This is a genomic window from Pseudomonas sp. NPDC077451, assembly GCF_044543345.1.
Classification (GTDB): domain Bacteria; phylum Pseudomonadota; class Gammaproteobacteria; order Pseudomonadales; family Pseudomonadaceae; genus Stutzerimonas.
The window spans coordinates 1-56,866 of record NZ_JBITVX010000017.1 but is presented as its reverse complement, the minus strand read 5'-3'; the positions used below and the strand labels follow the sequence as shown (position 1 = coordinate 56,866).

General features: G+C 60.8%; 50 protein-coding genes and 2 pseudogenes (1 of these 52 cut by a window edge). 35 read left to right on the top strand and 17 right to left on the bottom strand.

What is annotated here, in order from left to right:
- Window positions 1-46: the 5' portion of an FAD-dependent oxidoreductase gene (locus ACIGHL_RS20065; protein WP_128121077.1), read on the bottom strand. 1,430 nt of this gene lie to the left of the window's left edge; the window shows 46 of its 1,476 coding nt (coding positions 1-46); the start codon lies at window positions 44-46; its stop codon lies off the left edge, out of view.
- Window positions 47-499: 453 nt separating this feature from the next.
- Between ACIGHL_RS20065 and ACIGHL_RS20060 the strand changes: the two genes are divergently transcribed.
- The 7 genes from ACIGHL_RS20060 (at window position 500) to ACIGHL_RS20030 (ending at window position 7,256) form a co-directional block, all read left to right on the top strand.
- Window positions 500-1,579: an endonuclease/exonuclease/phosphatase family protein gene (locus ACIGHL_RS20060; RefSeq protein ID WP_128121078.1), complete on the top strand. Its 1,080-nt coding sequence runs from the start codon at window positions 500-502 to the stop codon at window positions 1,577-1,579.
- A 292-nt stretch (window positions 1,580-1,871) separates the two neighbouring features.
- Window positions 1,872-2,993 (top strand): aldo/keto reductase, encoded by a 1,122-nt coding sequence (locus ACIGHL_RS20055; RefSeq protein ID WP_128121079.1) that lies wholly within the window; start codon window positions 1,872-1,874, stop codon window positions 2,991-2,993.
- A 147-nt stretch (window positions 2,994-3,140) separates the two neighbouring features.
- Complete coding sequence (locus ACIGHL_RS20050) at window positions 3,141-4,586, top strand: phospholipase D-like domain-containing protein (RefSeq protein WP_181690026.1); 1,446 nt, start codon at window positions 3,141-3,143, stop codon at window positions 4,584-4,586.
- 351 nt (window positions 4,587-4,937) lie between these two features.
- On the top strand, window positions 4,938-5,483 hold the full coding sequence (locus ACIGHL_RS20045) for a c-type cytochrome (protein ID WP_128121081.1): 546 nt from the start codon (window positions 4,938-4,940) through the stop codon (window positions 5,481-5,483).
- 13 nt (window positions 5,484-5,496) lie between these two features.
- The gene (locus ACIGHL_RS20040) at window positions 5,497-5,952 is read left to right on the top strand and encodes a DUF305 domain-containing protein (RefSeq protein WP_128121144.1); all 456 of its coding nucleotides are present in this window, start codon (window positions 5,497-5,499) and stop codon (window positions 5,950-5,952) included.
- Entirely contained in the window at window positions 5,952-6,497 is a 546-nt protein-coding gene (locus ACIGHL_RS20035; protein WP_128121082.1) for a DUF6692 family protein, read from the top strand. Before ACIGHL_RS20040 ends, ACIGHL_RS20035 begins: the two co-directional genes overlap by 1 nt.
- Before the next feature lie 84 nt (window positions 6,498-6,581).
- Window positions 6,582-7,256 (top strand): haloacid dehalogenase type II, encoded by a 675-nt coding sequence (locus ACIGHL_RS20030; protein WP_128121083.1) that lies wholly within the window; start codon window positions 6,582-6,584, stop codon window positions 7,254-7,256.
- Window positions 7,257-7,275: 19 nt separating this feature from the next.
- On the opposite strand, the gene ACIGHL_RS20025 is transcribed toward ACIGHL_RS20030, so the two are convergent.
- Window positions 7,276-7,758, bottom strand: coding sequence for a hypothetical protein (locus ACIGHL_RS20025; protein ID WP_045427906.1), 483 nt, complete (start codon window positions 7,756-7,758; stop codon window positions 7,276-7,278).
- Window positions 7,758-10,721, bottom strand: a complete 2,964-nt coding sequence (gene fdhF / locus ACIGHL_RS20020) for a formate dehydrogenase subunit alpha (protein ID WP_216706852.1) — start codon at window positions 10,719-10,721, stop codon at window positions 7,758-7,760. Before fdhF ends, ACIGHL_RS20025 begins: the two co-directional genes overlap by 1 nt.
- A gap of 285 nt (window positions 10,722-11,006) precedes the next feature.
- On the opposite strand from fdhF, the gene ACIGHL_RS20015 reads away from it, so the two are divergent.
- The 12 genes from ACIGHL_RS20015 to ACIGHL_RS19960 are packed head-to-tail and all read left to right on the top strand — an operon-like array spanning window position 11,007 to window position 22,807.
- On the top strand, window positions 11,007-11,663 hold the full coding sequence (locus ACIGHL_RS20015; protein ID WP_128121084.1) for a cytochrome c3 family protein: 657 nt from the start codon (window positions 11,007-11,009) through the stop codon (window positions 11,661-11,663).
- 3 nt (window positions 11,664-11,666) lie between these two features.
- Window positions 11,667-14,627, top strand: a complete 2,961-nt coding sequence (locus ACIGHL_RS20010) for a TAT-variant-translocated molybdopterin oxidoreductase (RefSeq protein ID WP_128121085.1) — start codon at window positions 11,667-11,669, stop codon at window positions 14,625-14,627.
- On the top strand, window positions 14,624-16,012 hold the full coding sequence (nrfD, locus tag ACIGHL_RS20005; RefSeq protein ID WP_128121086.1) for an NrfD/PsrC family molybdoenzyme membrane anchor subunit: 1,389 nt from the start codon (window positions 14,624-14,626) through the stop codon (window positions 16,010-16,012). The genes ACIGHL_RS20010 and nrfD overlap by 4 nt, the downstream gene beginning before the upstream one ends.
- Window positions 16,005-16,532: a quinol:electron acceptor oxidoreductase subunit ActD gene (locus ACIGHL_RS20000; protein ID WP_128121087.1), complete on the top strand. Its 528-nt coding sequence runs from the start codon at window positions 16,005-16,007 to the stop codon at window positions 16,530-16,532. The genes nrfD and ACIGHL_RS20000 overlap by 8 nt, the downstream gene beginning before the upstream one ends.
- Entirely contained in the window at window positions 16,532-17,053 is a 522-nt protein-coding gene (locus ACIGHL_RS19995; protein ID WP_128121088.1) for a c-type cytochrome, read from the top strand. The genes ACIGHL_RS20000 and ACIGHL_RS19995 overlap by 1 nt, the downstream gene beginning before the upstream one ends.
- Window positions 17,050-18,060, top strand: coding sequence for a hypothetical protein (locus ACIGHL_RS19990; protein ID WP_128121089.1), 1,011 nt, complete (start codon window positions 17,050-17,052; stop codon window positions 18,058-18,060). Before ACIGHL_RS19995 ends, ACIGHL_RS19990 begins: the two co-directional genes overlap by 4 nt.
- The gene (locus ACIGHL_RS19985) at window positions 18,057-18,491 is read left to right on the top strand and encodes a hypothetical protein (protein WP_128121090.1); all 435 of its coding nucleotides are present in this window, start codon (window positions 18,057-18,059) and stop codon (window positions 18,489-18,491) included. The genes ACIGHL_RS19990 and ACIGHL_RS19985 overlap by 4 nt, the downstream gene beginning before the upstream one ends.
- Window positions 18,488-19,300 carry an SCO family protein gene (locus ACIGHL_RS19980; RefSeq protein ID WP_128121091.1) on the top strand — a complete coding sequence of 271 codons (813 nt, stop codon included), beginning with the start codon at window positions 18,488-18,490 and terminating at the stop codon, window positions 19,298-19,300. Before ACIGHL_RS19985 ends, ACIGHL_RS19980 begins: the two co-directional genes overlap by 4 nt.
- A complete protein-coding gene (gene coxB, locus ACIGHL_RS19975) occupies window positions 19,290-20,294 on the top strand; it encodes a cytochrome c oxidase subunit II (protein WP_128121092.1) in 1,005 nt (334 codons plus the stop codon). The genes ACIGHL_RS19980 and coxB overlap by 11 nt, the downstream gene beginning before the upstream one ends.
- On the top strand, window positions 20,291-21,916 hold the full coding sequence (locus tag ACIGHL_RS19970) for a cytochrome c oxidase subunit I (RefSeq protein WP_128121093.1): 1,626 nt from the start codon (window positions 20,291-20,293) through the stop codon (window positions 21,914-21,916). The genes coxB and ACIGHL_RS19970 overlap by 4 nt, the downstream gene beginning before the upstream one ends.
- Window positions 21,903-22,550 carry a cytochrome c oxidase subunit 3 gene (locus ACIGHL_RS19965; RefSeq protein WP_128121094.1) on the top strand — a complete coding sequence of 216 codons (648 nt, stop codon included), beginning with the start codon at window positions 21,903-21,905 and terminating at the stop codon, window positions 22,548-22,550. The genes ACIGHL_RS19970 and ACIGHL_RS19965 overlap by 14 nt, the downstream gene beginning before the upstream one ends.
- Window positions 22,547-22,807, top strand: a complete 261-nt coding sequence (locus ACIGHL_RS19960; RefSeq protein ID WP_064482172.1) for a hypothetical protein — start codon at window positions 22,547-22,549, stop codon at window positions 22,805-22,807. The genes ACIGHL_RS19965 and ACIGHL_RS19960 overlap by 4 nt, the downstream gene beginning before the upstream one ends.
- 27 nt (window positions 22,808-22,834) lie before the next feature.
- Here ACIGHL_RS19960 and ACIGHL_RS19955 read toward each other — a convergent pair whose 3' ends face one another.
- The 7 genes from ACIGHL_RS19955 to ACIGHL_RS19925 all read right to left on the bottom strand — a co-directional run bounded on the left by ACIGHL_RS19955 (window position 22,835) and on the right by ACIGHL_RS19925 (window position 32,352).
- Window positions 22,835-25,912, bottom strand: a complete 3,078-nt coding sequence (locus ACIGHL_RS19955) for an error-prone DNA polymerase (protein WP_128121095.1) — start codon at window positions 25,910-25,912, stop codon at window positions 22,835-22,837.
- Window positions 25,909-27,321: a Y-family DNA polymerase gene (locus ACIGHL_RS19950; RefSeq protein WP_128121096.1), complete on the bottom strand. Its 1,413-nt coding sequence runs from the start codon at window positions 27,319-27,321 to the stop codon at window positions 25,909-25,911. Before ACIGHL_RS19950 ends, ACIGHL_RS19955 begins: the two co-directional genes overlap by 4 nt.
- A 2-nt stretch (window positions 27,322-27,323) precedes the next feature.
- Entirely contained in the window at window positions 27,324-27,941 is a 618-nt protein-coding gene (gene imuA, locus ACIGHL_RS19945) for a translesion DNA synthesis-associated protein ImuA (protein ID WP_128121097.1), read from the bottom strand.
- Between the two features lie 110 nt (window positions 27,942-28,051).
- Window positions 28,052-28,375, bottom strand: a complete 324-nt coding sequence (locus ACIGHL_RS19940; RefSeq protein ID WP_128121098.1) for a DUF3325 domain-containing protein — start codon at window positions 28,373-28,375, stop codon at window positions 28,052-28,054.
- Entirely contained in the window at window positions 28,372-29,886 is a 1,515-nt protein-coding gene (locus tag ACIGHL_RS19935; RefSeq protein ID WP_241509213.1) for a PepSY-associated TM helix domain-containing protein, read from the bottom strand. Before ACIGHL_RS19935 ends, ACIGHL_RS19940 begins: the two co-directional genes overlap by 4 nt.
- Window positions 29,883-30,179 carry a DUF3649 domain-containing protein gene (locus ACIGHL_RS19930; protein ID WP_128121099.1) on the bottom strand — a complete coding sequence of 99 codons (297 nt, stop codon included), beginning with the start codon at window positions 30,177-30,179 and terminating at the stop codon, window positions 29,883-29,885. Before ACIGHL_RS19930 ends, ACIGHL_RS19935 begins: the two co-directional genes overlap by 4 nt.
- Before the next feature lie 13 nt (window positions 30,180-30,192).
- Window positions 30,193-32,352, bottom strand: a complete 2,160-nt coding sequence (locus ACIGHL_RS19925; protein ID WP_128121100.1) for a TonB-dependent siderophore receptor — start codon at window positions 32,350-32,352, stop codon at window positions 30,193-30,195.
- 333 nt (window positions 32,353-32,685) lie between these two features.
- Between ACIGHL_RS19925 and mtnA the strand changes: the two genes are divergently transcribed.
- From mtnA to rpsA, 8 genes are all read left to right on the top strand, one after another.
- A complete protein-coding gene (gene mtnA, locus ACIGHL_RS19920) occupies window positions 32,686-33,762 on the top strand; it encodes an S-methyl-5-thioribose-1-phosphate isomerase (RefSeq protein WP_128121101.1) in 1,077 nt (358 codons plus the stop codon).
- A 124-nt stretch (window positions 33,763-33,886) separates the two neighbouring features.
- Window positions 33,887-36,694 carry a DNA gyrase subunit A gene (gene gyrA, locus ACIGHL_RS19915; RefSeq protein WP_128121102.1) on the top strand — a complete coding sequence of 936 codons (2,808 nt, stop codon included), beginning with the start codon at window positions 33,887-33,889 and terminating at the stop codon, window positions 36,692-36,694.
- A gap of 139 nt (window positions 36,695-36,833) precedes the next feature.
- The gene (serC, locus tag ACIGHL_RS19910; RefSeq protein WP_128121103.1) at window positions 36,834-37,919 is read left to right on the top strand and encodes a 3-phosphoserine/phosphohydroxythreonine transaminase; all 1,086 of its coding nucleotides are present in this window, start codon (window positions 36,834-36,836) and stop codon (window positions 37,917-37,919) included.
- On the top strand, window positions 37,919-39,016 hold the full coding sequence (pheA, locus tag ACIGHL_RS19905) for a prephenate dehydratase (RefSeq protein WP_045427855.1): 1,098 nt from the start codon (window positions 37,919-37,921) through the stop codon (window positions 39,014-39,016). Before serC ends, pheA begins: the two co-directional genes overlap by 1 nt.
- A gap of 103 nt (window positions 39,017-39,119) precedes the next feature.
- Entirely contained in the window at window positions 39,120-40,229 is a 1,110-nt protein-coding gene (gene hisC / locus ACIGHL_RS19900) for a histidinol-phosphate transaminase (RefSeq protein WP_128121104.1), read from the top strand.
- The gene (locus ACIGHL_RS19895; RefSeq protein WP_413818134.1) at window positions 40,226-42,472 is read left to right on the top strand and encodes a bifunctional prephenate dehydrogenase/3-phosphoshikimate 1-carboxyvinyltransferase; all 2,247 of its coding nucleotides are present in this window, start codon (window positions 40,226-40,228) and stop codon (window positions 42,470-42,472) included. The genes hisC and ACIGHL_RS19895 overlap by 4 nt, the downstream gene beginning before the upstream one ends.
- Window positions 42,469-43,155: a (d)CMP kinase gene (gene cmk, locus ACIGHL_RS19890; RefSeq protein WP_128121105.1), complete on the top strand. Its 687-nt coding sequence runs from the start codon at window positions 42,469-42,471 to the stop codon at window positions 43,153-43,155. Before ACIGHL_RS19895 ends, cmk begins: the two co-directional genes overlap by 4 nt.
- A gap of 173 nt (window positions 43,156-43,328) precedes the next feature.
- On the top strand, window positions 43,329-45,014 hold the full coding sequence (gene rpsA, locus ACIGHL_RS19885) for a 30S ribosomal protein S1 (protein WP_128121106.1): 1,686 nt from the start codon (window positions 43,329-43,331) through the stop codon (window positions 45,012-45,014).
- A 188-nt stretch (window positions 45,015-45,202) separates the two neighbouring features.
- Here rpsA and ACIGHL_RS19880 read toward each other — a convergent pair whose 3' ends face one another.
- Window positions 45,203-45,646: a MarR family winged helix-turn-helix transcriptional regulator gene (locus ACIGHL_RS19880; protein WP_128121107.1), complete on the bottom strand. Its 444-nt coding sequence runs from the start codon at window positions 45,644-45,646 to the stop codon at window positions 45,203-45,205.
- A 79-nt stretch (window positions 45,647-45,725) separates the two neighbouring features.
- Between ACIGHL_RS19880 and ACIGHL_RS19875 the strand changes: the two genes are divergently transcribed.
- Window positions 45,726-46,892: an aminotransferase-like domain-containing protein gene (locus ACIGHL_RS19875; RefSeq protein ID WP_128121108.1), complete on the top strand. Its 1,167-nt coding sequence runs from the start codon at window positions 45,726-45,728 to the stop codon at window positions 46,890-46,892.
- A gap of 34 nt (window positions 46,893-46,926) precedes the next feature.
- Window positions 46,927-47,532, top strand: coding sequence for a glutathione S-transferase family protein (locus ACIGHL_RS19870; protein ID WP_128121109.1), 606 nt, complete (start codon window positions 46,927-46,929; stop codon window positions 47,530-47,532).
- A gap of 88 nt (window positions 47,533-47,620) precedes the next feature.
- Here the strand turns inward: ACIGHL_RS19870 and folE are convergent, their stop codons facing one another.
- From folE to ACIGHL_RS19850, 4 genes are all read right to left on the bottom strand, one after another.
- Window positions 47,621-48,166, bottom strand: a complete 546-nt coding sequence (gene folE / locus ACIGHL_RS19865) for a GTP cyclohydrolase I FolE (protein WP_128121110.1) — start codon at window positions 48,164-48,166, stop codon at window positions 47,621-47,623.
- Window positions 48,167-48,274: 108 nt separating this feature from the next.
- The gene (locus ACIGHL_RS19860) at window positions 48,275-48,832 is read right to left on the bottom strand and encodes a Smr/MutS family protein (RefSeq protein ID WP_046161135.1); all 558 of its coding nucleotides are present in this window, start codon (window positions 48,830-48,832) and stop codon (window positions 48,275-48,277) included.
- Window positions 48,833-48,924: 92 nt separating this feature from the next.
- On the bottom strand, window positions 48,925-49,242 hold the full coding sequence (locus ACIGHL_RS19855; RefSeq protein ID WP_128121111.1) for a hypothetical protein: 318 nt from the start codon (window positions 49,240-49,242) through the stop codon (window positions 48,925-48,927).
- Window positions 49,243-49,326: 84 nt separating this feature from the next.
- The gene (locus ACIGHL_RS19850) at window positions 49,327-49,920 is read right to left on the bottom strand and encodes a cysteine hydrolase family protein (protein WP_128121112.1); all 594 of its coding nucleotides are present in this window, start codon (window positions 49,918-49,920) and stop codon (window positions 49,327-49,329) included.
- Between the two features lie 188 nt (window positions 49,921-50,108).
- On the opposite strand from ACIGHL_RS19850, the gene prmB reads away from it, so the two are divergent.
- The gene (gene prmB / locus ACIGHL_RS19845) at window positions 50,109-51,029 is read left to right on the top strand and encodes a 50S ribosomal protein L3 N(5)-glutamine methyltransferase (RefSeq protein ID WP_128121113.1); all 921 of its coding nucleotides are present in this window, start codon (window positions 50,109-50,111) and stop codon (window positions 51,027-51,029) included.
- A gap of 24 nt (window positions 51,030-51,053) precedes the next feature.
- On the opposite strand, the gene ACIGHL_RS19840 is transcribed toward prmB, so the two are convergent.
- Window positions 51,054-51,842: a hypothetical protein gene (locus tag ACIGHL_RS19840; protein ID WP_128121114.1), complete on the bottom strand. Its 789-nt coding sequence runs from the start codon at window positions 51,840-51,842 to the stop codon at window positions 51,054-51,056.
- Between the two features lie 64 nt (window positions 51,843-51,906).
- Window positions 51,907-52,872, bottom strand: coding sequence for an alpha/beta hydrolase (locus tag ACIGHL_RS19835; RefSeq protein WP_128121115.1), 966 nt, complete (start codon window positions 52,870-52,872; stop codon window positions 51,907-51,909).
- Between the two features lie 154 nt (window positions 52,873-53,026).
- Here ACIGHL_RS19835 and aroC point away from each other — a divergent pair, with 154 nt between their 5' ends.
- The 5 genes and pseudogenes from aroC to mtnC form a co-directional block, all read left to right on the top strand.
- Entirely contained in the window at window positions 53,027-54,118 is a 1,092-nt protein-coding gene (aroC, locus tag ACIGHL_RS19830) for a chorismate synthase (RefSeq protein ID WP_128121116.1), read from the top strand.
- Window positions 54,119-54,208: 90 nt separating this feature from the next.
- The gene (locus ACIGHL_RS19825) at window positions 54,209-55,357 is read left to right on the top strand and encodes an MFS transporter (protein ID WP_128121117.1); all 1,149 of its coding nucleotides are present in this window, start codon (window positions 54,209-54,211) and stop codon (window positions 55,355-55,357) included.
- Window positions 55,354-55,593: pseudogene (locus tag ACIGHL_RS19820) on the top strand (class II aldolase/adducin family protein); the annotation flags it as partial. The gene ACIGHL_RS19825 and the pseudogene ACIGHL_RS19820, both read left to right, overlap by 4 nt.
- A gap of 86 nt (window positions 55,594-55,679) precedes the next feature.
- Window positions 55,680-56,228: a 1,2-dihydroxy-3-keto-5-methylthiopentene dioxygenase gene (locus ACIGHL_RS19815; RefSeq protein ID WP_128121119.1), complete on the top strand. Its 549-nt coding sequence runs from the start codon at window positions 55,680-55,682 to the stop codon at window positions 56,226-56,228.
- Window positions 56,228-56,770 (top strand): annotated as a pseudogene (mtnC, locus tag ACIGHL_RS19810) (acireductone synthase); the annotation flags it as partial. The gene ACIGHL_RS19815 and the pseudogene mtnC, both read left to right, overlap by 1 nt.
- Window positions 56,771-56,866: the final 96 nt, after the last annotated feature.

The window sequence follows — 56,866 nt, the reverse complement described above, 5'->3', positions numbered from 1 at the left end:
CACTGGCATTCCAGCAGCAGTCGGGTAGGGCGGATAGCGCGGGCATGGGTAGGGTCCTCATCGGCTGAGTCGCATGGTCTGTCGACATCTCATCACCCGCCACAGCGTTAACGGCATGGCCGGAGGTTCACGAAACGTCGGGCACTAGGGAGTAGAGCGGTCCGGTTCGGGCAGGTTCCTGACCACCGGGCAGGACGCGCCAATCGACGCGGGTCCGGCCCTACTCGCGTCGGTTAGTGCGTGAAACAACAAGCAGAGCCCGGCGTACCGGTTGCCTTCCTCGCCCATGCTGACTGCCTTGTGTCGACCTGCCGCACCCGCCTGCCGCATCGGCGCTATGACAGAGGCGTCAGGGAACTCCGATGTTGGCGCTGCTCTGAATCAGCAGTTCGCGGCCTCCGTTGCATCGCAACAGAAGGTACCGATGAAGGCGGAACAATCAGCCTGGTGGCCGATCCGAACTAGCTATGAGCACGATGCAAGGTGGGGAGGGCCAGCCATGACCGAGGGCATCCTGGTAGGGGTGACTGTGGTTTTCGTGGCGGTCACTCTCATTCAATACTGGAGCCAGCCAAGCTGGTGGGTGCGCGGTTGGGATTTCCCCAAGTTGCAGGTAGGCGCTCTGTTGCTGGTACTGCTGCTGATTCAGTTGCTACTGCTGGATTTTTCCAACCGCTGGAACCTGCTGCTGCCGCCCGCGACGCTGGGTTGCCTGGCCTACCAGTGGTGGTGGATACGGCCCTACACACCGCTGGTACGCTGCGAGGTCGACTGGGCCGACCCGAATGACGACGGCCCGCGGATTCGTATCCTGTCCTCCAATGTACTGACGCCTAACCGCCACGCTGATCGCCTGATTGCGCTGGTCAGGCGTTACCAACCGGATGTACTGGTAGCCCTCGAGACGGACCAGTGGTGGGACGAACAACTGCAAGTACTCAGCGACGATTACCCTTATTGCATCCGCTGTCCGTTGGACAACCTCTACGGCATGCACGTGTTTTCGCGGCTGCCGTTGGAGCATCAGCGGCTGAGCTTTCTGGTGCAGGACAATATTCCCTCGATGCATGCCCGGCTGCGGGTCAATGACGAGCTGGGCGTGCGCATGCACTTCCTGCACCCGGCGCCGCCGAGCCCGACGGAAAACGACGAGTCCACCGAGCGTGACGTCGAGCTGCTAATCGTCGGGCGCAGCGTCAAGCAGACCGATGAACCGGTGATCGTCAGCGGTGACTTGAATGACGTCGCCTGGTCGCCGACCACTCGGTTGTTCCGCAAGATCAGTGGCCTGCTCGATCCACGCATCGGTCGCGGCATGTTCAATACCTTTCACGCGCAGTACCGCTTCCTACGCTGGCCGCTGGATCACTTCTTTCACAGTGCCCACTTTCGCGTGGCACGCATCGAGCGACTCGCGGATATCGGCTCGGATCACTTTCCCATGTTCATCGAACTGCAATACGACCGTCGCCACGCGAGCGAACAGCACAGTTTGGAAGCCGATGCCGCTGATCGCGCCCGGATGCAGCAGAAGGTCGCGCAGGAGCCAGCCAGCAAAGACGATGTGCCGCGGCCTTGAGCTTACAACTCGGACCGTCAGTTGCGATTCGATGCCAAAAGGGACGGCTCGTAATGCCTGGCGTTAGGTCCGCGTTGGAAACGCTGCGTCAGGAGGGCGTGGCTGAGTGGTTGCCGCAACGGGTATCGGCGAGAACGATGCCACCCCGGCGCGGAGTAGACGCCCTTGTGACCGCCCGTCCTACAGAGGGAATGCCTCGATCGGCTGGCAGTCCTCTTTGTATCGGCCCACCCCGAGGCGCCGCAGAGCGCGACGCGTTGAGCTTCGGGACCGCACACCTACAGGAGGCTGCATGCAGCGTCGTATTTTTCTCTCGACCCTGGCGGCTGGCAGTGCGCTGGCGCTGACCACGCCGCACCTATTGGCGCAAACGAGCACCGCTCCGTCCACAAGCCGCGCTCCCGAGGCGCTGCCGCGCAACGAGGGCGAGCACCCACGCTATCGACCGCCACAGCGTTTCGGGCTCGGTGGCGCCATCGCCCTGGGCGATATGCGCCGGCAGATCACTGAAGAACAGGCCCGTGCCATTCTCAAGGCTGCGTGGGAGCAAGGCATACGCTATTACGACACGTCGCCCTGGTATGGGTTGGGGCTGAGTGAGCGGCGGGTCGGCCAGTTGCTCTATCCGCGCGACCGCGATGGCTACGTCTTGTCATCCAAGACTGGACGGCTGCTTGAACCCGACCCGGGCTACGACCATCCTGGCTGGGAAGGCGTCGACAACTTCCGGCCAAAGTGGGATTTCTCCGCCTCCGCAACCCGCCGTTCTATCGAAGACAGCCTGCAGCGCCTGGGTGTCCCGCGCCTGGATATGGTGTTCATACACGACCTGTCGCCTGACCATATGGGCGCGCAATGGCGTGAACATTTCGAGGTCGCGCGCAAAGGCGCGATGCCAGAACTGGTGAAGATGCGCGAGGAGGGGCTGATCAAAGGCTGGGGGCTGGGCGTCAATACGCTCGAGCCGCTGCTCGACACGCTGGAGGTCTCCGATCCGGACATCAGCCTGTTGGCCACTCAGTACTCGCTGCTCAAACATGAAGATGCACTTACGCGTGCGTTCCCGGCTTGTGAAAAACGCAACGTCTCGCTGGTGCTCGGTGCGCCGCTCAATTCCGGTTATCTGGCCGGTGGCGAGTATTACAACTATGACCGTGGCGCGCCGGCCGACATTGCCGAAAAGCGCGAGCGCTATCGGGCGCTGGCTCGGGAGCATGGCGTCGATTTGCGCACGGCGGCCCTGCAGTTTTGCAACGCGCCGGATGTGGTTGCGGCGGTGATCCCCGGAGCAAGCAGCCCAGAACAGGTCCGCGAGAACGTGGCGTCGATAGTCGATGCGCATGTGCCGGCTGCCTTCTGGGCGGCGGCCAAGAATCAGGGATTGCTGCATGCAGACGCGCCAACGCCGCGCTAATCGCCCTGCGTTCCGGGTGCTACTTTGACTTTCGCTGATGGCGGAACCGGCCGCGTGACTCGGCCGGCCGGAGTCGAACGAACCACAGGTGATCGGTCCGCCTCGGCGCACCGATCGCCGGGACTCGCCGAGGCACCTGTTTCTGGCTTGAAATCGCGCATCGACTCGCTGGTCCGGGCCGCCACGCCTGGTCAGTCGGGGTTTCGTCTGTTGCTGTCCGGCCGGGATGCCTTCAATGCACGCGCCGAAGCCATCGCCCAGGCCACCGAGTCGCTCGACCTCCAGTACTACATTACCCACGACGGCATCAGTACCCGCCTGCTACTGGGTGAACTGCTACAGGCGGCCAACCGCGGTGTGCGTATCCGGCTGTTGCTCGATGACTTCGCAAGCGATGCGCGCGACCACCGCATTCTGCTCAGCGCTGCCCATCCCAACATCGAGATGAAAGTCTTCAATCCGCCGAACAAGGGGCGCAAACGAGCCACTACGCGGCCATTGGGTCGCCTGCTTGAGCTCCCTCATCAGCATCGACGGATGCACAACAAGCTGCTGTTGGCTGATCGCAACTTGGTCGTCATGGGCGGGCGCAACCTCGGGGATGAATATTACGACGCCGACCCTGAGCGCAATTTCGTCGACATCGACCTGCTATGTGTCGGCCCAGTGGCCAGTGATTTTTCCGCCAGTTTCGAGACGTACTGGCAACATTCACTGGCCGTGCCTATCGATCAATGCCTACGTAAATCCATCAAGCGGTTCGGACGAAGGCACCAGCCGCGGCCCTTAGCGCAGGAAATCGACGATGCGTGTAACAAGGAGCCAGACCAATGCTCGCTGCTGACCGCTTACCGTCGAACGCCACAGCTCGTCACATGGCTGGACCAGCTGGTATGGGCAACGGGCACAGCACTGTGGGATCCGCCCGGTAAGCTTGCGACAGCCTCGGGGCCCGACGAAGATCAGATGATGACCGCGCCGCTACTTCCCGTGGCACAAGGCGTACGCCGAGAGCTGATGTTGGTGTCCGCTTACTTCGTGCCTACCTGGGCAGGGCTGGCTTATTTAAGCGACTGTGTGGGTAGGGGCGTGTCGGTTCGGGTACTGACCAATTCGCTCGAGGCGACGGACGTCCCGCTGGTACATGGCGGCTACCAGCCCTATCGCAAAGCTCTGTTGAATGCGGGCGTGCGGCTGTTTGAAATGCGAAAGAAACCAGCGACGCACTCGCGCTACAGGCTCGCCGATACACCGGTGAGTCTGCATAGCAAGGCGGTGGTGTTCGACAATCGGCAGGTATTCATCGGCCCACTGAACCTGGACCCACGCTCGGTACTGTGGAATTCGGAGGTGGGCGTTCTGGTTGACAGCCCGACGTTGGCCAATGCTGTGCGCCAGCTGGTGGCTGAGGGGCAATCAGGAACCGTGAGCTACGAAGTCGAAGTCGACGGCAGCGCCCAAAGCGCCGGGCTTGTCTGGAACTACGAAGATGACCAGGGCCGCGCGCTCAAACTCAAACGTGAACCGGCCAATCCATGGCGACGTTTCAATGCCTGGTTGGCGCGCCTGTTGAGAGTCGAGCCATTTCTCTAATCCCGAACGCAGTCTGACCCAGGCTCAGGCGCAACAGACGGGACACAGCCAGGGGAGTCCTGTGGGCACTATCTGGACGGTGCCGCAGGACATGCTTTCCGATGTTCTCGAGAGCGTCAAAGACCACCGCAGTTCAGTATTGGCGTTCACTGCGGCTTAGTGCTGTTCACCTCATTTCGACCGGATTAGGGCCTTGACTGTCCGATATGGCGTACGCCAGCGAAGTTGTCACGTGCTTCGCTTAATTCCCAACATTACATTTCAGTAAGTTAGTGAGTGGCGGGCAACTATGGCCCGTATTGTCGTGTCTACGCCATTACGGACGGCAATCGGTTAAATAGAGGCCATCACATGCAAAACGATAAAGGTATTTTTCTAAAAGGCGTATTGGGCGGCGCTGTATTAGCCGCGTTGTTAGGTTTGCTGCTGGCATTGTTCGTTGCTTATACCGGCGCCTACAACATAGCTGCATCTCAGGATCATTCGCCCTTCGTTCGCTGGTTGTTCTCGACCACCATGCAAAACTCGGTGGCAGCCAGAGCAGATGAGTTGGAGGCGCCCACTGAGTTCTCCGAGGCGCAAATTGCCGCCGGTGCAGAGCACTATAAGGCGATGTGTCAGCACTGCCACGCTGGTCCAGGCGTGGAAAGAGCCGAGTGGGCACAGGGGCTGCTACCGCAACCGCCGCACCTGGTCGAGGAGGCCGCGCATTGGCAGCCGAACGAGGTGTTCTGGCTCGTCAAGCATGGCGTTCGCATGTCGGCCATGCCGGCTTTCGGCGAAACGCACAAGGATGCCGAGCTCTGGGACATCGCCGCGTTCGTTAAGCAGCTACCCGGCATGACCGCCAGCGAGTACGCCGCGCTGGGTCAGCAAACCGGCACGCATAAGCACTAGAAGGAAAAACATGATGCAGATGTCTTATTGGCGTTTCGCCGCGATGATCGCAACTTCCACGGTCGTGATGTTCGGCCTGATGTACCTAAATACTTATGCTTCCGAACATATTTTATGGAGCGAGACTCGGGCGTGGATGGCGCTTTTGATGGGCGCAGTTATGGCCGTGATCATGCTGAGTTTTATGCTCAATATGTATAAGAAAAAGCGGGTCAATATCGCTATATATATTGGCAGCATTGTTGTGTTCGCATTGACGCTCTGGATAATTCGAAGTCAGGCCACGGTTGGTGATGCGGAATATATGAAGGCCATGATTCCCCATCATTCGATTGCGATCATGACGAGCGAGCGCGCGCAGATTACCGACCCGCGAGTTCGCAAACTGGCCGATGAGATCATCGCGGCGCAGCGTCGCGAAATAGCGGAAATGAAATACCTGATCAATGAACTCGAGAGGGTCGACTGATGCGTCTTCATATGCACCGGAGCGGCCCGAGGTCGCTCGCCTGGAAATGGCTCACGCCGCTCGCCGCACTGCTGCTCACCGCCTGTGGCGATCCAGCGCCGGGAGAGGGCGTGAAAAAACCAATGATGAGCGGTCCGCCACCGGAGGTGGTCGGTGCCCGCGAAGCGGTGGGTACACCTGACATTCCGACCATCGATCCGCAGACGCTCGATGCGGCCGAGATCGAGAAAGTGCTGGGCGCTGGGCCGCGTTGTCTCTTTGCCTACACAGCCAAAAGCCCACCCGTGATTGCTCTTCAGGTCACTGGCGATACTGCTGGCCAGGGTGTAGTGAAAGTTCATGGCCGGCTGGTAAAGCTTGCTGCGCAGCGTGCAGAGGCCGGTGGTTTTGCTCTGAGCGCTGATGGCATGTCGGTCAAGATCCAGCCGGCAGACGCGGGTGACGAAGCCAGGCCAACCGAACTGCGCGAGGCCGATATGTTATTCGAACTGGAACAGGGGCTACGGGTTGGCTACCGCGGCTGGTATCGCTGCACCACGCCGTGATTCCCACGTGAAAGCATCGATCCGCACCATAGCCATCCCATGAGCCCGGGGATCCTTTGACCGATCCGTGCAGGAGACAAGCGCATGCTTCGCCACCTTGTGTTCGATGTAAACGAGACGTTGCTGGATGTCGCCGCGCTTGACCCGCTCTTTGTGCGCCTGTTCGGCGATGCCAGTGCCCGTGTCGAGTGGTTTCTGACCTTGGAAGAGGGCTGGATGACCGCGACCATTGTTGAACGCTTCCAACCCTTCGCCAAACTGGCCCAGGCGGCACTGGTTATGGTCGGACAACGACGGGAAATCGAGGTCAGCGAAGCCCAGTGCGAGGAACTGGTTGAAGGCATGAAGCGGCTGCCAGCGCACCCGGAGGTACGGCCAGCGTTGGAACAGCTACGTGGCGCGGGGTTTCATCTTGCCGCCTTGAGTAACGGAAGCCTACAGGCGCTGCGCCAACAGCTGGAGTCGGCGGGGCTGGGCGATAGCTTCGACGCGATCCTGTCGGTCGAGGAGACGCAGCGCTACAAGCCGGCTCCGGAGCCATACCGCATGGCAGCCAAGTGCATCGGCATAGAGCAGGAACAGATGATGATGGTTGCGGCTCATGCCTGGGATATCACTGGCGCGGCGGCGGTAGGCTGCCGCACCGCATTCATTGCGCGACCGGGCAAGGTGCTCAATCCGGCCGGTAGCCAGCCGGATATTCAGGGTAACGATCTGCAGGACTTCGCCAGGCAACTGCTCGCCTGGCGTGAGCGGTAACGGTCGAGACCGCTTCGCCTCATTGCTCCGTCTGTTTGCCGCTGAAGGCGGTGATCGGCTTTTCCGCCTCTTTGTCGAGACCGCTGGCGAAGGTCTTCAGGCCTTCGATGATGGGCATCAACGCAGCCCACAGCTCGTCGTCATGCAGCATCTTGTAGGCGCCGGTTACGCCCGGTGCTTCGTCGTGCTTGTCGTCCGGCTTGTAACGGCTAACGGCACCGAAAGCGGACTGGAAGGCAAACACAATCTTGTAGAACTGTGCCGGCTCGATGCGGGACAGCGCCATGCCGAGAATGGACAGGTTCTGTATGGCATTGAGCGAACCTTCCTTGCTCATGCCGTCCACCAGGACTTTCAGCAGGCGGTCGTGCGAACCGGCCAGGTCGTTGGCAAAGCGCAGCACGCCGCGCTGGTGCAAGGTTTCTAGGAGGGTATCGAGCTCTTCCCTGGCATCGGGACCAATCGGGGTCGGTTTGACGTCGTAGTCTAATCGTTCGGCCATCAGAATCTCTCCGGGTGCGTGGCTCGGGCGGGCGGCGCGACGTAGTCGTCGCGGTACCACTTCACCTCTACGGGCACGCCATCGTTCGGCGTGCGGGTGGCGTTGCGGAAGTTATTCGACGGCAGCGGCGGCTCACCTTTTTTCGGCAATACCTCAAGCTTCACCGCGGTTTCCTTGTAGGCCGGCGTGTTCACGTCAGGGTCGTGATGCTCGCCAGTGAGCAGGTTGAGGCCTGGCTTGCCCTGGTGAATGGGCATGAACAGCGTCTTGCCGGCGACCCGGTCGGTCACGGTGGCACGGACTTCCACTGAGCCGCGACGCGAGGTCACGCGCACCCAGGTGCCGTCTTCGATGCCGCGTTCGGCGGCCAGCTCGGGGCTGACTTCGACGAACCAGTTTGGCGCCTGGGACCAGATGCGTGGCCCGCGGCCGGTCTGGTTGGTGCCCTGGAATTGCTCGAGCATGCGGCCGTTGTCGAGCATGATGTCGTACTCGCTGTCGGCCGCCTCGGCGGGCTGCTTCCATTCCAGCGGGAAGAGCACGGCCTTGCCATCGTCGGTGTGGAAGCGCTCGGTATAGAGCAGCGGCGTGGTGCTGCCGTCAGTCTGCATGGGCCAGAACAACGACTGCCAGCCTTCCAGGCGCTCATAGCTGATGCCCTGGAACATGGTGGCAATGCCGGCGACCTCATCCATGATCTGGCTCGGGTGGGTGTAGCCCCAGTCGTAGCCCATACGCTTGGCCAGATCGGTGAGGATCTGCCAGTCCGGACGGCTGTCACCGAGCGGCGGTAGCACCTGGTAGAAGCGCTGGATGCGCCGTTCGGTATTGGTGAAGGTGCCATCCTTTTCCACCGAGGGGGAGGCCGGCAGCACCACGTCGGCGAACTCGGCGGTGCGGCTCATGAAGATGTCCTGCACCACCATGAAGTCGAGGCTTTCGAAGCCGCTGTGCACGTTGCGGCTGTCGGCGTCGGAGAAGGCGGTTTCCTCACCAATGATGAACATCGCCTTGACCGAGCCTTCGTCCGCACCCTTGACCATGGTGAAGTTGTCGTTGCCTTTTTCCAGCGACAGTTTCTCCTTCGGCACGCCCCAGGCCTTGGCCCACTTGTCGCGGTTCTTTTCCTCGGTGACCTTCTCGTAACCGGGGTACATGTTCTTCAGGCAGCCGAAGTCGCTGGCGCCCTGGACGTTGTTATGGCCACGCATCGGGTAGCCGCCGGTGCCGGGACGGCCATAGTTGCCGGTGACCAATAAGAGGTTCGACAGCGCCGTACTGGTGTCCGAGCCGTGGCTGTGCTGGGTGATGCCCATGGCCCAGAGCAGGCAGACGCTCTTCGCCTGGCCGATCAGCTCGGCGGCCTCGATCAGTTTCTCTTTCGCGATACCGGTGACCTGGGCGGCAAAGTCCATCGTGAAGGGCTCGAGCGACTGCTTGTATTCCTCGATCTGATTGACTCGCGCATTGAGGAATTCGGTGTCGGCATAGCCGTGCTCGAACATGTAGCGCGACAACGCCGAGGCCCAGACCATGTCGGTGCTGGCGTTGGGTCGCAGGTGAATATCGGCGCGCTCGGCCATCTCGTGTTTGCGCGGATCGAAAACCACCCACTTCTGGCCCCTGTGCTTCTTCTGCGCCTTCAGCTTGGAGGCGATCACCGGGTGGTTTTCGGACAGGTTGCTGCCGACCATCACGATCAGCTCGGCCTTTTCCATATCCGCGATGGTGCCGGCATCGCCGCCATAGCCGACGGTGCGGAACAGCCCCTTGGTCGCCGGGTTCTGGCAGTAGCGCGAGGAGTTGTCGACGCTGTTGGTGCCGATGATCGCGCGGGCGATTTTCTGTGTGAGGTAGGCCTCTTCGTTGCTGGCTTTGCTCGAGCCAATGAAGCCGATGCTGTCCGGACCATGGGTATCGCGGATCTGCAGCAAGCGCTGGGCGACTAGATCGAGTGCTTCGTCCCAGCTGGCCTCGCGGAACTTGCCGTTGTCGCGGATCAGCGGGGTGGTCAGGCGTTCCGGGTCGTTGACGAAATCCCAGGCGAACTTGCCCTTGATGCAGGTGGAGATGCCGTTGGCCGGCGCATCGACCACCGGCTGCACCTTGAGAATATGCCGATCGCGAGTCCACATCTCGAAGGAGCAGCCGACCCCGCAATAGGTGCACACGGTCTTGGTGCGCTTGATCTCCGGCTGACGCCAGTGCATGTCGAGCATCGACACGCCAGTGATCGGCCGCGCGCCGATGGTTTCTTCGAGCTTCTTGACCATGTCGATCATGGGCCGCTTGACGTCCTGCGGCAGCGCGGTGAACGGGCCGGCGTCGGGCTGCATGGTCTTTTCCAGCAGGGCGTTACATGGGCAGACCGTCACGCAATGGCCGCAGCTTACGCAGCTCGAATCGTCGATCGGCTTGCCGCCATCCCAGAGCACGCGCGGATGCTCCATGTTGAAGTCGATCGACAACGTCTCGTTGACCTCGACGTTCTGGCAGGCCTCGACACAGCGGCCGCAGAGGATGCACTGATCCGGATCGTAGGTGTAGAAGGGGTTGGAGTGGTCCTTCTCATAAGGCTTGCGCTTGAATTCGTAGCGCTGGATTGGGATATCCATTTGCGCATAGGTGTTGTGCAGCGTGCAGTCGCCGGTGTTGTGCTCGCACAGCGTGCAATACAGCTCGTGCTTGGCGACCAGCCGATCCATGCCTTCTTCGCGCGCCGCCTTGGCTTCGGCGACCTGACTGGTGACCTCCAGCCCGTCATGCGCCTTCAGCGTGCAGCCCCGCACCAGCTCACCATCGACCTGCACCCAGCAGACATCACAGGTCTGCGGCGAGCCGAGAGCACGGTGATAGCAGACGTGGGGTAGATCGATGTCATGGTTCGCCAGGAAATCAATCAACGGGGTGTCGGCATCGCCGTTCAGTGGCTTGCCGTCGAAGTGGATCGTGCAGTTGCTCATCAGGCCTCCGTTTTTGTAGTCGGATCGGTGCGGATGGCATCCTGGCCTGGCGCCGGCACGGCCCGGCGACTCCTGCCGAACGCCTGCCCTCCGGTGCAAAGTCAAAGGGTGGGTCCGGAAATGATTGTCCATAGCTGACTGATCGTCTTGCGCAAACGTTCCCTTCCGATTCGTGTGGACTCCTGGCCCGCACCGATGGCTTTGCCGTTTCGATTGAACTCATCCGGCTATGAGCGGCCAGAAACATACAGTCACAAACGGCTCAGTCAGGACGCGTCTTACCGCATGGCCCAGCTTTTCCCCCGCACCGCCGACATGTGGTTACGTCTGGCATTGCTCCTTTTGTCATTAGGGCTTGTCGGGGTGTTCGCCGCGTTCGTCATCCTCTCGCGCTCGTCCTACGTCACCGATCAGGGGTGGACGGTCCATCAGCCAGTGCCTTTCAGCCATGAGCATCACGCGGGTGCGCTGCAGATCGACTGTCGCTACTGCCATGACAATGTTGAGACCAGCCCGGTGGCGGGTCTGCCGCCAACCCACACCTGCATGAGCTGCCATTCACAGATATGGACCGGCGCGGAAATGCTCGCACCGGTTCGTCAGAGCCTGGTGCAGGGCGAGCCGTTGCGCTGGAATCGCGTGACCGAGCTGCCTGATTACGTGTTCTTCCACCACGGGGTGCACGTCAACGCGGGCGTGGGGTGTGCCGAATGCCACGGGCCGGTCGACCGCATGCCGCTGATGTACAAGGCGGAGCCATTCACCATGAGTTGGTGTCTCGATTGTCATCAGGACCCTGCGCCGCGCCTGCGCCCACGCGAAGCGGTAACTGACATGAGCTGGCAATACAAGGGCGACCGCCGGGAGCTGGGCGAGGCGCTGATGCGCAAGTATCACATCGGCGAAGGCAACCTGACCCATTGCTACACATGCCATAGGTAGGCCATGCATATTCGAGACGAAACCGACCCACAACACCCTGCGCCCCTCGACTGGACAGCGATACGCGAGCGTCTGGAAGGCGAGCGCGGGGCCGGGTACTGGCGCAGTCTTGAACAACTGGCCGACGAACCGGCATTTGCCGCATTCGTCGAGGCCGAGTTTCCATCGATTGCCCCGCAGATGGACCGTCGGCGCTTTCTGCAGGTGATGGGTGCCTCGATGGCAATGGCGGGGCTGGCCGGCTGCAGCGAGCCAGAGAAGGGCGTGCCTTATGTGCTTCAGCCGGAAAAAATCATTCCCGGCGAAGCGCAGTGGTATGCCACTACCGTGACCTTCGCCGGCTATGCCCAGCCTGTGCTTGGCCGCACGCATGTAGGCCGGCCGACCAAACTCGAAGGCAATCCCGACCATCCGGTCAGTCGCGGTGCCAGCACGGCCACTATCCAGGCGGCCATCCTGCAACTGTATGACCCTGATCGCTCACAAGCGCCGCGCTTCAAAGGGGTCCCTGCGACCTGGGACAGCTTTCAGCTCGAAGCCAGCCGCCTGGCCGAACGGCTCGACGGGAAGGCTGGTCGCGGGCTGCACGTGCTTATCGGTGCCACCAGCTCACCGACATTGCAGCGGCAGTTCAGCGAAATGCTGCAGCGTTGGCCCGAGGCGAGGCTGTATCGACACGAACCCTTCGAGGGCGACCATTATCGAACCGCAGAGCGCACCTTCGGCCGTGCCCTCGAGACGCACTATCGCTTCGACGCGGCCGAATGGGTGTTGAGTTTCGAACACGATTGGCTCGGCCTCGGACCTCGCGAGCTGCCGCACGCGGTCCGCTGGGGCGAGCGCAAGCGGCTAGCGGCGAAGGGCGAAGGCGAAGCTCGTCTGCTCGTCGTCGAATCGGTGCCGACGCTCACCGGTGCCAAGGCCAGCGAGCGCAAACGCATCGAGCCGGAGACGCTGCAAGCATACGTGCAGGCGTTGTCAGCCGCGCTGGGCGAGGGTGACGGACCGGCCCAGCCGCTGCCGGTCGAACGTCAGCGCTGGATCGAGGCCGTGGCGAACGAGCTCAAAGCCCGCGCCGGGCGCTGTCTGATTACCGCTGGCGAACGCGCGCCAGTGGCAGTGCAGGCGGCTGTTCACCGGCTCAACCAGCGGCTGGGCAACGTCGGCAAGACGCTGACGTACAGCGAGCCGGTGGTCTGGCTCGAGGCGGGTAATCAACGTCTGGGCGACCTGCCGGGATTGGTCGAGGCGATTCGCGGCGACCAAGTCGAGGCCTTGCTGATGCTCGAATGCAACCCCGTCGACACCGCTCCGGCAGATCTCGAGCTGGAGAAGCTGCTGGATGAGGTTCCGCTGCGCATTCATGCCGGGCTCTACTACGACGAAACGGCGGCTTACTGCCACTGGCATCTGCCACTGACCCACGACCTCGATGGCTGGCAAGACGCGCGCGCCGCCGATGGTAGCGTCTGCCTCGGTCAGCCACTGGTGCGCACGTTCTATAGCAGCCGCACCTTGTCCGAGGTGCTGGCGCTGATGCAGGGCGATCTCAACCCCGATGGACGCGCTGAACTACGCAAAACCTGGCAGTCGCTCGACGAGAGCGCCTGGCGACAGGCGCTGGAGCGTGGCTTTATCGAAAATACCGCGCTACCTCCGCTGGCCATCGAGGCAGCTCCCGCCACCTGGGACGCCGAGCCGGCCTCAGACGAGGGGCTGACCCTGCGCTTTCTGCCGGACCCCAGTGTGTGGGACGGACGGCTGGCGAACCTCGGCTGGTTACAGGAACTGCCCAAGCCGATCACCAAGCTCACCTGGGACAACGTCATTGGCGTGGCGCCAAAGCTGGCCGAAGAGCACGGGCTGTCGAATGGTGATCTGGTCCGGGTCACGCTCGGTCGCCACGTGGTGATTGGGCCGGCCTGGATCATGCCCGGCCACGCCGAACGCACGCTCAGTCTTTACGCCGGTTATGGCCGCACCCGCGCCGGGCGTGTCGCCGACCGTCTGGGCTATGACATCGCCCCGTTGCGCACGGCCGGCGATCCCTGGCTGCGTCGCGGCGCAAGCCTGGAGAAAACCGGGGAATTTCTGCCGCTGGCGACCACCCAGTCGCATCACATCCCGCATGGGAAGGAAGCCATCAAGAGCGAGCCGCGTGATGAGGCTTACCGCAAGGTGCCGACAGAGCCGCTTTACCTCTTTGAGCAAGCGAAAACCCTCTACCCGCCGACCCCGCCTAGCGAGCCGGTGTGGGGCATGACCATCGACCTCGATCAGTGCATTGGCTGCAACGCCTGCATCGTCGCCTGCCAAGCCGAGAACAACATTCCGGTGGTCGGCAAGGAACAGGTCGCTATGGGCCGCAACATGCATTGGCTGCGGGTCGATCACTATTACAAGGGCGATCCAGCCGAACCCGAGTCATCGGCATTCCAGCCGGTGCCCTGCATGCACTGCGAGCAGGCACCCTGCGAGGTCGGTTGCCCGGTCAACGCTACGGTGCACGGGCCGGATGGGCTCAACGAACAGATCTACAATCGCTGCATCGGCACCCGCACTTGCGCGTCGTATTGCCCCTACAAGGTGCGCCGTTTCAACTGGTTCGACTGGACTGGCGACGATGAGCCCTCGATCCAGCATCAGCGCAACCCCAACGTCACGGTGCGCTCGCGCGGTGTGATGGAGAAGTGCACCTACTGCGTCCAGCGCATCAGCGAGGCGCGCATCGCTGCGCGGATCGAGGACCGTCCGGTCGCCGACGGCGAGGTACAGACCGCTTGCCAGCAGAGTTGCCCGACCCAGGCGATCGTCTTCGGCGATCTGTCCGATCCCGGGGCGCGGGTCCGAGAAGGGCGCGATACCAAGCGCCACTATGGGCTGCTGGAGGAGCTGGGCACGCGACCCAAGACCACCTACCTGGGCGTGGTTGAATTGCCGAAGATCGTCGAGGGCGAGCCATGAGCCCCGCCGACGCCGAACCGCGCTATCAGGGCGCCGATACACCGCACTTCTTGCCGAGGCAAATGCCGCTCGGCGAGGTCTCGGACCGGGTGCTCACCGTTCCGGTCGACTTCGCCCCGTATCGCCGTGCCTGGTGGGCGCTGTTCATCTTCGGATGTTCGCTGCTGGGGCTGTTCGTGGCCTCGGTGGTCGTGGTGGTCTGGAAGGGCGTCGGCGTCTATGGCAACAACAACCTGGTCAATTGGGGCTTTCCGATCCTCAACTACATGTGGTGGCTGGGCATCGGGCATGCCGGCACCTTCATTTCGGCCATGTTGCTGCTGCTCAACCGACCGTGGCGCAACTCGCTCAACCGCATGGCCGAGTTGATGACGCTGCTGGCGGTGGTGTGCGCCGGTATCTACCCGATCCTGCATCTGGGTCGGCCCTGGCTGTTCTATTGGAGCGCTCCGTACCCCAACACCATGGAGCTGTGGCCGCAGTTCAAGAGCCCGACGTCTTGGGACTTCTTTGCCGTGCTTGGCTACCTGTTCGTCTCGCTGATATTCATCTACATCGGCGCGATTCCGGACTTCGCCTCGGCCCGCGATCACGCCCGCAAGCGGCGCTACAAGATCTTCTACGGGGTGCTGGCGCTTGGCTGGCGGGGCGCTTCTTCGCACTGGGCACATTGGCGGCGGGCCTACCGATTCATTGCGCTGCTGGCCATTCCGCTGGTGTTTGCAGTCTCCAGCGGCTATTCGTTTCTGCTCGATCTGTCGCCGGAAACCGGCTGGCACTCGACGGTGTTCCCGCCGTACTTCGTCGCCGGCGCGATCTTTTCCGGTTTTGCGCTGGTGATCGTCATCGCGCTGGGGCTGCGCCGATTCTTCGGCTGGCAGTTGCTGATTACCGTCAAGCATCTGGATGTGCTCGGCATCCTGCTGCTCGCCAGCGGCTGGATGACCGCCTATGGCTATTTTGCGGACATCTTCATTGCCTTCTATTCGGGCAAGGAACACGAGATCACCGTGACCATGGCGCGCCTGAGCGGGCCGATGGCCTGGAGCTGGTGGACAGCGATCTTCTTCAACCTGATCTGCCTGCAAGCGCTCTGGTGGCCGCAGGTGCGACGCAACGGCAAGGCCTTGTTGGCGATTGCGGTCGGCGTCCTGATCGGCATGTGGTGCGAGCGCTGGATGCTGATCGTCGTGCCGGCCACCCGCGATTACCTGACGGCCACTTGGCAGGGCTACAGCCCGACGTTCTGGGATTGGTCGTTGTTCATCGGTACCTTCGGGCTGTTCCTCGTGCCGTTCAGCCTGTTCATGCGCCTGCTGCCGATGGTGTCCACCTTCGAAGTCAAAGAGTCCTTGCACCGCTATCGGGGAGGGGCCGATGACTGAGCGCTGTTACGGATTTCTGGCCGATTTCACCCATCCTGAGCCGCTGATCGAGGCAGCTCGCGCCGCGCGAGAGGCAGGCTACACGCGGATGGAGGCCTACAGCCCGTTCATGCTGCCAGAGTTGGAACCGGTGCTCGGCCAGCGCAGCAACCGCGCCTACTGGGTAGGCATCCTTGGTGCACTGATCGGTGGCGGTTTGGGATTGGGCATGCAGATATACGCCAATCTGAGCTACCCGCTGGATATTGGCGGCCGGCCTCTGATCGCCTTGCAGGGCTTCGCTGTCATCACGTTCCTGATGACTATCACCGGTGGCGCGCTGGGTGCGCTGTTCGGCCTGTTGTTCCTTTGCCGGCTGCCGCTGCTGCATCACCCGCTGTTCGAAACCGAGGTGTTTCAGCGCGCCACGGACGACCGCTTTCTACTCTGTATTCGCGCAGACGACCCGCTATTCAGCGAGACGGAAACCGCGATATGGCTCGCGGAGCGGGCCGTGTCGGTCAGCAAGGTGCCTGCCTGATGCGTTGGCTGATCGTCTTTATCGTGCTGCTCAGCGGCTGCGATCAGATGGCACAACAGCCGCGTGCCGACGCCCAGGAGTCCAGCCTGTTTTTTCCGGACGGCAAGGTCAACCAGGCGCCACCGTTAGGCACGGTAGCCCGTGGCGAGCTGTCATGGGAGGCGGTTCTGGTCGAGCGTCCGCAGTTGACCGAAGAACTGCTGGCGCGCGGAGAAGAGCGCTACCGCATCAACTGCGTGCCTTGTCACGGCTTGGCCGGTGATGGTCTGGGAACGGTGGTCAAGCGCGGCTTTCCGCAACCCCCGGACTTTGCCAAGCCGCGTCTGGTGCAGGCACCTGATCGCCATTTCCTCCAGGTTATCGCCGATGGCTACGGCGTGATGTACAGCTACGCCGCGCGGGTACGGCCGGCAGATCGCTGGGCAATCGTTGCGCACATACGCGCCTTGCAGTTGGCGCGCGCGGCCGAGGTCAACCAGCTCCCTGAGCCTGATCGTCGTGCGTTGGAGGCTTTGCCATGAGCGCCGTTAAATCCGTGAGCCCACGCACCATCGCCTGGGCGGCGTTGGCCATCGGCGGCGTCGGCCTTGGCATCGGGCTGCTGCTGGCGCCGCGCGACACCCTGGCCGCTTGTGTGGCAAGCCTGTTGGGGTTGGCGGGGATTCCGCTCGGGGCGCTGACACTGGGCCTCGCTTTGGCTCCGGTCAGCGGCAGCGTTCGCGATCAGCTTTGGCCCTGGACGCTGGTCGCCAGCCGGGCCATGCCTGCGCTGCTGGTGCTGGTGTTGCCGGGGCTGCTTGGCGCCGGGCTGATTTATGAGTGGATGCACCAGTACAGCGACGGCTTTCGCGGGTTTTGGCTCTGGTGGCCCAGTTTCGTCATACGTGGGCTGCTCTATGTGGGCCTGTGGTGCGCGCTGGCGCGCTGGCTGTTGCCGACGACGCTGCGCAACCCTGCAGGGGCCGGGTTGGGGCTGATCGCCGTGGTGTTGAGTGTGTCGCTGGCGGCCTTTGACTGGGCGCAATCAATGGAGCCGCACTTCGCGTCCAGCATCTTCGGACTGCTGTGGCTGGGCCGGCTGATGCTGTCCGGGATCGCTGCCTGCATTCTGTTCAGCCTGTTTGCCGGCGCCTCCCGCCCGGGTGTGCTGCGTGGCTTGCTGTCGGCTGCGGCGCTGGCCTGGATCTATCTGCACTTCATGCAGTACCTGATCGTTTGGTACGGCAACCTGCCCGAGGAGGTTCGCTGGTATGAGATTCGTGCCCGCGATTGGCCGTTGCTGACCTGGTTGGTGGCGCTGCAGAGCCTGGTCTTCATCGTGACCTGGTGGCCGCTCTCAGGGCGTCGGGTACCGCTGGCGATACTGGCTGGCAGCACACTGCTGCTGGGCCTGGCTGAAGGCGCTTGGCTGAGTATGGCCAGCTTGTCAGGCTTGAGTGGGCTGGCGAGCGCTCTGGCGCTGTTCGCCGCGGCGGCTGCGGGCGCGGGGATGATCACATTGCTGATTTTGCCCAGGAGGTCCGCATGAGCGTGCCGGTCGATCCGCGCTCGAAGGAAGACGGCTTCGAGCACCACGACGCCAAGGTCAAGGTGTTGCTGATGATTGGCTTCGGCCTGGTTATCGCCCTGGCGGTATCGCTGGCTGCTGTTGGCTTGTTGCTCAGCTATTACCACACGACACCCGAACCGCCGGTGTCGGGGCTAGAACGCGACAGGATCATTCCGCCGGAGCCACGGCTGGAAACCCAGGCACTAGGCAATGGCCCAGAGGTGATCCTCGAGGCTCAGCAGCGCCTGAGCCGCTATGCATGGGTCGACCGTGAGGCTGGCGTCGCACGCATCCCGCTCCAGCGGGCTCGTGTCCTCTTGCTCGAACGCGGTTGGCCGGCGCCGGTTGAGGCCAGCGGTGAACAGGCTGTGCGCCTGCAACAGGCCAAACAAAGGGCGGAACCCCGATGAGTCGCCTGCTGCTGATCCTCGCCGCGAGCTTGTCGTTCGTGCTGGCAGCCGCGGTGCGCGCCGCCGAGCCATTTGATCCCTTCGGCGCCGCAGGCATCGATTCGCAGCCCGGTGCACAGGTGCCACTGGATACGCGTTTCACTGACGATAGTGGCGAGTCGGTCACCCTTGCTGAACTGCTCGATGGCCGGCCAGCAGTGCTGGTGCCGGTCTATTTCCGCTGCCCAAATGTGTGCGGGTCGCAGTTGGCGAGCCTGTTCAACCTGCTCGGCTCGGTGCCCTTCGAACTCGGTAAGGATTATGTGGTGATCGCCTATAGCTTCAATCCGCAGGAGACACCGGCCGATGCCCGAGCCGAGCGCGACAAGCTCGTCCGACGCTGGCCAGCGCTGGCCGGTTCGCAGGCCGTGCACCTGCTCACGGGGCCAGAATCGGCGAGTCGGCGGGTCAGCGATGCGCTGGGTTTTCGTTACCGCTGGGATGCCGAGATTCAGGAATACGCGCACGCCTCGGCCATCGCTACGCTGAGCCCGTCCGGCAAGCTGGTGCAGTGGCTGTACGGGCTCGGTTATCAACCCAACGATCTGCGTCTGGCCTTGACCGATGCCGGCGAAGGGCGGGTCGGCGATTTCAGCGATCAGTTGCTGCTGCTCTGTTACCACTACAACCCGCGGACCGGCGGTTACGACAATTGGGTCATCGGTGCGCTGCAGGTGGGCGGCACCGGCACGGCGTTGGCACTGCTGGGTTTCATCGGGCTGTCGCTGTGGCGCGAGCGACGCAAGCGGGAGGGCGGCGATGAACGATGACTTTTTGCGCCTGTGGCCGCAAACCGCCTCCGAGCACGCGAGCAGCATCGACTGGCTGATCTGGTCGTTCACCGGAATGATGACGATCTTCGTCGTCCCGGTGTTCGTGCTCACGATTCTGTTCGCGATACGTTATCGAAAGGGCACTAAAGTGCCTCGCGATCACCGCCCGCGCGGCAGCATGAAGGTTGAAATGACCTGGATCGTGCTGCCCTTCATCGGCTCGATGATCATCTACCTGGTCTCGGCGAAGCTCTACTACGAAGTGCGCACGCCGCCGGTAGATGCGATGGAAATTCAGGTCGTTGCCAAGCAATGGATGTGGAAATTCCAGCATCCCGGCGGCCAGCGCGAGATCAATACCTTGCACGTGCCGGTAGGTCGCCCGGTACGGCTGAACATGATCTCTCAAGACGTCATTCACAGCCTCTATTTTCCGGCACTGCGCATCAAGCAGGATCTGTTGCCAGGGCGCTATACCGAACTCTGGTTCAACGCCACCGAAGCCGGTCGTTACGAGGTGTTCTGTGCCGAATACTGCGGCACCGACCATTCGAAGATGCTCGCCACGCTGATCGTACAGCCGCCACAGGAATACGAGCGCTGGCTGTCACAGGCTGGTGCCAGCGAGTCCCTGGCCGAACAGGGCGAGGTGCTGTTTCGTCAGTTCGGTTGCAGCGGATGTCATGGCCCGGCCGCCGTGGCCAAAGCGCCGAAACTCGAGGGACTCTATGGCCGTCGGGTGGCATTGGAAGACGGCAGTTTTGTCGTGGCTGATCAGGCCTATATCCGCGACAGCATCCTGCTGCCGCACAAGCAGATCGTAGCCGGCTACGAATCGATCATGCCGAGCTTCGCCAATGTCATTGATGAAGAGGGCGTGCTGCGCCTGACTGCCTACATCAAGTCACTGGGTAAGGTCGGCGAAGGCGGGCAGGGCGAACCGCATGCCGACAGCCCGCGCAGCCCGACGCCAGAGGAGACGATACCTTGACCCAGAAGAACCCGGCCGCCGACCGTGCGCCCAGTTACCTTGCCGACGAGCACGGGCTACGCACCTGGCTGCTGACCACGGACCACAAGCGCATCGCGATCCTCTACCTGATCGGTGTCACGGCGTTCTTCTTTCTCGGTAGCCTGGCCGCCGCTCTGGTGCGCATCGAGCTGGTGACACCCGAAGGCGACCTGTTGAGTCCCGACGGCTACAACCGCACCTTCACCCTGCACGGTGTGGTCATGGTGTGGTTCTTTCTGATTCCGTCGATCCCGGCGGTCTTCGGCAATTTCCTCATTCCGATCATGATCGGCGCCAAGGACATGGCCTTCCCCAAGCTCAACCTGTTCAGCTGGTACCTGCTGGTGGGCGGTGGCCTCTTCACGCTGTATGCACTGCTGGTCGGGGGAGTAGATACCGGCTGGACCTTTTACACACCGCTGTCGACGATGTTCAGCAATGGGCATGTGGTGGCGGTGATTCTTGGGGTATTTATCGTCGGCTTCTCGTCGATCCTGACGGGGCTGAACATCATCGTCACCATTCATACGCTGCGCGCGCCGGGCATGACCTGGTTCCGCATGCCGCTGTTCTGCTGGTCGCTCTATGCCACCTCGGTGATCTTGGTGCTGGCCACGCCGGTGCTGGCAATCACCTTGCTGTTGGTGGCGGCGGAGTACCTGTTCGGCATTGGCGTGTTCGACCCCAACCTGGGCGGCGACCCGCTGCTGTTTCAGCACCTGTTCTGGTTTTACAGCCACCCGGCGGTGTACATCATGATTCTGCCGGCGATGGGCGTGATGAGCGAGCTGATCACGGCCGCGGCGCATAAGCGCATTTTCGGCTATTCGTTCGTCGCTTATTCCAGCCTGGCAATCGCGGTGATCGGCTTTATGGTCTGGGGACACCACATGTTCGTGGCGGGGCAGTCGATGTACGCCAGCATGGTTTTTTCACTGCTCAGCTTCCTGGTGGCGATCCCCTCGGCCATCAAGGTCTACAACTGGACCGCTACACTCTACAAAAGCAATCTAACCATCGACGCGCACTTCCTCTATGCGCTGACGTTCATCGGTCTATTTGTCATCGGCGGCGTTACCGGGCTCTTCCTCGCGCTGCTGGCCGCGGACGTCCATGTGCACGACACCTACTTCGTGGTCGCGCACTTCCACTACATCATGGTCGGTGCAGCGGTGGCCGGGTTCTTCGGCGCGCTGCACTTCTGGTGGCCGAAGATGACCGGGCGGATGTACTCGCAGCTGTGGGGAAAGATTGCGGCAGTGATGATCTTCTGCGGCTTCAACCTGACGTTTTTCCCGCAGTTCCTGCTCGGCTATCTCGGAATGCCGCGGCGTTACCACAGTTATCCGGAGGATTTTCAGTTCCTCCATGTGCTGTCGTCCGCTGGGGCTGGGGTCCTGGCGGTGGGTTACATCATGCCGTTCTGTTACCTGCTCTGGTCGCTGCGCTACGGGCCGCTGGCGGATGACGACCCTTGGGACGCAGCCGGGCTTGAATGGCGCACCTCGTCGCCGCCGCCCAAGCACAATTTTCTCGAGACCCCGATCGTCGACTTCGAAGCGTACGACTATCCACCTGAGGCAACCCATGGCCGATCGTGACGGGTACTTGGCCGAGCCATACCAGACTGCCGCCCAGCAGCGCGAAGCGAGCTTTCTGGGGATGTGGCTGTTCCTCGCCACCGAAATCATGATGTTCGGCGCGCTGTTCCTGGTCATCTACTACTACCGTCTGCAGCACCCGGCTGCAGTCAGTGAAGCGGTGCATCATCTGCACTCGATTCTGGCGGGTTTCAACAGCGCGCTGCTGCTCAGCGGCAGCCTGTGCATGAGCCTGATGGTGCAGGCTTCGCGCCTGGGTAACTACCGTCGGGTGCAACAGTTTCTGTTGCTCAGCGCATTCTTCGGTCTGGCGTTTCTGGCGGTGAAGTTCTTCGAATACGGCTGGGAATACCATGAAGGGTTGCTGCCCGGCATAGGCCGCGAGTCTCCGCTCAAGGACCCCGCGGCGCGGTTGTTCATGAACATCTATTTCTTCGCCACCGCGCTGCATGCGGTTCACCTGACGCTTGCGGTGGTGATCGTGCTGGGCATGGTCGGGCGCATTCACTTCGCGCATATGAAGCTGCCGGAGCGCGCAATCACGCTGGAAATGGTCGGCCTGTATTGGCACATGGTCGATGTGATCTGGATTTTTCTGTATCCGTCGCTGTATCTGGTCGGGAGGGCAGCATGAAGGCGGGCAAGCTGGTGCTGATCTATGCCGGGCTGCTGGCGCTACTGGCGATCAGCGCCACGATAGCCATCCAGTTCCCACAGTGGGCGATGGTCGCGTTGATCTGTGCGGCGGGGCAGGCGCTGTTGGTGCTGTTCGGCCTGGCCCAGCTTGGTGCGCATTCCCCACTGGTTCGCTTCTTCGCCTTGGGCGCAGGCTTCTGGTTGGTGTTCATGTTCACCCTTTCGCTGGCCGATCTACTGACGCGTGGGGGCTAGTCAGCTGATCGATGGCGATACTCGGGGTCATTGGAAATCCCGGCTGCGCACGTCGAGGCCGGTCAGCATCGGCGTGAGGTCGCTCAGGCGTCCGGCGATGACGTGACGCACACCGTTTGCCGATTCAAGATGCCCATCGATTCGAAGCATTTGGGACTGTATCAATACCCGTCGCTGCCGCTCGGCCAGGTCGTGCCAGACCACTACGTTGATCATGCCGAACTCGTCTTCAAGGGTGACGAAGATGACGCCGCTGGCGGTCTGCGGGCGTTGGCGACCAATAACCAGGCCGGCCACGCTGACCAGCCGACCATGTTCGACTTCGACCAGCTCGCGCGAGCTGCGGCAGCGTCGGCTTCGCAGCTGGTCACGCAGCAAGGCCAACGGGTGTGGGCCAAGCGTGGTACCCAGGGTGGCGTAATCGGTCATCAACTCTTCACCGACCGAGGGCAAGGGCAGAGGCACCGCTGCCTCCGGGGTCTGGACCTGATCAGCGAACAGCGGCAGCTGCGGCTCGAAGCCGGCCACCGCCCAGCGAGCCTGATGACGATGCCCGACAAGTCCTTTCAGCGCCCCGGCGTCGGCCAGCTGTTCCCGCGCACGGGCATCCAGTCGGGCTCGCAGGCACAGGTCATCGATACCGACAAAGGCTTGCTGCTGACGTGCCGCCTCGATTCGACGTGCATCCTCCTGGCGAAAGCCTCGTACCAGGCGCAGCCCCAGACGGATTGCTGGCTGATGGGTGTCGGTCGGCTCAAGGCTGCAATCCCAGCCGCTGTGACGAACGTCCAGTGGGCGGATCTCGAGTTGATGGCGACGGGCGTCCTGGAGAATCTGATCGGGATTGTAGAAGCCCATCGGCCAGCTGTTGATCAGGGCACAGGCGAAGGCGGCTGGTTCATGACATTTGAGCCAGCAACTGGCATAGGTGAGCAGGGCGAAGCTGGCCGCATGGGACTCGGGGAAGCCGTAGCTGCTGAAGCCTTTGATCTGCTCAAAGATCCGTGCAACGAATTCTGCGCTGTAGCCACGGGCGAGCATGCGTTCGCTCAATCTCACGCGATGCGGCTCGAGGCTGCCGTGTCGCTTCCAGGCGGCCATGGCGCGGCGCAACTTGTCGGCTTCATCGGCGGTGTATTCAGCGGCGACGATTGCCAGCTCCATCACCTGCTCCTGAAACAGGGGCACGCCAAGGGTGCGCTCAAATACGGGTTTCAGTTCATCGGAGGGATACTCCACCGGCTCTTCTTTATTGCGCCGGCGCAGGTAGGGGTGAACCATGTCGCCCTGAATCGGACCGGGTCGCACGATGGCGACCTGAATCACGAGATCGTAGAACGTCTGAGGACGCAGCCGCGGCAGCATGGCCATTTGCGCTCGCGATTCGATCTGGAAAACGCCCACGGTGTCGGCGCGGCTGATCATCTCGTAGGTCGGCCGGTCTTCCTTGGGCAGTGTGGCAATGGTCCACTGCGTGCCGCGATAGCGGGCGATCAGATCGAAACAACGGCGCAGCGCGCTGAGCATGCCGAGCGCCAGTACATCGACCTTGAGCAGGCCGACCACATCGAGATCGTCCTTGTCCCACTGGATCACGGTACGGTCGGCCATGCTGGCGTTCTCGACCGGCACCAGGGTATCCAACGGATATTCGGAAATGACGAACCCGCCCGGATGCTGTGAAAGGTGGCGAGGAAAGCCGATCAATTCATTGGTCAGCACCATTACCCGACGCAACACCGGGCTGCTGGGGTCGAAGCCGGCTTCCTGAAGTCGGGCGTCATCAGGTACGTGCTCACTCCAGCGCCCGCAGCATTCGGCCAGGGCATTGATCTGATCCGGCGGCAGGCCAAGCGCTTTGGCTACGTCTCGCACTGCGCCGGTGGCGCGGTAGGAGCTGGCTACCGCCGTCAGTGCGGCGCGATTGCGGCCGTAGCGGCGAAACACATACTGGATCACTTCTTCGCGGCGTTCGTGCTCGAAGTCGACATCGATATCCGGTGGCTCGTTGCGCTCGCGCGAGAGGAAACGCTCGAACAAAAGCCGGCTGTGCGCGGGGTCGAGTTCGGTGATGCCCAGTACGAAACACACCGTCGAGTTGGCTGCCGAACCGCGACCCTGACACAAGATGTGGCGTTCGCGGGCGAAGCGGACGATGTCGTGAACGGTGAGAAAGTAGCTTTCGTAATGCAGTTCGGTGATCAGCTGCAGTTCATGTTCGACCAGCGCACGCGATTTGTCCGTTACGCCTGCCGGCCATCGCCATCTCATGCCATCTTCGACCAGTTTGCGCAGCCAGGAGCTGGCATTGTGGCCAGCGGGTACCAGCTCGTGTGGGTACTGATACTTCAGCTCTTTGAGGCTGAACTGGCAGCGTTCGGCGATACGTAATGTCTCGGCAAGCAACTCGGGTGGATACAGCTGGGCCAGTTCCTCGCGCCGGCGCAGGTGGCGTTCACCGTTGGGGTACAGGTGGCGCCCGGCCTCGGCTACAGGCAGGTGATGGCGGATCGCGGTCATGCAATCCTGTAGGGCGCGTCGGCCACGGGCATGCATATGCACATCGCCACAGGCCACCGCGGGTATGCCCACGCGCTTGGCCAGTGCCTGCAACTGACACCGGTGCGTTTCATCATCCGGCCCGCGATGCAGTTCGATGCCCAGCCAGAGGCGTGCTGGAAAGCGTTCGCGCAGCCAGAGACCTTCTGCGTCAGCATCGAGGTGGGGAGTGATCCAGATGGCCAACAGCCCATCCAAGGGCTCGCTCAGGTCATCGGCGAGCAGCTGGTACTGGCCTTTCTCGGCGCGACGTCTTGCGCAGGTAATCAGCCGGCACAAGCGCTGATACCCAAGCAGGTTTTCGACCAACATGAGCAGCTTCGGGCCGTTCTCGATGTGCATTTCGCTGCCAACAATCAGCGGCAGGCCTGTTTCCTTGGATGCCTGCCAGGCGCGGACGATGCCGGCCAGGGTGCATTCATCAGTAATTGCCAGGGCCCGATAGCCCTGCAGTGCGGCGCGCTCGAACAACTCTTTGGCGCTGGAGGCGCCCCGTTGAAAACTGAAGTTGGAGAGGCAGTGCAGTTCGGCGTATTCGGGCGTCATGCGAACCAGCCGTGCAACATCAACGGCCCTCCCGTGACTGAGCGAAAGGCCCAGCCGCGTTGGCCCGTGCGGGTTTCCACCAGGTAATAGTCGCGGCGCACGTCGCCACCGTCCCACCAGCCCGATTCGATGCGCTCGGGGCCAGAGAGGATGCGCAGCGAGGCTTCATGCAGCGGTTTAGTTTCGCTCAGCAGCCAGCCGGGGCGGGGTGCTGTGGTCGATGGCGGCTCAAGGTGGGCTGCATGCTGCGGTCGCCAGGCGCATTCGGGGCGATGGTCGGCGCGAGCAGCAAGCCCCTGCACGGCATCGTCACCCAGGCGGGCTCGTAACCGCTCGCGCAACTGCTCCCAGGGCAATGACTGTTGCGGTCGCTCATCGAAAAGCTCGCGATGCTCGGGGACGAAGGCTGGCAGCTGGTCTGCGAGCAGTCGTATTGCCAGCACCGGTGCTGGAAGCTGCAGATGATCCAGGCGGCCGCGGGTCAGCTCGAACAGCATGGCCGGGTCGCGCTCGGCACTGAGCAGGCCGATCGGTAGCTGGCTCTCGGGGAGGCTACGGTGCTCCAGATGCAACGTAAAACGTTGGACCCCGCTGTCGCGGCCTGCCAGGTAAGCGGCGAGGTCGGCCGTCAGACGGCGCAGCGGGAAAAGCAGGGCCTGGTGCGACTCGACTTCGAAGTTCAGCTCGATACGCGCATCGAAGCGGTCGGGCGGGCGGTAGAAACTCAGAGCCAGCGGGCGATGCTCCAGCAGGGTGTCGAGGTGTCTCAGGGCTTCTGCCGGAAAGCGCTTTGCCAGCCCGTTTCGAGGCAGCGCCAGCAGTTGCTTAAAGGTGCGCAAGCCCATGCGCGCCAAGGCGTTGGACACATCACGTGGCAAGCCGAGGCGATCTACCGGCAGATCAGCCAGTACCTGATGCAGCGTCTGGGTGTCCGTCACGGCCAAGCCGTCGTGCACGTTGGCCACTACCCGCGCGGCGGCCGGATTGGGTGCCAGCGTGATGCGATGTCCGAAGCCCAGTGCGCTCAGCTCCGTGCGCAAACGCGCCTCGAGAAGAGGCCAGGGGCCGAACAGGCCGAGGCTGGACTGCACTTCCATAAGCAGGCAGCGCGGGTAGCGCAGACTGACCTGCGAACTGAAGCCGTAAGCCCAAGCGGCGAGGAACTGCTGCCAGCGTTCGATCGAGGCCAGGTCGTATTCGGCTGTCTCGAATTCTCGGGTCAGCGCCTGAGCGGCAACCAATGATTGCCCCGCCTTTAAGCCGAGTGCCCGCGCCGCCGGATTGACCGCCTGTAGCACGCGGCGCTGTGGCGTACCGCTCAATAGTGCCAGTGGCGCTTCGGCATCGGGGCGGCTACGCAGCACACCGTCCATGGCCAGTTGCGGCAGCAGGATGCAGGCCCAGAGCATGCTCACTGCCATCCCACGGCAGAAATTGGCTGGACGGGCGCCAGCCCGCCGCGGCACTTGAGTACACGCACTTGAGCCGGGCGAGCTTCGACTGCCAACCGCAACGCCGCTGGCGAGGGGTTTACCGCTTCGCGCAAAGAGCGATAGGCGAAGGCGAGTGTCTGCCCGGTCTCAGCGGCCACCTGCAGGCGACGCAAGGCGCGGTCATCGGCCTGCTGTGGCCAGCACAGCACCGCACCGCAACTGCCTGAACGCAAACACTGTTCCGCCGCCCATAAGGCGTCGCGTCCGTGCGCCTGAACGAGACTGAGTTGGCGCAGGTCGACCCCGGCAGCGAGCCAGGCATGAGGGAAGGGCAGGTGAGGCGGGGCGACCAGAACTACCCGTTCGCCGGCACTGGTCAACCGTGCCAGGGTGGGCCAGAGCAGACGCAGTTCGCCGATGCCGGTGGTGGCGATCAGCAGCTCGCTCAGTGCCGAGTCCGGCCAGCCCCCGCCGGGCAAGGCGGCGTCCAGGGTGGGATGGCCGGTCGGCTGGTTACTGGTCGAGACGATGCTTGGCTGGCCTCGCCATAGCTGGCGCGCATCGAGCAATCGATCAAGGGAGACAACGGAGGACATGATGAACAGCAAATCCAGAATACTGTATATGGATACAGTATTCTGCTTTGCCCGAACGCGGGTCAAGTCGATGTGATGAACGTCATCGACTCAAGGTCTATACAGCCAGCTCACATCAGAGCGTTCAGCGCCCCTATCAAACCCAGTGCAGCGCCCATGGGCACTGCCATGCGCTCACGCCAGGCGAGCATCAGGCCTACCAGCACCCCGGCGCACATCAGTTGCCCCAGGCAGACCACCAGGCCGATGGCCCATCCCAGCGCTGCGACATCCAGCAGGACGATGGCAACCAGCAATCCGCCTGCCAACAGGCGCAGCCCACGTTGCTGCAGGAGGCTCGGCGCTCGATTGAACAGTTGACGATGGTGGCGAGGCATCGCCAGGCACAGCGCAAGCATGCCGATGTAAGCCAAGGCAAAAGCAAGTAGCGTCATGGCGATACCTCCTGCATGCGCCTCTCACGTGCCGGTCGCGTCTCTGGCTGGGCGAGGGCCCGCCAGCCGCACACCAACCCGACGGCCAGCAATACCAGGTCGATGCCGAAGAGCGTCATGTCACCCCGACTCAGGCTCGCAACAAGGTGTCCTTGCGGAGCCACGATGGCGTTCAGCGCGGGCAGACCGAGGGCGAGAATCGCTAGCGCGGCGAACAACTGACGGCTCAATCGTGCCGGCTGGCCGTGTCCGATGCAGGCGAAAACTGCCACCGCCAACCAGCTCAAAGCGAAGCACCAGCCTTCGATTGCCGCTCGGTCGGGCAGGGCGTCTGGCAATAGACGATTGGCCCACAGCAGTGTCAGCGATGCGATGGGCAGTCCGAAAAAGACCGCGCCGTTGAGCGCGCGTACCACCTGTATCCCCTTCGACTGCCGAGCTTCACGCTTGCGTAGCCAGACTGCTGAACCTGCGACCAGCATTGCGCAGCCGGCCAGCCCCATCAGGCCATAGAACAGCCGAACGATCTGCCCGCCAAATTGAGCCATGTGCAAACCGACCAGCCACATATAGGCCTCGTAAGTGGCAGGTGCCTGTTGCTGGTGGAGCATCTCGCCAGTGGTTGCGTCGTAGTTCAAGGTGTCCTGTGGCGAGCCGATGCGTGAAGGGTCAAGCCGATGAATGCTGACCACTGCCGAGGCGTCGAAAGGGTGCTCTACGATCAGCCAGCCCGGCTCGCCGCCATTCCAGCGCTGACGGGCATCGTTGATCAAACCGTCCAGTGAGGTGAGTTCACCTGCAGGCTTGTCCATCTCATTACGGTGATAGCCGCCCTGGACCTCCTCGAAGAAGACCAGCGGATCACTGTCATAGGCCACCATTGCTCCGGCCGGCATGTAGGTCGCGACAAAAATGGCGACGCCCGTGTAGGCCAGCACCAGATGGAAGGGCAGGCCAATCACTCCAAACAGATTGTGCGCGTCGAGCCAGGCACGTTGACCGTTGGCTTGCGGCCGGAGGGTAAAGAAATCCTTAAATATCCGCCTGTGAACGATGATCCCGGACACCAACGCGACCAGCATGAACATGCCGGCCAGGCCGACGATATACATGCCGATCGTGCCCGCCTGCAGGTTGTAGTGCAGGGTGAAGAAGAACTCGCCTCCCAGGGTGTCCGGCATGGGTTTGCCAGTGGCGGGATCGAAGACGGCACGCCCACGTTCGCCCGTGCCATCTTTCTCCCAGCCCAGCTTCCAATAAGGCTCGCGCTCGGTAGGGCCATGGAGCCAGTAAGCATGCAGGGGACCTTCGACGTTGGCATTCAGCCACTGCCTGACGTTATCCGCCTCGATGCTGCTGGTTGCGGGCACGTGCAGGGCCGGGCGCATCCAGCGTTCGAGCTCCTTGTCGAAACAGGCCAGCGTGCCCGCGAACAGAATCACGAACAGTAACCAGCTGGGCAGCAGTCCGCCCCAGGTATGCAGCCCCGCCATCGATTGACGTAAGGTCACGGTCGGCTCCTCCATTCAACAGGCAGATAGGCAGCCAGGCAGAGCAGCACTGTCAGCGCTCCCAGCCACAGCCAGGCCCGCAAGGCGCTGCGGGCCGCAAAGGTATAGATGACGGCGGCCACCCAGACGGCAAAACACAGCAGGCTGGCCGTAACCACTCGATCCGCTCGCGCCAAGGGCAGGTAGACGGACAGGAAGGCGGTAAAGCCGAATGCCAGCGCATAGCCGCCGAACAGGGCGGCCGTGATGCGTCCGGCTAGATCCAGCCGTCGCCGCGTTAACGTCGCGTTCATTGAAAACCCTTCATCAGAAGCTGTAACTGACGGTGCCGACGACCGTACGGCGATTGCCGACGAAGCAGTCGCCACGTGCCAGGCAGGTGGTGTAATAGGTTTCGTCTTCCAGGTTGGTGGCGTTGAGCCTGAAAGCCCAGTCCTGATAGCGATAGCCGAGCATGGCGTCGAACAGGGTTGTCGAAGGGGTTTTCAGCGTGTCCCGTCCGTCCCAACTGGCACCGACATAGCGAGCACCAGCCCCCGCTTCGAAGCCGGAAACGCCAAACAGCGAGAAGCGATGTTGTGACCACAGCGATGCCATGTGCTCTGGGATCGAGGCGATGCGGGCCCCTTCTTCGGCTGACGATCCTTTGACGACCTCGGTGTCGAGGTGGGTATAGGTCGCGATCAGATCCCACATCGGGGTAATGGCGGTCAGGGCTTCGAGTTCGAGGCCCCGTATGCGAACTTCGCCGGTCTGCACAGTGTTGTTGGGGCGGATCGGGTCCGGCATCTGCCGATTCAGCTCGCGAAGATCGAACACGGCGGCGGTATAAATGCTTTGGCTAGCCACCGGCTGATATTTAACCCCCAGCTCCCATTGTTCGCCTTCCCTAGGCTTGAACGATTCTCCGTCTGCGTCCAGGCCGATGGTCGGTAGAAAGGACTCGCTGTAACTCAGGTAGGGTGCCACGCCGTTGTCGAACAGGTAGGTAAGACCGACGCGTCCGGTAACCGCGTCATCCTTCTGCCGTGTGCCCCCTTCCGTGCGGTTGTCGGCCCAGTCTTTGCGCATGCCGAGGGTCAGCAACCAGCGCTCGTACTTGAGCTGGTCTTGAACGTAGAGGCCTTGCTGGGCGATGGTCTGATCCGGCTGATCGGTATAGGTAACGATCGAGGGGTCGAAGGTGCCATAGACCGGGTCGTACAGGTCGAGCTGAGTCGCTGAACCACCAGCGCGCTTCTGGCGAGAATCTGCATGCTGATAATCACTGCCGATCAGCAGAGTATGTTGGATCGGGCCCGTATCGAATAATGCTTGGGCATTGTGGTCGGCAACCCAGGCATCGACCTCGGTTTTGGCACCGTAATAGATACGATTGAGCGTCCGGTTGTCAGCGTTGAGCGCCAAAGGACGGAAATTGCCGTAGATCTGCTGATAACTGACTTCGCTTTCTTGGTAGCGCAGGTTCTGCCGTAGCGTCCATACATCATCCAGGCGCCAGCTGACTTGTGAGGTTAGGGCGAGCTGTTCGGTGTCGTACTCGTCATAGTTAGGCTCGCCGACGAACAGATCAGTGTCGAACTGGCCGTACGGTGCATCGAGAACCGTGCCGCGGTGCGGTAAAAACATGGAGCTGGGCACGCTATCGTCGCGTTGCACATTCGCCAGCAGTGTCCACTCGATGTCATCGGTGGGTCGCCAGGTGATTGAAGGCATCAGAACCATTCGCTCACTGTCGACATAATTGACCTGGCTGCCGCTTTCACCCGCAATGGCGACGACGCGATAGAGCAGGCTATTGTCTTCGGTCAGCGGGCCGGTGGTGTCCACTGCGATTTGCTTGTGGTCGTTTTTGCCGTACTGCAGTTGCAGATGGGTTTTCTGATCTTCGCGAGGCCGCTTGCTGACTTGATTGACCAGTCCCCCGACCGGGCTTTGCCCATACAGCATCGAAGACGGCCCCTTGAGTACTTCGATTCGCTCCAACGTAAAGGGATCCGTGCGGGTATTGGTGTAGCTGCCAAAGCTCTGTTGCAATCCATCGAGGAATAGCACCGGTGAAGTTCCGCGTATGAGTGCGAAGTCTCCGCGGCTGTCCAGCCCGTACGCCTCGCCACGCACGCCAGCGGTATAACGCAGAGCATCCTGCAACGTCAGCGCGTCCTGATCGCGCATGCGTTCGGCGGTGATCACGCTAATCGACTGCGGGATCTGCAGAATCGGGGTATCGGTCTTGGTACCTGTTTGCGTGCGCGTCGCAACGTAACCATCAACCGGGCCGTCGCCTCGCTCGGCCTCACTCGCCACGACATCCTGAGCAGGTAGTTCGAAAGTCGAAGCATCCACCCTTGGTCTCTCCTCAAGCGCCTGTGCTAGCGCAACCGTGCTGAGAGACGCAGCCGGAATGGCCACACTGGCGGCACGTAACGCTGTGAGCAATGGCCGCAGGGAAGGGTGGTGTGTCATGACTTTTATCATTCCGTTTAAAAAGAAGTGCGCATGTTAATGCGAATCCATATTATTTGTAATCATCAGTGGATTTCGCTGACATACGCTGCGACCCATGGGTCTTGCGTGGACCGCCATCAACAGCAACCATCCGCCTCCGCTTGTGCTAGCAAAATCAGTCGATTAGGATTCGCGCCGGGTAAACGGTGCAAGGCGAGTACTCGGTTCGCCGTCCCAATCCTATTGAAGCGAAGAAGCCCGGCCTGAAAGCGACCGGGCTTCTTTGTTTTCCGACCTTGATCCAGCGCCAGATCGCTCGTCCAGGTCGCTGCTAATCAAAAGAGGTATGCCATGCGCGAACGTTTGTTGGCCGCGGAAAAGGTAAAGGCCATCGAATGGCAGGGCGGACAGCTGCGTTTGCTTGACCAGCGCAAACTGCCACTGGAAGAGCTGTGGCACACCTACGATTCTGCTGCAGCAGTGGCTACGGCGATCCGCGAGATGGTCGTGCGTGGCGCGCCCGCCATCGGCATCAGTGCTGCATACGGGCTGGCCATGGGGCTCAGAGCCCGACTCGCCGAAGGTGGGGACTGGCGCACGGCACTCGAATCCGATTTCGAAATGCTGGCTGCCTCGCGTCCGACCGCCGTCAATTTGTTCTGGGCGCTGAATCAAATGCGTGAGCGCCTCGACCGCTTGAAGCCTGGCGAGGATCCATTGACCGCTGCCGAGGCTCAGGCGGCGTCCATTCATGCCAGTGATCGCGAAGCCAATCTGACCATGGCGCAGTTCGGCGTCGATCTGATCCGCAAGCACCAGGGCAATCCACAGAATCTGCTGACTCATTGCAATACCGGTGCGCTCGCGACTGGTGGCTTCGGTACTGCACTTGGCGTGATTCGTGGCGCACATCTGGAAGGGCTTGTCGAGTGCGTCTACGCCGATGAAACCCGTCCCTGGCTGCAAGGCTCTCGGCTGACGGCCTGGGAGCTGGCCGGCGAGGGCGTGCCGGTCATGCTGAACGCCGACTCGGCGGCGGCGCACCTGATGAAGACGCGTGGCATCACCTGGGTCATTGTCGGTGCCGATCGGATCACCGCCAACGGTGACGTCGCCAACAAGATCGGGACCTATCAGCTTGCCGTGCTGGCCATGCATCATGGCGTGCGGTTCATGGTAGTGGCGTCCAGCGCGACCATCGATATGGAGCTGGAGTCAGGCGATGACATTCCCATCGAGGAGCGCGCCGGCCATGAGCTGCTGGAGGTCAATGGTCAGCGGTTTGCTGCGGATGTCGACGTCTTTAATCCAGTGTTCGATGTCACCCCTGCTGACCTGATCGATGCCATCGTCACGGAAAAAGGCATCGTCGAACGGCCCAATGCAGCCAAGCTCGCCGCGCTGATGAGCCGCAAGCGGCTCCACTGAATTGGCAATGCATATCCCGGACATATATTCCAGGATGTGCATCCTGGAGCCTGCGGCTCCCCAGCTGTGATACCATTCCGCGCTTAATCGCAGGACCCTGCTGACTACAAGGAACCAGGCTTCCATGGGCGAACTGGCCAAAGAAATCCTCCCGGTCAATATCGAAGACGAACTCAAGCAGTCCTACCTCGACTACGCCATGAGCGTGATCGTCGGTCGTGCGCTGCCGGATGCGCGCGACGGATTGAAGCCTGTGCATCGCCGTGTGCTTTTTGCCATGAGCGAGCTGGGCAACGACTGGAACAAGCCGTACAAGAAATCCGCCCGTGTGGTCGGTGACGTGATCGGTAAATATCACCCCCACGGTGACTCGGCGGTTTACGACACCATCGTGCGGATGGCGCAACCGTTCTCGCTGCGCTACTTGCTGGTCGATGGCCAGGGCAACTTCGGTTCGGTGGACGGCGACAACGCCGCGGCCATGCGTTACACCGAAGTGCGCATGTCCAAGCTGGCGCACGAGCTGCTGGCGGATCTGGACAAGGAAACCGTCGACTGGGTGCCCAACTACGACGGCACCGAGCAGATCCCGGCAGTCATGCCGACTAAGATTCCGAACCTGCTGGTCAACGGTTCCAGCGGTATTGCCGTCGGCATGGCGACCAATATCCCGCCGCACAACCTCAGTGAAGTCATCGACGGTTGCCTGGCACTGATCGAAAACGCCGACATCACCATCGATGAACTCATGCAGTTCATCCCGGGGCCGGACTTCCCAACCGCGGGCATCATCAACGGTCGTGCCGGCATCGTCGAGGCCTACCGTACGGGTCGCGGGCGCATCTATATGCGTGCCCGCTCGATCATCGAAGACATCGACAAGGTCGGCGGCCGTCAGCAGATCGTCATCACCGAGTTGCCTTATCAGCTGAACAAGGCACGGCTGATCGAGAAGATCGCCGAGCTGGTCAAGGAAAAGAAGCTCGAAGGTATCACCGAGCTACGCGACGAGTCCGACAAGGACGGCATGCGCGTTGTTATCGAGCTGCGCCGTGGTGAGGTGCCTGAGGTCGTACTAAACAACCTCTACGCTCAGACCCAGCTGCAGAGCGTGTTCGGCATCAACGTGGTGGCCCTCATTGACGGCCAGCCCCGTACGCTCAACTTGAAGGAGCTGCTAGAAGCCTTCGTTCGCCATCGCCGCGAAGTCGTCACCCGTCGGACCGTTTACGAGCTGCGCAAGGCGCGTGAACGTGGGCATATCCTCGAAGGTCAGGCCGTCGCGCTGTCCAACATCGATCCTGTAATCGCACTGATCAAGGCCTCACCGACGCCAGCCGAAGCCAAGGAAGCGCTGATTGCCGAAGCCTGGGAATCCAGCGCTGTCGAGTCGATGGTCGAGCGCGCCGGTGCCGACTCCTGTCGCCCGGAAGGCCTCGATCCGCAGTACGGTCTACGCGACGGCAAGTACTACCTGTCACCAGAGCAGGCGCAGGCCATTCTTGACCTGCGCTTGCATCGCCTGACTGGCCTTGAGCATGAAAAGCTGCTCAGCGAGTACCAGGAGATTCTGACTCAGATTGGCGAGCTGATCCGCATCCTGACCAACCCGGCGCGTCTGATGGAGGTCATCCGCGAGGAGCTCGAAGGCGTCAAGCGGGACTTTGGCGACAAGCGCCGCACCGAGATCCTCGATGCGCGCCTGGACCTGACGCTGGCCGACCTGATCACCGAAGAAGAGCGTGTCGTCACTATCTCCCATGGTGGCTATGCCAAATCACAGCCGCTGGCTGCCTATCAGGCGCAGCGTCGCGGTGGTCGTGGCAAGGCCGCGACTGGGGTCAAGGAAGAGGACTACGTCGAGCATCTGCTGGTTGCCAACAGCCACACCACGCTTTTGCTGTTCTCCAGCAAGGGCAAGGTGTACTGGCTCAAAACCTATGAGATTCCCGAGGCGTCACGCACATCGCGCGGTCGTCCGCTGGTGAACTTGCTGCCGCTGTCCGAGGGCGAGCACATCACCGCGATGCTGCAGGTCGATATCGAGGCGGCACGTCAGCAACAGCTGAACGGTGACGAGGATATCGAGGACGCCGAAATCATCGGCGAAAGCGATGATGTCGAAGAGGCAATCGAGGGTGACGAGACCGATGACTCGGTGGATGAGCCTACGGGTACCTACATCTTCATGGCGACTGCGAAGGGCACCGTGAAGAAAACGCCGCTGTCGCAATTCAGCCGCCCGCGTAGTGTGGGTCTGATCGCACTGGGTCTGGAGGAGGGTGACACTCTTATCGCAGCCGCTGTAACCGATGGTGCGCGCGAGGTGATGCTGTTCTCCGACGGCGGCAAAGTGATCCGGTTCAAGGAAAAGCACGTCCGTACCATGGGTCGTACCGCCCGCGGCGTGCGCGGCATGCGTCTACCTGAAGGTCAGCGCCTGATTTCGATGCTGATCCCCGAGCCGGATGCCCAGATCCTAACGGCGAGCCTGAACGGCTATGGTAAACGCACCGTCTTGGCTGAGTTCCCGCGTCGCGGCCGTGGCGGCCAAGGCGTAATCGCCATGGTTTCGAACGAGCGTAACGGGCCGCTGGTTGGTGCCGTCCAGGTGCAGCCAGGCGAGGAAATCATGCTGATTTCCGATCAGGGCACCCTGGTGCGTACCCGTGTCGACGAGGTGTCGTCGCTGGGACGCAATACGCAGGGCGTCACCCTGATCAAGTTAGGCAAGAATGAACACCTGGTCGGTCTTGAGCGTGTACAAGAACCCTCTGAGGAAGACGTTCTGGAAGACATCGAGGCGGTAATCGATGAGGATGCGCTGGATAAGGAAATGCCAGTAGTCAGCACCGAGCCAAGCGAAGATGACTTGCTGGGCGGCGGCGGTGACGTTCCGCCAGATGTAGTGCCCACCGACGACGAGGGCTAATCAAACGACGGCGTAGCCTCCTAGGCTCGCCGTCGTTTCGTTGTATGCCTCTCTGCAGATTAAGGATGGCGAGCACCCGTGCGGGCCCCCGGGTCCGGATGGAGCGAGCAAGGTATCGACCGTTTTTGAGAGAACGAAGATGAGCAAACGCGCGTTCAATTTCTGCGCTGGCCCGGCCGCGCTCCCTGAGGCCGTATTGCAACGCGCCCAGGCCGAACTCCTCGACTGGCAAGGTCGGGGCCTGTCGGTGATGGAAATGAGCCATCGCAGTGACGAGTACACGGCGATCGCCGAGAAGGCCGAGCAGGATCTACGCGACCTGCTGAGCATTCCTTCGAACTACAAGGTGCTGTTCCTGCAGGGTGGCGCCAGCCAGCAGTTTGCTGAGATTCCGCTGAATTTGCTGCCAGAAGACGGCGTCGCCGATTACATCGATACCGGCATTTGGTCGAGCAAGAGCATCGAAGAAGCCAAGCGCTACGGCCACGTCAACGTAGCCGCGAGTGCCAAGCCATACGACTATTTCGCGATCCCCGGCCAGAATGAGTGGAAACTCAGCGCTGATGCGGCATACCTGCATTACGCAAGTAACGAAACCATTGGCGGTTTGCAATTCGACTGGGTGCCTGAGGTCGGTGATACCCCGCTTGTTGTCGATATGTCATCGGACATTCTTTCTCGCAAACTGGACGTATCCCGCTTCGGCCTGATCTATGCCGGCGCGCAAAAGAACATCGGCCCGTCGGGACTTGTGGTGGTTATCGTTCGGGAGGACTTGCTAGGTCGTGCACGCTCAAGCTGTCCGACGATGCTCAACTACAAGGTCGCTGCCGATAACGGCTCCATGTACAACACGCCTGCCACTTTTTCCTGGTACCTCTCGGGCCTAGTGTTCGAGTGGCTGAAGGAGCAGGGCGGCGTCGAGGCCATGGAACAGCGCAACCGCGCCAAGAAAGATCTGCTCTACGGCGTCATCGATTCCAGCGATTTCTATTCGAATCCGATCGCCACTAATGCCCGTTCCTGGATGAACGTACCGTTCAGGCTTGCCGATGAACAGTTGGACAAGACGTTCCTGGCGGGTGCCGATGCGCGCGGCTTACTTAACCTCAAAGGTCACCGTTCGGTGGGCGGCATGCGTGCCTCCATCTATAACGCAGTCGGCCTGGATGCGGTCGAGGCACTGGTCGCCTACATGCGCGAGTTCGAGAAGGAGCACGGCTGATGAGCGATGTCGACCGGCTGAAGGCGCTGCGTGTCCGCATCGACAGTCTCGACGAGAAGATTCTCGAGCTGATCAGCGAGCGAGCTCGCTGCGCTCAGGATGTGGCTCGGGTTAAGACCGCTGCGCTGGCAGAAGGTGAGGAGGCGGTGTTCTATCGCCCCGAGCGTGAAGCCTGGGTGCTCAAGCACATCATGGAGTTGAACAAGGGGCCGCTGGACAACGAGGAAATGGCGCGTTTGTTCCGCGAAATCATGTCGTCCTGTCTGGCGCTTGAGCAACCGCTGCGGGTCGCCTACCTCGGGCCGGAGGGCACCTTCTCCCAGGCCGCGGCACTCAAGCATTTCGGCCAGGCTGTGATTAGCAAACCGATGGCTGCGATTGACGAAGTGTTCCGTGAGGTGGTCGCCGGCGCGGTCAATTTCGGCGTAGTGCCCGTGGAGAACTCCACCGAGGGGGCAGTCAACCATACTCTCGACAGTTTTCTCGAACACGACATCGTCATCTGCGGCGAAGTCGAGCTGCGCATTCATCATCATTTGCTGGTTGGCGAAACGACTAAGACGGATCGCATCACCCGTATCTATTCCCACGCACAGTCGTTGGCGCAGTGTCGCAAATGGCTCGATGCGCACTACCCGAACGTCGAGCGCGTGGCGGTTTCCAGCAATGCCGATGCCGCCAAGCGGGTCAAAAGCGAGTGGAATTCCGCAGCCATAGCTGGTGACATGGCGGCTCAGTTGTACGGCCTTAGCAAGATTGCCGAGAAGATCGAGGATCGCCCGGATAACTCCACGCGTTTCCTTATCATCGGCAGTCAGGAAGTACCGCCTACTGGTGATGATAAGACCTCGATCATCGTCTCCATGCGTAACAAGCCGGGCGCGCTGCATGAGCTGTTGATGCCGTTCCACTCCAACGGCATCGATCTCACGCGGATCGAAACGCGGCCGTCGCGAAGCGGTAAATGGACCTACGTGTTCTTCATCGACTGCATCGGCCATCATCAGGATCCGCTGATCAAGGATGTCCTGGAGAAAATTGGCCGCGAAGCGGTGGCACTGAAGGTGCTGGGGTCCTATCCGAAAGCAGTACTCTAAATAGCAGCTGGAAGCTGGGAGCTGGAGCCAGGAGTCGAGAGCAACGCCGTTGCTTCAATCTTCGCGCTTCAAGGTTCGGGCTTGCAGCTCAGCGGAGCTGAATATGTCGTGTGATTTCCTTGCGCTGGCTCAGCCAGGCGTGCAGAAGCTGTCGCCCTATGTGCCCGGCAAGCCGGTGGACGAACTGGCCAGAGAGCTCAATCTAGATCCGCGGACCATCGTCAAGCTGGCCAGCAACGAGAATCCGCTGGGGCCCAGCCCGAGAGTCATCGAAGCGATCCGGGCGCAGCTCGACGAGCTGACCCGCTATCCCGACGGCAACGGTTTCTTGCTGAAGCAGAAACTGGCACAACGCTATGAAGTCGGCATCGAGCAGGTCACGCTCGGCAATGGCTCCAACGATATCCTTGAGCTGGTTGCGCGGGCCTACCTCGCGCCGGGTCTCAATGCGGTTTTCAGCGAGCATGCGTTCGCGGTCTATCCCATCGCTACACAGGCGGTCGGCGCGCAGGCTAAGGCTGTTCCGGCCAAACAATGGGGACATGACCTGGATGCCATGCTGGCCGCTATCGATACGAACACTCGGGTCGTGTTCATCGCCAACCCCAATAATCCTACTGGTACCTGGTTCGGCGCAGAAGCGCTGGAGCGGTTCCTGGTGGCTGTGCCCGAGCACGTTCTGGTGGTCCTCGATGAAGCCTATATCGAGTACGCGGCTGACGGTGAATTGCCGGATGGCCTGGCGTTCCTGAACACTCATCCGAATCTGCTGGTGTCGCGGACTTTTTCCAAGGCTTACGGGTTGGCGGCGCTTCGGGTGGGCTATGCGATCTGCTCAGCGCAGATTGCGGATGTCCTGAATCGCGTGCGCCAGCCCTTCAACGTCAACAGCATCGCGCTTGCTGCAGCCTGTGCTGCGCTCGATGACGGCGAATATCTGAACAGAAGCCGGGCGAGTAATGCCGCCGGAATGCAGCAGCTCGAAGCCGGTTTCAGCGAGTTGGGGCTGGAATGGATACCTTCCAGAGGTAACTTCATAGCGGTTGATTTCGGCCAAGATGCGGCCCCTATCAACCAGGCGTTGCTGCGTGATGGGGTTATCGTACGGCCTGTAGCCGGCTATGGCATGCCGACTTTTCTTCGGGTTTCGATCGGCACCGAAACTGAAAATGCACGATTTCTCGACGTGCTGCGTAAGGTGCTTGGGCGTTGATCCGAAACGGCGAATCGCTCCCAGGGGGGACGCCGCTGCCACGTCTGGCTGTTGTCGGCCTGGGCCTAATCGGTGGCTCATTTGCCAAAGGGTTGCGTGAGGGTGGGTACTGCGCCGAGGTGGTCGGGTTCGACTTGGACCCTCGGTCGCGCGAGCTGGCCGTCGAGCTAGGGGTGGTGGATCGGTGCGCAAGCAGCCTCGCGGAGGCTTGCCTGGGCGCGGATGTGATTCAAATGGCCGTCCCGATCCTGGCAATGGAGCGTCTGCTAGCTGAGCTCGCGTTGCTCGATCTTGGCCACTCAGTGCTGACGGACGTCGGTAGTGCCAAGGGCAACGTGGTTCGCTGTGCTCGCGAACATTTCGGTCGGATGCCGCCGCGCTTTGTGCCTGGGCATCCGATAGCCGGCTCGGAACAGAGTGGCGTGACTGCTGCCCAAAGCACGCTTTTCCGCCGACACAAAGTGATCCTGACGCCTCTGGAAGATACAGATCCGGCTGCGCTGGCGCTTGTAGACGGGCTGTGGCGTGCGCTTGGCGCCGATGTCGAGCATATGGACGTTCGGCATCATGACGAGGTGCTGGCTGCCACCAGTCATCTGCCGCATCTTCTGGCGTTTGGTCTGGTGGATTCGCTGGCAAAGCGCAACGAGAACCTGGAGATTTTTCGCTACGCCGCGGGTGGATTTCGAGATTTCACCCGTATTGCGGGCAGCGATCCGGTGATGTGGCACGACATATTTCTCGCCAATCGCGAGGCGGTGCTGCATACCCTGGACGATTTTCGTGCCGACCTCGACGCCCTGCGCGCCGCGGTCGATGAAGGAGACGGGCACACATTGTTGGGCGTGTTCACGCGCGCCAAGGCTGCCCGGGAACATTTCAGCAAAATACTGGCTCGCAGAGCCTATGTGGACGTTATGCATTCCAAAGATCTGATCTTCCTTGCCAATCCTGGCGGCAGCCTCAGCGGCCAACTTCGTGTGCCAGGTGACAAATCCATTTCCCATCGTTCAATCATGCTTGGCTCGCTTGCCGAAGGCACCACTGAGGTTGAAGGCTTTCTTGAAGGCGAGGATGCGCTTGCAACCATCCAGGCATTCCGCGACATGGGGGTGGTCATCGAGGGTCCGAATCAGGGGCGCGTGACGGTTCACGGTGTTGGCTTGCACGGCTTGAAGCCGCCGCCAGGACCGATCTACCTCGGTAACTCTGGTACCTCGATGCGCCTGTTGTCTGGTCTGCTGGCGGCGCAGCCATTCGACACGACGCTCACCGGTGACGCTTCGCTGTCCAAGCGCCCGATGAACCGTGTCGCCAAACCCTTACGCGAAATGGGTGCGGTGATCGAAACGGCCGCTGACGGCCGCCCGCCAATGACTATTCGCGGTGGTCAGAAGCTCTCTGGTATGCACTACGACATGCCGATGGCCAGTGCTCAGGTCAAATCCTGTCTGCTGCTCGCGGGCCTATATGCGGCTGACGAAACATCGGTCACGGAGCCTGCGCCGACACGAGATCACACCGAGCGGATGCTGCAAGGCTTCGGTTATCCGGTGCAGGTCAAGGGCAACACCGCTACGGTCGAATCTGGTCATACGCTGCGCGCGACTCAGATCGAAGTGCCTGCCGATATATCGTCCTCGGCTTTCTTCATGGTTGCAGCCAGCATCGCGCCTGGCTCCGATATCACGCTTGAGCACGTGGGGGTCAATCCGACCCGTACTGGTGTCATCGACATTCTCCGGCTGATGGGCGCCAACATCGAGTTGAGCAATCTTCGCGAAGTGGGTGGTGAGCCGGTTGCGGATATTCGAGTGCGTGCTGCGCAGCTCAAGGGAATCGATATCCCGGAAGACCTCGTGCCGTTGGCGATCGATGAATTCCCGGTGCTGTTCGTTGCGGCATCTTGCGCCGAAGGGCGAACCACGCTGCGCGGAGCTGAGGAGTTGCGGGTCAAGGAGTCTGATCGCATTCAGGTAATGGCCGATGGTCTGCAAGCGCTGGGCGTGAGTGCCACGCCTACAACGGATGGGATTATCATCGAAGGCGGCGGGGGCCTAGGCGGAGGCGAAGTCTGGGCACACGGCGATCATCGTATCGCCATGTCCTTCAGCGTAGCCGCGCTTCGCGCCAGCGCGCCGATCCGAATTCACGACTGTGCCAACGTCGCCACTTCGTTCCCGAACTTCCTTGCGCTGGCCGAGCGGGCCGGGATGCGGGTAGGTGTGGAGGATAACTCATGATCAGGCAGGTCCCGGTCATCACTATCGACGGTCCGAGCGGTTCTGGAAAAGGCACAGTTGCGGCGTTGCTGGCGGCCAAGCTGGGGTGGAATTTTCTCGATTCCGGTGCGCTGTATCGTCTGCTTGCCTTTGCCGCGCGCAACCATGGTGTGGACTTGACCAACGAAGAGGCGCTCAAGCTGTTGGCGGCTCATCTGGACGTGCAATTCGGCGCATCGAAAGGCGGTAACGGGATGCAGATCGTTCTCGAGGGAGAGGACGTCACTCAGGCAATTCGTAACGAGCAAGTCGGAGCCGGGGCGTCTCAGGTCGCCGCCTTGCCTGTTGTTCGCGAGGCGCTTCTGCAGCGTCAGAAAGCGTTTCGCGAGCCGCCCGGGCTGGTCGCCGATGGGCGCGACATGGGCACCGTGGTTTTCCCTGATGCGCCTTTGAAGATATTCCTGACCGCCAGCGCCGAAGAAAGGGCTCGTCGGCGCTACCTGCAGTTGAAGGGCAAGGGCGATGATGTTAATCTCGCGAGTCTTCTCGATGAGATACGGGCGCGCGATGAGCGCGATACCGGACGTGAAGTGGCTCCGCTGAGGCCGGCAGACGATGCGGTACATCTGGATTCCACCAATCTTTCCATCGAGCAGGTGCTAGGACAGATTCTGAGCGAAGTTGCCAATCGCGATTTCGCCTGAAGAACGACCGCCGAGAGGTGGCCTGACGGTTTCTCGATAACGAGAGCTGTTAACAAGGAGGCATGTGGGAGACCAGATCTAGTCCCGCAGGCCTTTTTTTATATGAATGAACCCACTTCTATCTGGGATGTGGAGATTGGGCGGATCCTCGTCCGAAAACAGCAGGAATAAACATGAGCGAAAGCTTTGCAGAACTTTTTGAAGAAAGCCTAAAAACCCTCGACATGCAGCCGGGTGCGATCATCACCGGCATCGTGGTCGACATCGACGGTGACTGGGTCACTGTTCATGCCGGCCTGAAGTCTGAGGGCGTCATCCCGGTCGAGCAGTTCTACAACGAGCAGGGCGAGCTGACCATCAGCGTGGGTGACGAAGTTCACGTTGCGCTGGACGCGGTTGAAGATGGCTTCGGTGAAACCAAGCTGTCCCGCGAAAAAGCCAAGCGTGCTGAGTGCTGGATTGTTCTGGAAGCGGCTTTCGCAGCTGAGGAAGTGGTCAAGGGCGTTATCAACGGTAAGGTTAAGGGCGGCTTCACTGTCGACGTTAACGGCATCCGTGCGTTCCTGCCAGGTTCCCTGGTTGATGTCCGTCCAGTGCGTGATACCACTCACCTGGAAGGCAAGGAACTCGAGTTCAAGGTCATCAAGCTCGACCAGAAGCGCAACAACGTTGTCGTTTCCCGTCGTAGCGTCCTGGAAGCTGAAAACAGCGCCGAGCGCGAAGCTCTGCTGGAATCGCTGCAGGAAGGCCAGCAGGTCAAAGGTATCGTCAAGAACCTCACAGATTACGGCGCATTCGTCGATCTGGGCGGCGTGGACGGTCTCCTGCATATCACCGATATGGCCTGGAAGCGCATCAAGCATCCGTCGGAAATCGTCAACGTTGGCGACGAAATCGACGTCAAGGTGTTGAAGTTCGATCGCGAGCGTAACCGCGTTTCCCTGGGTCTGAAGCAGCTGGGTGAAGACCCATGGGTTGCTATCAAGGCTCGTTACCCAGAGAACACTCGCGTCGTGGCCCGTGTCACCAACCTGACTGACTACGGCTGCTTCGCTGAGCTGGAAGAAGGCGTTGAAGGTCTGGTACACGTTTCCGAAATGGATTGGACCAACAAGAACATCCACCCGTCGAAGGTCGTACAGGTCGGCGACGAAGTGGAAGTCATGGTTCTGGACATCGACGAGGAGCGTCGTCGTATCTCCCTTGGCATCAAGCAGTGCAAGTCCAACCCATGGGAAGACTTCTCTGGCCAGTTCAACAAGGGCGACCGCATCTCCGGCACCATCAAGTCGATCACCGATTTCGGTATCTTCATTGGTCTGGACGGTGGCATCGACGGTCTGGTTCACCTGTCCGACATTTCCTGGAACGAAGCTGGCGAAGAAGCCGTGCGTCGCTTCAAGAAGGGCGACGAGCTGGACACGGTCATCCTGTCGGTTGATCCGGAGCGCGAGCGCATCTCCCTGGGCATCAAGCAGCTGGAAGACGATCCGTTCTCCAACTATGCCGCTGTCAATGACAAGGGCAGCATCGTTCGCGGCATCGTGAAAGAAGTTGACGCCAAAGGCGCCATCATCGATCTGGGCAATGACATCGAAGCTACGCTGAAAGCCTCCGAAATCAGCCGTGACCGCGTTGAAGATGCGCGTAACGTCCTGAAAGAAGGCGAAGAAGTCGAAGCCAAGATCATCAGCATCGACCGTAAGAGCCGCGTCATCAGTCTGTCCATCAAGTCGAAAGACGTTGAGGACGAGAAGGACGCGATGAAGGAACTGCGTACCAAGCAGGACGTAGAGCCAACTGCCGGTCCGACCACCATTGGTGATCTGATCCGCGCGCAGATGGAAAACCAGAACTAAGTTCTGCGATCCATTGAAAAAGGGCGACTTCGGTCGCCCTTTTTTGTGTCTGTTGTCCCGTCCTGATCAAGGGTTACATCTTCGCCTTGTTTTCAGGTAACCCGTCCTGAGGGAAGGGGCAGGCTTCGATCTATCGATGGCCTCCAACAGTAGAGCGCCCGCCAGTCGAGATCGAGCTGTTCAATTTTTCAAGTTCGTATCGTGCTGGTTGCCAGTGTTTGGTTAACCGCTAGCCAGCCATTCACCGCTTCTTCCCCAGCATGCTGGAAGGCCCGTTCAAGAAGACGCACCTGTTCGCGTCGCAATGCCTGCTCTAGCTTTGCACCCTCGGCAGTGAAGCGCAGCATGCGCTTGCGCTTGTCTTCCTCGGCCGTCCTGCTCTCCACCAGGTGCATTTCAATTAGCTGTCGCAATGGCGTATTCAAGGCCTGCTTGCTGACCCCCAGGTAGCTGAGTAGCTCTTTAACGCTTAGGTCGGGGTAGCTTGCGATAAAAAACAGGATTCTGTGATGCACTCGAGATAGTCCGCGTCGGGCAAGCATCTCGTCCGGCTTGGCTGTAAACGCCTGATAGCCTAGGAAGAAGCTCTCCATGATCTGGCGCTGAACAGTGCTTTTTTTTAGGTCAGGCATATTGACGTATTTACAGTTGAGGGCGTAATTTTGGTCAAGTAGTTTGACTCATTTTCCTTATTCCTGCATCTGGTGCCCCATGGTCTTCTCCGAACGCATTGACCGCCTGAAAAGCTCGCTGATCCGTGAAATTCTTGCCGCTGCACAGCGTCCTGAGGTGATGTCTTTCGCTGGCGGACTGCCTGCTGAGTCCATGTTGCCGAAGGTCGACTGGGCGCCCATGCCGGCGAGCCTGGGTCAGTATGGGATGAGCGAAGGGGAGCCCGCACTGCGCGAGGCCATCGCGGCTGAAGCCCGTGCAATCGGTGTTTCTTGCTCCGCCAGTCAAGTACTGATCGTCAGCGGTTCCCAGCAGACCCTGGACCTCGCATCCAAGCTGTTCATCGATCGGGGCACCGAGGTGCTGCTCGAGGCGCCGACTTATCTAGCCGCGCTGCAGGCTTTTCAGTTGTTCGGCGCCGACTGTCTGGCGGTGCCGCAGGAGTCCGATGGACCGTCGCTGGTCGCGCTGCGTCGGCGGCTGGAACAGCACAAGCCGGCCTTTGCCTACCTTATCCCAACGTTCCAGAATCCCTCGGCGGTCCGTTATAGCGAGGAAAAGCGAGATGCGGTAGCCGCGCTGCTTGACGAGTTCGGCGTGACCCTGATCGAAGATGAACCCTACCGCGAACTCGTATTCGACGAAGGGCGAGCTCGCCCAATCGTTAGCCGCTTGCGGAACGCAAGCTGGATCTACACCGGGACAGTTTCCAAGACCCTGCTTCCAGGGCTACGTGTCGGCTATCTGATTGCAACACCAGACCTGTTCCCTTATCTGTTGCGTCTGAAGCAGTCAGCCGACCTGCATACCAACCGCGTTGGTCAGTGGCAGGCGCTGCAGTGGCTCGGCAGCGAGCAGTATCGGTTGCATCTGGGTGAGCTGCGCAGTTTCTACCGCCTGCGCCGTGATGCGATGCAGGCTGCGTTGGATGATCATTTCTCCGACCTCGCCGATTGGCAGGTGCCGCAGGGGGGGCTGTTCTTCTGGCTGCAGCTGAAACAACCGATTGACACCCGAACGCTGCTCGATTCCGCGTTGGCGCAGGATGTGGTGTTCATGCCTGGCGAGCCGTTCTTCGCCGACCCCGAGCAAAATCTCGGATATCTGCGGCTCAACTTCAGTCATGTCGCGCCAGAGCGCCTTGATGAGGGTATTCGCCGCCTCGCGAGTGTGATTCGCGAGGCGCTGGTGGTCGAAGCGGCATAGTTCAGATGCGGTGGATGCACCGCTGGAGGGACAAATGACATACAAAGTATACGGCGACTATAGGTCCGGTAATTGCTACAAGGTGAAGCTGATGCTGCACTTGCTGGGGCGGTCGTATGAATGGGTTCCGGTGGATATCCTGCGCGGTGAAAGCCGTGAGGCAGCATTTCTGAAAAAGAATCCCAACGGCAAGATACCGGTGCTCGAGCTGGAAGACGGTAGCTGCCTGTGGGAGTCGAACGCAATCCTCAACTTCCTCGCTGAGGGAAGTGAATTCCTGCCGGCCGATGCCCGGTTGCGGACCCAGGTTCTGCAGTGGCAGTTTTTCGAGCAATACAGCCATGAACCCTTCATCGCTGTGGCGCGGTTCATCAAGGTTTACCTGGGCTTGCCGGATGATCGCCTCGATGAATATGCAGCCAAGCAACTGGACGGTTATCACGCGCTCGATGTCATGGAGCAGCAGCTGCTACGCACGCCTTATCTGGTTGGCGAGCACTACTCGATCGCTGATGTTGCGCTCTATGCCTATACCCACGTGGCCGGGGAGGGCGGTTTCAGCCTGGCGGGGTACCCGGCCATCACTGCCTGGCTGCAGCGTGTGGCCAGTCATCCGCGCCATGTCGGCATGTTCGATTGAAAGGAAGCGCGCAACCGCGAGCTTTTTGGATGGTCAGCCATAAGTTGACAGGCTTGGACTGCAAAGGCTTAGCGGCTAATAGCTGACCTTATTTGACCAAGCCGAGAAATTCACTACGGGTGGCGGCATTTTCCCGGAATTGGCCGAGCATGACCGAGGTGACCATCGATGAGTTCTGTTTCTCGACGCCGCGCATCATCATGCACATGTGCTGCGCTTCGATCACGACAGCGACACCCCATGCACCCGTAACCTGCTGAATTGCTTCTGCAATCTCGCGGGTGAGGTTTTCTTGGATCTGCAGTCGGCGGGCATACATGTCAACAATGCGAGCGACTTTCGACAGGCCGAGCACCTTGCCGTTGGGCAAATAAGCGACATGCGCCTTGCCGATGAAGGGCAGCATGTGGTGTTCGCACAACGAATAGAGCTCGATGTTCTTGACCAGTACCATTTCGCTGTTATCGGAGCTGAACAGCGCGCCGTTCGTGACGTCCTCAAGCGTCTGCTGGTAACCCTTGCACAGGTACTGCATAGCTTTAGCGGCGCGCTTAGGCGTATCGAGCAGGCCCTCGCGGCTGACGTCCTCGCCGAGTTGGCCAAGGATCGCTGTGTAATGTGTTTCCAGGGACATGTGACTACCTGTCAGGCTTGCAAAAAAAGCGCGAGTGCGAAGGTTAGGGGGTCGACGGCTGGGCTGCAAGCATGCGTCGCACTGACCGGCTTGATTGCGGCGCTGGAATTATTCGTCGCGGCCTTCGAGCATGGTTCGTTTGAGGATTACATATACCCCGCCGGTGCCGCCATGTCTTGGTAGGCAAGAGGTGAAGCCCAACACCTGGGCGTGCTGGCGTAACCATGTATTGACATGGCTTTTGATCAAGGGGCGCTTACCGTCTTTTCTTGCGGCCTTGCCATGCGTCACACGCACGCAGCGAATCTCGAATTTGCAGGCTTCGGCGAGAAAGTCCCAGAGCAGTACGCGAGCTTTCTCAACGCTCAGCCCATGCAGATCCAGGCTGCCCTCGAATGGAATTTGGCCGGCTTTCAGTTTGCGCATTTGGCTGTCTTGGACACCGTCGCGCACCCAGTACAGTTCATCTTCAGCCGCAACATCAATTACGAACTGATCGGAAAGCCCATCGATCCTGGTATCGCCGTCGCTGATAGAGGCATTGGCACGTAGAGTGGCTATCTGTGCTTTGTTGCTGCGTGGTTTGCCAGTTTCAGCCCGGTCGTGTTCGATAGGCTTGACGCCACGCACAGCTGATCTGAACAGGGAAAAATCATCTTCTTGCATGAGGCCTCCGCATAAGTCGGCCATTTTATCTCAAAGCCTTTGTCCTGGGCTGCCTTCCCCCTCGAAGGCCTCGCTGGGCAAGCGTGGACAGACTAACGGCGTTTTTTCAGGCGTGGCGAAAAACTCAACCCGCTCGGTGTTTGCATGCGGCGGCGCACACGACGCCGCATGAATATGCCAAGCAGCAACAGGATCAGACCCAAGGTCAATAGCGTCACCGCGGCTTCCTTGTCCAGAGGCATGCTGGCCAAGGCATCGATATCGCTAAACAGTGACGCGACACCAGTACCAATGAAGAGCGCGCCCGCGACGATCAGCAGCAGACCAAGTGCTGCGCCAAGGCGTGAGCCCCAGCTGCGATGTTGGCGAGGGCGGAGACGGCGAGCATCGAATCCATCGGTTCGTTTCATTCCGGTTAGCTCCTCAGGAGCGGCTATCAGGCCGTTGGAAAGCGTAGACGAGGCAGGCTAGGCGCTTTTCGGTTCGGTCGCGCCTTATGCCAGTGCCGCGGCATCAGCCACGCAAACAGCGAAGTTGTCCGCGAGAATGGTCATCTCCATGCGATGCACCTCTGCCGCGGCGATCGCGCCGTCTCCCATCGGCAGGTCACGTGTGGCGCAGGCCTGGTCAACCAGTGTACAGCGGTAGCCATAGTCCTTTGCCGCGCGGACCGTGGTGCTCACGCTCGAGTGAGTCATGAATCCGCAAACAATGAGGTCGAGGCGGCCATGCTGCTGCAGCAGCTCGTGTAGTTTTGTACCGGCGAACGCATTAGGCAGTGTCTTGCCGATCACGGTTTCGCCTGGAAGCGGTGCCGCTTCCGGCATGATCTGGCCACGTGATCCTTGGGGGTCGAACAGCCCGCCCGGGATGCCCAGGTGGTGAACATGCACGATGGGTGCGCCAGCCGCGCGGGCGGCGGCCAGCAGCTTGCTGATCTGCTCCAGCGACGAATCCAGATTCGGTAATGCCAGTGTTCCCGTCCGGTATTCTTCCTGAACGTCAATGATGACAAGGGTCGCGTTGGCCAAAGTCGCCGGTGCATAACTGCGGCCACTGAGCTGAAGCATGGTCTGTGGCTTGGACATGACTGACTCCTTGTTCTGAGAGGGGCATGATTGTGGCGCCAGTAGCGCGAGATGTGAACAGCCAATAGGCGATGATTTGGTCATATAGATCGGCATTATGGGCGTTGTGCTATCACGCGGAGCCTCAAAGTTCGCGAAACGAGCTGGGCCATCAGCTAGACTTTCGCCCTTTTTAGAGGAGATGCCTTGTGACTGCTTCGTCGTCCCGTTTGCGCACCTTGCGTGACCATATTCGCTGGGCTGTCAGCCGCTTCCACGCCGAACAGCTGTTCTTCGGCCACGGCACGGACAACGCTTGGGATGAGGCTCGCCAGTTGGTGCTTGGTGCCTTGCACTTGCCGTGGGAGATGGCCGACAGCTACCTCGATTGTCGGCTGGAAGACGATGAGCGTGAGCATCTACAGGCTTTGCTGCACCGCCGAATCGAGCAACGCGTGCCTACCGCCTACCTGCTCGGGCAGGCCTGGTTTTGCGGGCTTCCGTTCATCGTGAACGATCACGTACTGATTCCGCGCTCGCCGATTGGTCAATTGATCGAGCGTCGCTTCGAGCCATGGCTGGCAAAGGAGCCCGCACGGATTCTCGACCTGTGTGCCGGTTCCGGTTGCATCGGCATTGCCTGCGCCTATGAATTCCTCGATGCCGAAGTGCTGCTGGCCGACTTGTCTTTCGAAGCGCTGGAAGTGGCCAACCGCAACATTGAGCAGCATGGCCTGGACGATCGGGTTTACACCGTACAGGGCGATGGGTTCGATGGGCTGCCCAAGCAGCGCTTCGACCTGATTGTCTCCAACCCACCCTATGTGGACGCTGAAGATTTCGCCGATATGCCTGCCGAGTTCCAGCATGAGCCCGCACTGGGTTTAGCCTGTGGTGACGACGGGTTGAATCTGGTGCGAAGAATACTGGCGGAGGCGGCCGATCACCTGACCGAGACCGGCACGCTCATCGTCGAGGTCGGCAACAGTCAGGTGCATGTCGAAGCGCTCTATCCGGAAATCGACTTTACCTGGCTCGAGTTCACGGACGGCGGGCATGGTGTTTTTCTGCTCGCGGCCAGTCAGTGCCGGGATCATCAGACGCTGTTTCGTGAACGGCTCTTGCAGTAGGCGAGGCCGAACGGCCCGGGAGCGTCAGCGGGTTGCGATCCAGATCAGTAGCCCGGCCTGAAACAGGGCGAAGACGATCAGGCAGGCAATGGTGAATCGGAGGGTGCCATCCTCCCGGCGAAGCTTGCTCAAGCGTTCTTGGATATCGCGAATCTGATTTTCCTGCTCGAGCAGATTGCGATCAGCCTGCTCGAGCATCGCCGCGGCCTCTTGCAGTTCGATGATTTGCACCTTTTCGATATTCCAATCAGGCCGCAACGCACTGACACGACTTGCACTGTAGGTCGCCTTGAGCTGCTGGGGCTCGGCATACAGCACATCGAAACCCTGGCTGAGCAGGCAATGATCGCGCCGCAAGCGTGTGTCCTCGCCGGTTATATCTTTGACCGGCAACGCGCCGCCTTCGACCAGATAATGTGCCCAGCGCTTCTGAGCCCAGGCTGCCCCCTGCGCAAGCAGGAAGCGTCCAAGGCCACGGTTTGCCGGTTCTATATGCAGACCAGAGTCTGGGCCGAAGCGCACTTCTTTGGCTCGGTGGTCGGCCCAGATTTCCAGCAGATTGTGCTGTTTAGACAGCACTTGCCCTGGTATCCGTATGAAGAGCTTCAAAAGGCTCTGCTGAGGCGTATGTCGCTCGACCTGGGCCAACTCCACGAACCGTAGCGGGCGCGCCCCGGTGTCGCGGTCAGTGGGCAATGGCGACAGGCGAAGCAGTCGGAAGCGATCCGGGACGAGTTCGGCCCAGGGGTGCGGCTGGGGCACAGCGGGCGTCAGGGCCTCGTTGTCGTTAGGTGCTGTTGTGCTGTCTGTCATCTCGGCGTCCATGGGCCTGTGCGGGTCGTTGCGGCAGGCAAGGAGCGTATCGGCCGATAGCGGGCTAACTGGAGGCTGGCAATATGCCGTGCCCGGACAAGAATCGGCTGATCTGTTCCGTCAGTTCATGAGCGATAGGCAATTCGGGGCTGCTATAGGAGGCCATTTGCCCGGCGCGCTCCGGCGGCGTAATGCGCAATACGTGCCCCATCCCTGATATCAGGGCCAACTCCGCGTCGGCTCTGGCTCGCTTCAGGGCCTGGGCATCTTCGCGCCCGACCTGAATGTCATGAGTGCCCTGGATAATTAACGCCGGTGCTGTGGTGCCCGCAAATGCATTGGCTGGGTCTTGGCGGAACAGCGAGTTGAGATAAGGCTGTACGCTCGGGCGGAACAGAATCCGCAATGGGTCGGGCACCTGATCGTGGATTCTTCCTGCCTTGAGCTCATCGATCAGGTAGTACGCGGTTGCCAGCAGCGGCGGCGGCAAGCGGCCCTGGAGTTGCTCGCGCAGCAGCGTGTCGATGGGGCGACCGCTGCCTGCAAGGCTGATCAGTGCAGCGGGTTTAACGGTAGGCTCAGCCAGGCTGGCAATCAATGCACCTTCGCTGTGGCCGACCAGCACGACCGCCGAAAACCGCGGATCGGCTTGCAACAGGCGCGACCAGGCCACTGCATCGGCCACGTAATCCTTCACATTCAGCTGGCTTTCGTCAGGTGCCAGCGCGCGGCTCTGGCCGACGCCGCGCTTGTCATAACGCACGCTGGCGATGCCGCGTTTGGCCAATGCCTGTGCCAGCCGCTTGAGACTATCGTTGTGGCCCATTGGATTGTTGCCGTCGCGGTCGGTCGGGCCTGAGCCGGCTATCAACAACGCGACCGGCAGGGGGGCATCGGACTTTGGATGCAGCAGGCTGCCATGAAGACGCCCGTCTGGCACCTGCACGGTCATCCTCTGATTCAGCAGCGTCTGGGCTTGGACTAAGGGAGCGAGCATGGTGAGCAACGTGAACACTAAAAGGAAACGCATGGGCAGCAATAAACCATTGACGAAGCGGGGCGGATACGGAGCGAGCTGACGGTTGGGCGGGTTGGCAGTATGCGCCACCGCTGTAGGCAGCGAAACCAGCGGCGGCTCGGGTATACTTCCGCCCCCTCTTTAGGTCGATCGCGGAGCGCCCTGCATGTCCGGCAATACTTACGGCAAGCTGTTCACCGTTACCACGGCTGGCGAAAGCCATGGTCCGGCATTGGTCGCGATCGTCGACGGCTGTCCGCCGGGCCTGGAGCTGACCGCCGCTGACCTGCAGTGCGACCTTGATCGACGCAAGCCTGGCACCAGCAGGCATACCACCCAGCGCCAGGAAGCGGATGAGGTTGAAATTCTTTCCGGCGTATTCGAAGGCCGTACGACCGGCTGCCCCATTGGTTTGCTGATCCGTAACACGGACCAGAAATCCAAGGACTATTCGGCTATCAAGGACCAGTTCCGTCCCGCTCATGCCGACTACAGCTATCACCACAAGTACGGTCTGCGTGACTATCGCGGCGGTGGTCGTAGCTCAGCCCGCGAAACCGCCATGCGCGTCGCTGCCGGCGCCATCGCCAAGAAATACCTGGCGACGCTAGGCATACAGGTGCGCGGCTACATGAGCCAGCTGGGTCCGATCGAAATTCCATTCAAAACCTGGGAAAGCGTTGAGCAGAACGCATTTTTCAGTCCGGACCCGGACAAGGTGCCCGAGCTGGAAGCGTATATGGATCAGTTGCGTCGTGATCAGGATTCGGTTGGTGCCAAAATCAGTGTTGTCGCCGAAGGCGTTCCTCCAGGGCTTGGCGAGCCGATTTTTGACCGTCTCGATGCTGAACTGGCCCATGCCCTGATGAGCATCAATGCGGTGAAGGGCGTTGAAATCGGTGCCGGCTTCGCCAGCGTCGCCCAGCGTGGCACCGAGCACCGTGACGAGATGACGCCGGACGGTTTCCTTTCCAATAATGCAGGTGGCGTTCTGGGCGGCGTTTCGTCCGGCCAACCGATCATCGCGCATCTGGCGCTCAAGCCGACGTCCAGTATCACCACGCCGGGCCGCTCGATCGACGTCGACGGCAATCCCGTGGATGTCATCACTAAAGGTCGTCACGACCCCTGCGTGGGTATCCGTGCGACGCCGATCGCCGAAGCGATGATGGCCATCGTTTTGCTGGATCATCTGTTGCGCCATCGGGGGCAGAATGCCGATGTGCTGGTGGGTACGCCGGTGTTGGGGCAGCTCTAAGCCTGCGGCTGGGAGCCTGAAGCCGGAGATCGAGCAAACCGCTCATTCCTGCCTCTAGTCGCTTAGCTTCCAGCTACTGGCTTTTCGCTTATGGCAGCTTTAATTCCCTACTGGCGCCTGTCCGGTTTCTACTTTTTCTACTTTGCGCTGCTCGGCTCGGCGGCGCCGTTTCTCGGCCTCTATTTCGACCATCTTGGCTTCACTGCCGAGCGCATTGGAGAGCTGGTGGCCATTCCCATGCTGATGCGCTGCCTGGCACCGAACCTGTGGGGTTGGCTGGGCGATGTCACAGGCCGGCGTCTGACGATTGTGCGTATTGGTGCGGTCTGTACGCTGATTTCATTCAGTTTGATCTTCTACAGTAAAAGTTACGCCTGGCTGGCGTTGGTGATGGCGCTGCATGCGTTCTTCTGGCATGCGGTGTTACCACAGTTCGAGGTCATCACCCTGGCGCACCTGCACGAACAAGCGTCTCGCTATAGTCAGGTTCGCCTATGGGGCAGCATCGGTTTCATCGCGGCGGTGGTGGGACTTGGGGCGCTGTTCGAGCATCTGAGTCTCGACATTTATCCGGTGGCGGTGCTGACAGTCATGGTCGGGATCGTGATCAGCAGCGTATGGGTGCCCAACGCGGTGCCGGCGGAGCGTTCTGAGCCGGAGGGGCAGGGTGGTTTTTTTCGTCAGCTATGCCGTCCGGGTGTATTGGCATTCTTCGTGTGCGTCGGTCTGATGCAGGTCAGTCATGGCCCGTACTACACTTTTTTCACCATTCATCTCGAAACGCTCGGCTATGGCCGTGGCACCATCGGCCTGCTTTGGGCGCTCGGGGTCGTGGCGGAAATCCTGATCTTCCTGGTGATGGCGTCGCTGCTGGCGCGCTTTTCGTTGCGCCAGGTTCTGGTCGCTAGCTTTCTACTGGCCGCGCTACGCTGGTTTCTGCTGGGTACGCTGGCCGATCATTTTGGCGTGCTGTTGATTGCGCAGCTGATGCATGCGGCCACATTCGGCAGCTTTCACGCAGCGGCGATTCATTTCGTCCAGCGCAGCTTCGGCCACCGCCAGCAAGGGCAGGGGCAGGCGCTCTATGCGACCCTTGCAGGGGTTGGCGGAGCGTTGGGTGCGCTTTACTCCGGCTACAGCTGGGCCAGTCTCGGCCCTTTATGGACGTTCGCCATCGCCAGCCTGGCCTCGCTGGCCGCAGCCGTTATCATCGCTATCCCAAGCAAGAACTCGGCATGACTGCTATCCGTGACGACCGGGCGCAGGCCATTATCCAAGCTGGCCAGTTTCTTTATAGCCGCGGTTGGTCGCCGGCCACCAGCAGCAACTATTCGGCCCGCCTGACGAGCGCTGAAGTGCTAGTGACGGCCTCCGGCAAACACAAGGGACAACTGACCGCGGATGATCTGCTGGCGGTGGATATGAATGGTCTTAGCCTGGAACTGGGCAAGAATCCTTCCGCCGAGACCCTGCTGCAAGCCTGTAGCGGGAAATCTATACGCGCCACCTGGCCGACTTTATTACAACCCCGGGGCAGCTATCCCGGCCGGAGACATACAGTATGAGCATTCTCAGCGTTTATCAGGACACTGCGCCCGAGCAGCCACTCAAAGTGCTCACTCATATAGAAGACATCGCCACCACGCTGGCCGACGTGGGTGTGCGCGTGGAACGCTGGGAAGCCAGCGCGCCCATTCGCGCCGGCGCAAGTTCAGAGGAGGTGATTGCCGCCTACCGTCCGCAGATCGATCGACTGATGAGCGAACGCGGTTACGTCACGGTCGACGTGATCAGCCTGACCCGCGACCATCCACAGAAGGCAGAGCTTCGCGCCAAGTCTCTTGAAGAGCACCAGCACGCTGAGGACGAGGTGCGTTTCTTTGTTGTCGGCCGCGGGTTGTTCACGCTGCATATCGAGGACAGGGTGTATGCCGTGCTTTGCGAGAAGAACGACCTGCTCTCGGTGCCTGCCGGAACCCGGCATTGGTTCGATATGGGTGAGGACCCTCACTTCGTTGCCATTCGCCTGTTCAACAATCCAGAAGGCTGGGTCGCGCAATTCACTGGGGCTGATATCGCCGGCCGTTTCCCGCGCCTGGAGGATTTCTGATGCCGGTCAAAGCCATCCTTACGGATATCGAAGGCACCACCAGCGCAGTGAGTTTCGTCTTCGACGTACTGTTTCCTTATGCCCGCGAGCACTTGCCAGATTTCGTGCGCAGCCGTGCGACAGAGCCGGCGGTGGCGGAACAGATCGAGGCGGTACGCGGTGAGAGCGGCGAGCCGGATGCGAATATCGAGCGCATTGTTGAGATTCTGCTGGGTTGGATGGCCGACGATCGAAAGGCTACGCCGCTAAAGGCACTGCAAGGCATGGTCTGAGCCGATGGCTACCGCGCTGGACAGCTCAAGGGACACGTCTATCCGGATGCGGTGAACAGCCTGCGTCGTTGGCATGATCAGGGCTATGCGCTCTACGTCTATTCCTCCGGGTCGGTACAGGCACAGAAGCTGATTTTCGGGTGCGCTGAGGTGGGGGACCTGACACCGTTGTTTTCCGGCTATTTCGATACAGGTAGCGGGCATAAGCACGAGCTTGATTCCTACGTGCGGATTGTCGGGTCGATCAGCTTGCCACCCGACGAGATTCTCTGTAAGCGTCTAGCTAACTCACCTTGCGTATCTGTATCACAGGCTGCACGGGTAGCTGTATCACACGCTGAACGCTTACCGTGTATCACATCGTGA

Excerpts from the sequence above, each read along its gene's own strand:
- ACIGHL_RS20060 (WP_128121078.1), top strand. The coding sequence starts at position 500 with ATGACCGAGGGCATCCTGGTAGGGGTGACTGTGGTTTTCGTGGCGGTC.
- ACIGHL_RS20055 (WP_128121079.1), top strand. The coding sequence starts at position 1,872 with ATGCAGCGTCGTATTTTTCTCTCGACCCTGGCGGCTGGCAGTGCGCTG.
- ACIGHL_RS20045 (WP_128121081.1), top strand. The coding sequence starts at position 4,938 with ATGCAAAACGATAAAGGTATTTTTCTAAAAGGCGTATTGGGCGGCGCT.
- ACIGHL_RS20040 (WP_128121144.1), top strand. The coding sequence starts at position 5,497 with ATGCAGATGTCTTATTGGCGTTTCGCCGCGATGATCGCAACTTCCACG.
- ACIGHL_RS20035 (WP_128121082.1), top strand. The coding sequence starts at position 5,952 with ATGCGTCTTCATATGCACCGGAGCGGCCCGAGGTCGCTCGCCTGGAAA.
- ACIGHL_RS20030 (WP_128121083.1), top strand. The coding sequence starts at position 6,582 with ATGCTTCGCCACCTTGTGTTCGATGTAAACGAGACGTTGCTGGATGTC.
- ACIGHL_RS20025 (WP_045427906.1), bottom strand. The coding sequence starts at position 7,758 with ATGGCCGAACGATTAGACTACGACGTCAAACCGACCCCGATTGGTCCC.
- fdhF (WP_216706852.1), bottom strand. The coding sequence starts at position 10,721 with ATGAGCAACTGCACGATCCACTTCGACGGCAAGCCACTGAACGGCGAT.
- ACIGHL_RS20015 (WP_128121084.1), top strand. The coding sequence starts at position 11,007 with ATGGCCCAGCTTTTCCCCCGCACCGCCGACATGTGGTTACGTCTGGCA.
- ACIGHL_RS20010 (WP_128121085.1), top strand. The coding sequence starts at position 11,667 with ATGCATATTCGAGACGAAACCGACCCACAACACCCTGCGCCCCTCGAC.
- nrfD (WP_128121086.1), top strand. The coding sequence starts at position 14,624 with ATGAGCCCCGCCGACGCCGAACCGCGCTATCAGGGCGCCGATACACCG.
- ACIGHL_RS20000 (WP_128121087.1), top strand. The coding sequence starts at position 16,005 with ATGACTGAGCGCTGTTACGGATTTCTGGCCGATTTCACCCATCCTGAG.
- ACIGHL_RS19995 (WP_128121088.1), top strand. The coding sequence starts at position 16,532 with ATGCGTTGGCTGATCGTCTTTATCGTGCTGCTCAGCGGCTGCGATCAG.
- ACIGHL_RS19990 (WP_128121089.1), top strand. The coding sequence starts at position 17,050 with ATGAGCGCCGTTAAATCCGTGAGCCCACGCACCATCGCCTGGGCGGCG.
- ACIGHL_RS19985 (WP_128121090.1), top strand. The coding sequence starts at position 18,057 with ATGAGCGTGCCGGTCGATCCGCGCTCGAAGGAAGACGGCTTCGAGCAC.
- ACIGHL_RS19980 (WP_128121091.1), top strand. The coding sequence starts at position 18,488 with ATGAGTCGCCTGCTGCTGATCCTCGCCGCGAGCTTGTCGTTCGTGCTG.
- coxB (WP_128121092.1), top strand. The coding sequence starts at position 19,290 with ATGAACGATGACTTTTTGCGCCTGTGGCCGCAAACCGCCTCCGAGCAC.
- ACIGHL_RS19965 (WP_128121094.1), top strand. The coding sequence starts at position 21,903 with ATGGCCGATCGTGACGGGTACTTGGCCGAGCCATACCAGACTGCCGCC.
- ACIGHL_RS19960 (WP_064482172.1), top strand. The coding sequence starts at position 22,547 with ATGAAGGCGGGCAAGCTGGTGCTGATCTATGCCGGGCTGCTGGCGCTA.
- ACIGHL_RS19955 (WP_128121095.1), bottom strand. The coding sequence starts at position 25,912 with ATGACGCCCGAATACGCCGAACTGCACTGCCTCTCCAACTTCAGTTTT.
- ACIGHL_RS19950 (WP_128121096.1), bottom strand. The coding sequence starts at position 27,321 with ATGCTCTGGGCCTGCATCCTGCTGCCGCAACTGGCCATGGACGGTGTG.
- imuA (WP_128121097.1), bottom strand. The coding sequence starts at position 27,941 with ATGTCCTCCGTTGTCTCCCTTGATCGATTGCTCGATGCGCGCCAGCTA.
- ACIGHL_RS19940 (WP_128121098.1), bottom strand. The coding sequence starts at position 28,375 with ATGACGCTACTTGCTTTTGCCTTGGCTTACATCGGCATGCTTGCGCTG.
- ACIGHL_RS19930 (WP_128121099.1), bottom strand. The coding sequence starts at position 30,179 with ATGAACGCGACGTTAACGCGGCGACGGCTGGATCTAGCCGGACGCATC.
- ACIGHL_RS19925 (WP_128121100.1), bottom strand. The coding sequence starts at position 32,352 with ATGACACACCACCCTTCCCTGCGGCCATTGCTCACAGCGTTACGTGCC.
- mtnA (WP_128121101.1), top strand. The coding sequence starts at position 32,686 with ATGCGCGAACGTTTGTTGGCCGCGGAAAAGGTAAAGGCCATCGAATGG.
- gyrA (WP_128121102.1), top strand. The coding sequence starts at position 33,887 with ATGGGCGAACTGGCCAAAGAAATCCTCCCGGTCAATATCGAAGACGAA.
- serC (WP_128121103.1), top strand. The coding sequence starts at position 36,834 with ATGAGCAAACGCGCGTTCAATTTCTGCGCTGGCCCGGCCGCGCTCCCT.
- pheA (WP_045427855.1), top strand. The coding sequence starts at position 37,919 with ATGAGCGATGTCGACCGGCTGAAGGCGCTGCGTGTCCGCATCGACAGT.
- hisC (WP_128121104.1), top strand. The coding sequence starts at position 39,120 with ATGTCGTGTGATTTCCTTGCGCTGGCTCAGCCAGGCGTGCAGAAGCTG.
- cmk (WP_128121105.1), top strand. The coding sequence starts at position 42,469 with ATGATCAGGCAGGTCCCGGTCATCACTATCGACGGTCCGAGCGGTTCT.
- rpsA (WP_128121106.1), top strand. The coding sequence starts at position 43,329 with ATGAGCGAAAGCTTTGCAGAACTTTTTGAAGAAAGCCTAAAAACCCTC.
- ACIGHL_RS19880 (WP_128121107.1), bottom strand. The coding sequence starts at position 45,646 with ATGCCTGACCTAAAAAAAAGCACTGTTCAGCGCCAGATCATGGAGAGC.
- ACIGHL_RS19875 (WP_128121108.1), top strand. The coding sequence starts at position 45,726 with ATGGTCTTCTCCGAACGCATTGACCGCCTGAAAAGCTCGCTGATCCGT.
- ACIGHL_RS19870 (WP_128121109.1), top strand. The coding sequence starts at position 46,927 with ATGACATACAAAGTATACGGCGACTATAGGTCCGGTAATTGCTACAAG.
- folE (WP_128121110.1), bottom strand. The coding sequence starts at position 48,166 with ATGTCCCTGGAAACACATTACACAGCGATCCTTGGCCAACTCGGCGAG.
- ACIGHL_RS19860 (WP_046161135.1), bottom strand. The coding sequence starts at position 48,832 with ATGCAAGAAGATGATTTTTCCCTGTTCAGATCAGCTGTGCGTGGCGTC.
- ACIGHL_RS19855 (WP_128121111.1), bottom strand. The coding sequence starts at position 49,242 with ATGAAACGAACCGATGGATTCGATGCTCGCCGTCTCCGCCCTCGCCAA.
- ACIGHL_RS19850 (WP_128121112.1), bottom strand. The coding sequence starts at position 49,920 with ATGTCCAAGCCACAGACCATGCTTCAGCTCAGTGGCCGCAGTTATGCA.
- ACIGHL_RS19840 (WP_128121114.1), bottom strand. The coding sequence starts at position 51,842 with ATGACAGACAGCACAACAGCACCTAACGACAACGAGGCCCTGACGCCC.
- ACIGHL_RS19835 (WP_128121115.1), bottom strand. The coding sequence starts at position 52,872 with ATGCGTTTCCTTTTAGTGTTCACGTTGCTCACCATGCTCGCTCCCTTA.
- aroC (WP_128121116.1), top strand. The coding sequence starts at position 53,027 with ATGTCCGGCAATACTTACGGCAAGCTGTTCACCGTTACCACGGCTGGC.
- ACIGHL_RS19825 (WP_128121117.1), top strand. The coding sequence starts at position 54,209 with ATGGCAGCTTTAATTCCCTACTGGCGCCTGTCCGGTTTCTACTTTTTC.
- ACIGHL_RS19815 (WP_128121119.1), top strand. The coding sequence starts at position 55,680 with ATGAGCATTCTCAGCGTTTATCAGGACACTGCGCCCGAGCAGCCACTC.